54 protein-coding genes, 1 tRNA gene and 1 riboswitch (2 of these 56 running past the window's edge) are annotated in these 57,671 nt (G+C 54.8%); of the genes, 45 read left to right on the top strand and 10 right to left on the bottom strand.

All coding sequences use genetic code 11. From position 1 onward, the window contains the following. A protein-coding gene (locus C7459_RS04440) for a helix-turn-helix transcriptional regulator (protein WP_109686760.1) crosses the window boundary here: on the bottom strand, nt 1-142 show its start. Its footprint begins 1,181 nt before the window's first position; 142 of the gene's 1,323 nt are visible here — the first part of the coding sequence; it begins with the start codon at nt 140-142; its stop codon lies beyond the left edge, outside the window. A gap of 174 nt (nt 143-316) precedes the next feature. Between C7459_RS04440 and C7459_RS04445 the strand changes: the two genes are divergently transcribed. From C7459_RS04445 to C7459_RS04465, 5 genes are all read left to right on the top strand, one after another. Beyond that, complete coding sequence (locus tag C7459_RS04445) at nt 317-1,513, top strand: helix-turn-helix domain-containing protein (RefSeq protein ID WP_109686762.1); 1,197 nt, start codon at nt 317-319, stop codon at nt 1,511-1,513. Beyond that, on the top strand, nt 1,458-1,853 hold the full coding sequence (locus C7459_RS04450) for a hypothetical protein (RefSeq protein ID WP_146200944.1): 396 nt from the start codon (nt 1,458-1,460) through the stop codon (nt 1,851-1,853). The genes C7459_RS04445 and C7459_RS04450 overlap by 56 nt, the downstream gene beginning before the upstream one ends. Nucleotides 1,854-1,958: 105 nt before the next feature. After that, nucleotides 1,959-3,710: an ABC transporter ATP-binding protein gene (locus C7459_RS04455; RefSeq protein WP_109686766.1), complete on the top strand. Its 1,752-nt coding sequence runs from the start codon at nt 1,959-1,961 to the stop codon at nt 3,708-3,710. Between the two features lie 283 nt (nt 3,711-3,993). Beyond that, nucleotides 3,994-5,820, top strand: coding sequence for a PAS domain S-box protein (locus C7459_RS04460; RefSeq protein WP_109686767.1), 1,827 nt, complete (start codon nt 3,994-3,996; stop codon nt 5,818-5,820). A gap of 103 nt (nt 5,821-5,923) precedes the next feature. Continuing rightward, the gene (locus C7459_RS04465) at nt 5,924-7,612 is read left to right on the top strand and encodes an S-layer homology domain-containing protein (protein WP_109686769.1); all 1,689 of its coding nucleotides are present in this window, start codon (nt 5,924-5,926) and stop codon (nt 7,610-7,612) included. 74 nt (nt 7,613-7,686) lie between these two features. On the opposite strand, the gene C7459_RS04470 is transcribed toward C7459_RS04465, so the two are convergent. Continuing rightward, a complete protein-coding gene (locus C7459_RS04470) occupies nt 7,687-7,905 on the bottom strand; it encodes a hypothetical protein (protein ID WP_109686771.1) in 219 nt (72 codons plus the stop codon). Nucleotides 7,906-8,048: 143 nt separating this feature from the next. On the opposite strand from C7459_RS04470, the gene surE reads away from it, so the two are divergent. The 9 genes from surE to C7459_RS23135 all read left to right on the top strand — a co-directional run bounded on the left by surE (nt 8,049) and on the right by C7459_RS23135 (nt 15,848). Further along, a complete protein-coding gene (surE, locus tag C7459_RS04475; RefSeq protein WP_109686773.1) occupies nt 8,049-8,807 on the top strand; it encodes a 5'/3'-nucleotidase SurE in 759 nt (252 codons plus the stop codon). A 26-nt stretch (nt 8,808-8,833) separates the two neighbouring features. After that, a complete protein-coding gene (locus C7459_RS04480; RefSeq protein ID WP_109686775.1) occupies nt 8,834-9,013 on the top strand; it encodes a DUF4264 family protein in 180 nt (59 codons plus the stop codon). Between the two features lie 17 nt (nt 9,014-9,030). Then, nucleotides 9,031-9,594, top strand: a complete 564-nt coding sequence (locus tag C7459_RS04485; RefSeq protein ID WP_109686777.1) for a hypothetical protein — start codon at nt 9,031-9,033, stop codon at nt 9,592-9,594. 124 nt (nt 9,595-9,718) lie between these two features. Then, nucleotides 9,719-10,261 carry a hypothetical protein gene (locus C7459_RS04490; RefSeq protein WP_109686779.1) on the top strand — a complete coding sequence of 181 codons (543 nt, stop codon included), beginning with the start codon at nt 9,719-9,721 and terminating at the stop codon, nt 10,259-10,261. Further along, entirely contained in the window at nt 10,258-11,766 is a 1,509-nt protein-coding gene (locus tag C7459_RS04495) for an AAA family ATPase (RefSeq protein WP_245884390.1), read from the top strand. Before C7459_RS04490 ends, C7459_RS04495 begins: the two co-directional genes overlap by 4 nt. A gap of 80 nt (nt 11,767-11,846) precedes the next feature. After that, on the top strand, nt 11,847-12,716 hold the full coding sequence (locus C7459_RS04500) for a 3-hydroxyacyl-CoA dehydrogenase family protein (protein ID WP_109686781.1): 870 nt from the start codon (nt 11,847-11,849) through the stop codon (nt 12,714-12,716). Then, on the top strand, nt 12,713-13,927 hold the full coding sequence (locus C7459_RS04505; RefSeq protein WP_109686783.1) for an acetate/propionate family kinase: 1,215 nt from the start codon (nt 12,713-12,715) through the stop codon (nt 13,925-13,927). Before C7459_RS04500 ends, C7459_RS04505 begins: the two co-directional genes overlap by 4 nt. A 52-nt stretch (nt 13,928-13,979) precedes the next feature. Then, nucleotides 13,980-15,278 carry an asparagine--tRNA ligase gene (asnS, locus tag C7459_RS04510; protein WP_425450716.1) on the top strand — a complete coding sequence of 433 codons (1,299 nt, stop codon included), beginning with the start codon at nt 13,980-13,982 and terminating at the stop codon, nt 15,276-15,278. A gap of 497 nt (nt 15,279-15,775) precedes the next feature. After that, nucleotides 15,776-15,848: transfer RNA gene (locus C7459_RS23135), tRNA-Met, on the top strand. A gap of 140 nt (nt 15,849-15,988) precedes the next feature. Here the strand turns inward: C7459_RS23135 and C7459_RS04515 are convergent. Beyond that, nucleotides 15,989-16,309: a YolD-like family protein gene (locus tag C7459_RS04515; RefSeq protein ID WP_109686787.1), complete on the bottom strand. Its 321-nt coding sequence runs from the start codon at nt 16,307-16,309 to the stop codon at nt 15,989-15,991. A gap of 421 nt (nt 16,310-16,730) precedes the next feature. On the opposite strand from C7459_RS04515, the gene C7459_RS04525 reads away from it, so the two are divergent. Continuing rightward, the gene (locus C7459_RS04525) at nt 16,731-17,504 is read left to right on the top strand and encodes a DnaD domain-containing protein (protein WP_109686791.1); all 774 of its coding nucleotides are present in this window, start codon (nt 16,731-16,733) and stop codon (nt 17,502-17,504) included. A gap of 46 nt (nt 17,505-17,550) precedes the next feature. Here the strand turns inward: C7459_RS04525 and C7459_RS04530 are convergent, their stop codons facing one another. Further along, a complete protein-coding gene (locus C7459_RS04530; RefSeq protein ID WP_146200945.1) occupies nt 17,551-17,787 on the bottom strand; it encodes a hypothetical protein in 237 nt (78 codons plus the stop codon). 345 nt (nt 17,788-18,132) lie between these two features. Here C7459_RS04530 and C7459_RS04535 point away from each other — a divergent pair, with 345 nt between their 5' ends. Both C7459_RS04535 and C7459_RS04540 read left to right on the top strand, forming a co-directional pair. Next, entirely contained in the window at nt 18,133-19,446 is a 1,314-nt protein-coding gene (locus tag C7459_RS04535) for a stalk domain-containing protein (RefSeq protein WP_170119261.1), read from the top strand. A 299-nt stretch (nt 19,447-19,745) separates the two neighbouring features. Then, on the top strand, nt 19,746-20,684 hold the full coding sequence (locus C7459_RS04540) for a stalk domain-containing protein (RefSeq protein ID WP_425450717.1): 939 nt from the start codon (nt 19,746-19,748) through the stop codon (nt 20,682-20,684). Between the two features lie 42 nt (nt 20,685-20,726). On the opposite strand, the gene C7459_RS04545 is transcribed toward C7459_RS04540, so the two are convergent. After that, complete coding sequence (locus C7459_RS04545; RefSeq protein WP_109686799.1) at nt 20,727-22,376, bottom strand: peptide ABC transporter substrate-binding protein; 1,650 nt, start codon at nt 22,374-22,376, stop codon at nt 20,727-20,729. Between the two features lie 247 nt (nt 22,377-22,623). On the opposite strand from C7459_RS04545, the gene C7459_RS04550 reads away from it, so the two are divergent. From C7459_RS04550 to C7459_RS04560, 3 genes are all read left to right on the top strand, one after another. Further along, complete coding sequence (locus C7459_RS04550; RefSeq protein WP_170119263.1) at nt 22,624-23,718, top strand: GGDEF domain-containing protein; 1,095 nt, start codon at nt 22,624-22,626, stop codon at nt 23,716-23,718. Nucleotides 23,719-23,865: 147 nt separating this feature from the next. Further along, the gene (locus C7459_RS04555; protein ID WP_170119264.1) at nt 23,866-26,091 is read left to right on the top strand and encodes an ATP-binding protein; all 2,226 of its coding nucleotides are present in this window, start codon (nt 23,866-23,868) and stop codon (nt 26,089-26,091) included. A 216-nt stretch (nt 26,092-26,307) separates the two neighbouring features. Continuing rightward, nucleotides 26,308-26,400, bottom strand: a riboswitch (cyclic di-GMP riboswitch). A gap of 275 nt (nt 26,401-26,675) precedes the next feature. Next, nucleotides 26,676-26,876, top strand: a complete 201-nt coding sequence (locus C7459_RS04560) for a hypothetical protein (RefSeq protein WP_109686805.1) — start codon at nt 26,676-26,678, stop codon at nt 26,874-26,876. A 230-nt stretch (nt 26,877-27,106) separates the two neighbouring features. Here the strand turns inward: C7459_RS04560 and C7459_RS04565 are convergent, their stop codons facing one another. Next, entirely contained in the window at nt 27,107-27,955 is an 849-nt protein-coding gene (locus tag C7459_RS04565; RefSeq protein WP_109686807.1) for a proline iminopeptidase-family hydrolase, read from the bottom strand. A 126-nt stretch (nt 27,956-28,081) separates the two neighbouring features. Beyond that, nucleotides 28,082-28,222, bottom strand: a complete 141-nt coding sequence (locus tag C7459_RS23140; protein WP_170119265.1) for a hypothetical protein — start codon at nt 28,220-28,222, stop codon at nt 28,082-28,084. Between the two features lie 259 nt (nt 28,223-28,481). Between C7459_RS23140 and C7459_RS04570 the strand changes: the two genes are divergently transcribed. Together C7459_RS04570 and C7459_RS04575 are read left to right on the top strand one after the other, a co-directional pair. Continuing rightward, nucleotides 28,482-29,270, top strand: a complete 789-nt coding sequence (locus tag C7459_RS04570; RefSeq protein WP_109686809.1) for an alpha/beta hydrolase family protein — start codon at nt 28,482-28,484, stop codon at nt 29,268-29,270. Between the two features lie 4 nt (nt 29,271-29,274). Continuing rightward, nucleotides 29,275-29,625 carry an Mpo1-like protein gene (locus tag C7459_RS04575; protein WP_109686811.1) on the top strand — a complete coding sequence of 117 codons (351 nt, stop codon included), beginning with the start codon at nt 29,275-29,277 and terminating at the stop codon, nt 29,623-29,625. On the opposite strand, the gene C7459_RS04580 is transcribed toward C7459_RS04575, so the two are convergent. Next, entirely contained in the window at nt 29,593-30,396 is an 804-nt protein-coding gene (locus C7459_RS04580; protein ID WP_109686813.1) for a TatD family hydrolase, read from the bottom strand. The two genes, C7459_RS04575 and C7459_RS04580, sit on opposite strands and share 33 nt — an antisense overlap. A gap of 220 nt (nt 30,397-30,616) precedes the next feature. Here C7459_RS04580 and C7459_RS23145 point away from each other — a divergent pair, with 220 nt between their 5' ends. The 3 genes from C7459_RS23145 (at nt 30,617) to C7459_RS04600 (ending at nt 32,927) form a co-directional block, all read left to right on the top strand. Beyond that, on the top strand, nt 30,617-30,763 hold the full coding sequence (locus tag C7459_RS23145) for a hypothetical protein (RefSeq protein ID WP_170119266.1): 147 nt from the start codon (nt 30,617-30,619) through the stop codon (nt 30,761-30,763). 395 nt (nt 30,764-31,158) lie between these two features. Further along, on the top strand, nt 31,159-31,356 hold the full coding sequence (locus tag C7459_RS04590) for a hypothetical protein (protein ID WP_109686817.1): 198 nt from the start codon (nt 31,159-31,161) through the stop codon (nt 31,354-31,356). A gap of 482 nt (nt 31,357-31,838) precedes the next feature. Continuing rightward, nucleotides 31,839-32,927 (top strand): hypothetical protein, encoded by a 1,089-nt coding sequence (locus tag C7459_RS04600; RefSeq protein WP_109686821.1) that lies wholly within the window; start codon nt 31,839-31,841, stop codon nt 32,925-32,927. Between the two features lie 998 nt (nt 32,928-33,925). On the opposite strand, the gene C7459_RS04610 is transcribed toward C7459_RS04600, so the two are convergent. Together C7459_RS04610 and C7459_RS04615 are read right to left on the bottom strand one after the other, a co-directional pair. Continuing rightward, nucleotides 33,926-34,222: a hypothetical protein gene (locus C7459_RS04610; protein ID WP_109686825.1), complete on the bottom strand. Its 297-nt coding sequence runs from the start codon at nt 34,220-34,222 to the stop codon at nt 33,926-33,928. Between the two features lie 101 nt (nt 34,223-34,323). Next, on the bottom strand, nt 34,324-34,887 hold the full coding sequence (locus tag C7459_RS04615) for a hypothetical protein (RefSeq protein WP_109686826.1): 564 nt from the start codon (nt 34,885-34,887) through the stop codon (nt 34,324-34,326). Nucleotides 34,888-35,253: 366 nt separating this feature from the next. Between C7459_RS04615 and hflX the strand changes: the two genes are divergently transcribed. The 20 genes from hflX to C7459_RS04710 all read left to right on the top strand — a co-directional run. Continuing rightward, the gene (gene hflX, locus C7459_RS04620) at nt 35,254-36,627 is read left to right on the top strand and encodes a GTPase HflX (RefSeq protein WP_109687079.1); all 1,374 of its coding nucleotides are present in this window, start codon (nt 35,254-35,256) and stop codon (nt 36,625-36,627) included. A gap of 20 nt (nt 36,628-36,647) precedes the next feature. Next, nucleotides 36,648-37,463: a DUF817 domain-containing protein gene (locus C7459_RS04625; protein ID WP_109686828.1), complete on the top strand. Its 816-nt coding sequence runs from the start codon at nt 36,648-36,650 to the stop codon at nt 37,461-37,463. Nucleotides 37,464-37,500: 37 nt separating this feature from the next. Next, on the top strand, nt 37,501-38,769 hold the full coding sequence (locus tag C7459_RS04630) for a methionine gamma-lyase family protein (RefSeq protein ID WP_245884391.1): 1,269 nt from the start codon (nt 37,501-37,503) through the stop codon (nt 38,767-38,769). A gap of 136 nt (nt 38,770-38,905) precedes the next feature. Continuing rightward, on the top strand, nt 38,906-39,340 hold the full coding sequence (locus C7459_RS04635) for a MerR family transcriptional regulator (protein ID WP_109686830.1): 435 nt from the start codon (nt 38,906-38,908) through the stop codon (nt 39,338-39,340). A gap of 60 nt (nt 39,341-39,400) precedes the next feature. Then, nucleotides 39,401-40,741: a type I glutamate--ammonia ligase gene (glnA, locus tag C7459_RS04640; protein ID WP_109686832.1), complete on the top strand. Its 1,341-nt coding sequence runs from the start codon at nt 39,401-39,403 to the stop codon at nt 40,739-40,741. Nucleotides 40,742-40,886: 145 nt separating this feature from the next. Beyond that, nucleotides 40,887-42,848 (top strand): SpoIID/LytB domain-containing protein, encoded by a 1,962-nt coding sequence (locus C7459_RS04645; protein WP_109686835.1) that lies wholly within the window; start codon nt 40,887-40,889, stop codon nt 42,846-42,848. A 186-nt stretch (nt 42,849-43,034) separates the two neighbouring features. Then, nucleotides 43,035-43,547 (top strand): GNAT family N-acetyltransferase, encoded by a 513-nt coding sequence (locus C7459_RS04650; protein ID WP_109686837.1) that lies wholly within the window; start codon nt 43,035-43,037, stop codon nt 43,545-43,547. 24 nt (nt 43,548-43,571) lie between these two features. Next, nucleotides 43,572-45,119, top strand: coding sequence for a protein O-GlcNAcase (locus tag C7459_RS04655; protein ID WP_109686840.1), 1,548 nt, complete (start codon nt 43,572-43,574; stop codon nt 45,117-45,119). Between the two features lie 75 nt (nt 45,120-45,194). Beyond that, nucleotides 45,195-45,929, top strand: coding sequence for a GntR family transcriptional regulator (locus C7459_RS04660; RefSeq protein WP_109686842.1), 735 nt, complete (start codon nt 45,195-45,197; stop codon nt 45,927-45,929). Nucleotides 45,930-45,944: 15 nt separating this feature from the next. Then, nucleotides 45,945-46,847, top strand: coding sequence for an N-acetylglucosamine kinase (locus tag C7459_RS04665; RefSeq protein ID WP_109686844.1), 903 nt, complete (start codon nt 45,945-45,947; stop codon nt 46,845-46,847). Between the two features lie 20 nt (nt 46,848-46,867). Further along, nucleotides 46,868-47,779 carry an N-acetylmuramic acid 6-phosphate etherase gene (gene murQ / locus C7459_RS04670; protein WP_245884392.1) on the top strand — a complete coding sequence of 304 codons (912 nt, stop codon included), beginning with the start codon at nt 46,868-46,870 and terminating at the stop codon, nt 47,777-47,779. Continuing rightward, a complete protein-coding gene (locus C7459_RS04675) occupies nt 47,769-49,397 on the top strand; it encodes a glycoside hydrolase family 3 protein (RefSeq protein ID WP_109686847.1) in 1,629 nt (542 codons plus the stop codon). Before murQ ends, C7459_RS04675 begins: the two co-directional genes overlap by 11 nt. Then, complete coding sequence (locus C7459_RS04680) at nt 49,394-50,560, top strand: anhydro-N-acetylmuramic acid kinase (protein WP_109686849.1); 1,167 nt, start codon at nt 49,394-49,396, stop codon at nt 50,558-50,560. Before C7459_RS04675 ends, C7459_RS04680 begins: the two co-directional genes overlap by 4 nt. Before the next feature lie 29 nt (nt 50,561-50,589). Beyond that, nucleotides 50,590-51,906, top strand: a complete 1,317-nt coding sequence (locus C7459_RS04685) for a sugar ABC transporter substrate-binding protein (protein WP_109686851.1) — start codon at nt 50,590-50,592, stop codon at nt 51,904-51,906. 12 nt (nt 51,907-51,918) lie between these two features. Further along, a complete protein-coding gene (locus C7459_RS04690) occupies nt 51,919-52,872 on the top strand; it encodes a carbohydrate ABC transporter permease (protein ID WP_245884393.1) in 954 nt (317 codons plus the stop codon). Between the two features lie 13 nt (nt 52,873-52,885). Then, entirely contained in the window at nt 52,886-53,761 is an 876-nt protein-coding gene (locus C7459_RS04695) for a carbohydrate ABC transporter permease (protein ID WP_109686853.1), read from the top strand. After that, nucleotides 53,758-54,804: a serine hydrolase domain-containing protein gene (locus C7459_RS04700; RefSeq protein ID WP_109686855.1), complete on the top strand. Its 1,047-nt coding sequence runs from the start codon at nt 53,758-53,760 to the stop codon at nt 54,802-54,804. The genes C7459_RS04695 and C7459_RS04700 overlap by 4 nt, the downstream gene beginning before the upstream one ends. Nucleotides 54,805-54,822: 18 nt before the next feature. Beyond that, a complete protein-coding gene (gene nagA, locus C7459_RS04705; RefSeq protein WP_109686857.1) occupies nt 54,823-55,965 on the top strand; it encodes an N-acetylglucosamine-6-phosphate deacetylase in 1,143 nt (380 codons plus the stop codon). Nucleotides 55,966-56,234: 269 nt separating this feature from the next. Beyond that, entirely contained in the window at nt 56,235-57,119 is an 885-nt protein-coding gene (locus C7459_RS23150; RefSeq protein WP_170119267.1) for a GNAT family N-acetyltransferase, read from the top strand. After that, nucleotides 57,116-57,671 carry the start of an AMP-binding protein gene (locus tag C7459_RS04710; protein ID WP_170119268.1) on the top strand. The gene runs 971 nt beyond the window's last position, so 556 of the gene's 1,527 nt are visible here — the first part of the coding sequence; it begins with the start codon at nt 57,116-57,118; the stop codon falls past the right edge of the window. The genes C7459_RS23150 and C7459_RS04710 overlap by 4 nt, the downstream gene beginning before the upstream one ends.

The raw sequence follows: 57,671 nt of genomic DNA on the forward strand, positions 1-57,671 counted from the left end.
TGTCCTTCTCAAGTTTACTGATCCAACCGTTGGTGACTCCACAAAATTCAGCTAGTTTTTCTTGAGACATTTCTCGCTCAGTACGATATCGCTTGACTCTTTCTCCGAGAGTCTCTTTTTCTATATGTAAGGGAATTTTCATCTGAACACCTCATTTCAAAAAACATCCTGAAATATTATAACATATGAACGTTAAGTAAACCAACGCTATTGTTAACTTGACCCTCTTGCCTGTAACTAGAACTTGTAGCAAGAATTGCTCTAGCTGATAAGTGAAATATAGACTCATCTCATAAATCCGTGTGAGGTGAGTCTGTTGAATGTAAACATTTTAGGCCAACGCATCAAAGAACTTCGCATGAAAAAAGGAATGAAGCAGCAGGAACTTTCCGAAGGCATTTGCACACCTAGTATGATCAGTCAGGTGGAGAGTGGACGAGCACGACCGTCCCATGACGTTTTGGTCGGGATCGCGGATCGGCTTGACGTCTCGTTGGAGTTTTTGATGGCAGATGCCAATCTCAACATGAAAGTCTCCAGCAAGTACAAAATGGCAAGAGGGTTTATCGCCAGCCGACTTTACCGCACCGCTGCGGAACTTCTTGAAGGAATCTTGGTGGAGCCGGATACGAGGACTCCTACAGCGGAAGTCAAAATCGACTTGGCTGAATGTTACATCCATGAGCAGGCATACGACCAAGCCTATACTCTTCTACACGAAGTATTGGAGGATGCGGCACTGACGAAGGACAAGTATCAACTGGCGGGTGCTCTCAAACTTCTTGGAGAGATCGAATTTGATCTGCAACGCTACGCATTTGCCCTACGTCATTGGAAACGGGCTGTTGATCTGGTTGAGAAATCGACTGTGCGGAATCGGTTGTTGCTGGTTCCACTCTTGGTGAAGCTTGGGATTTGCTATCAAGCCTTGAACCAAGTTGAGGAGGCCATTGCCTGCTTCCAACGTGCAGCAAGGCTCAACGACAAATCCACAGACCTGAACTCAATCGCGGATCAGTACATGCATATGAGCGCGGCCTATCAGAGTACGGGCGATCATTGGAAGGCGAGTAGTTATGCGGAACGTGCTACCGGCATTCGTGAAGGTTTGGTTGTGCTGGCTCTCGGGGAGCATGTCCGCTCAGAGTACGCCTCATTTCTAACGGAGGAGAATGAAACTGAAAAGGAAATCGAAGCGGTTTGGAGTTCCATACCGGGCATGCAGGAGGAGAGTCCGTCTGAGGTCGGGTTTGCCTGTTTGAGACTGGCGCAACTGTACGAGCAACTGGACCAACATGAATCGGCCTTACCAGTCTGTGAACAAGCGAATCAGTTGTTGCCTACCCCGCATCCAGACCGAACGGAATTGTTCCGTATCTGGGCATGGGCTGCCTTCCAAAATGGCGATTGGGAACGTGCTAGGGAATTGGAAGCGTCTAGAAAGGAGGGGGAGTCGAATGGGATCAAGCATGGTGAAGCCGATACAAGTTGTGACGGTAAGATGGGGCAATGAAGACGAAGAGAAGGTATTCAAAATAAAAGGCATACTCGTATCGGAGAAAGTAGTCTTGGCGATCTTCGACGGTGATGTGGAGATTCATTTCGTGGCACCCACGGACGATCTTACAGAGTTTGAATTGATTCAGTGCTTCGGTCCTATTTTCAGAGTAGGAGATAACAAGTGCGAGCTTCCGGCGGTCTTCGAGGACTTACATAAACTCTCCGTGGTGGACTTTGCAAGGAAGTATCCTCATTCGGAGATGTTGGACTATTTGAATGAGAACAATCTCCGTATTCCCGGTTTGAATGTGAAACGCAATTGTAGACCACACGAGATCTTGAACTCGTGCTAACCACACAAAAAGATCACCCTTCCAACCCAGGGTGATCTTTTTCGTTTATACTTTGTTTACAAAGACAATTCAGGTAGAGGGCAAAACAAGTAGGAGTGATATCTCATGAACAAGAAAAACAACACAAAAATCCCAGGGTTCGCAAGGCTCATCCTCGACACGAATCCCCCAAAAGCGGTACTAACTATCGCGGTCGTCCTCAGCATGCTCAACACTTTAGTCGGCTTAACGATCCCACTTTTCACAAAAGGTCTCGTCAATGGCTTTTCATTCGGCTCCCTAAGCACCACGCAGATCACAGGCATGGCGGTCGCGCTCTTGGTTCAACTGCTATCCGGTGGGGTGTCCGTGTACCTCCTGCACTATGGCGGCAACAAAATCGTCTCTGCGATCCGTGAACGGTTGTGGAGAAAACTGCTCCGATTGCCCGTCCCTTACTACGACAGCAAGGAAACCGGTGACACAATCAGCCGCTTAACCAACGACACCGCGATCATCAAGGGTTTGGTTACAGACCATGTAACCGGATTCTTTACGGGCATCCTCTCGATCATCGGAGCGCTCGCCTTCATGTTCTCGATGAACTGGAAGATGACCCTCGTCATCCTCGCCATGTTCCCCCTGACATTCCTCGTCATGGTCCCTGTCAGTCGGAAAATGTATCAGATCTCAAAATCCACACAAGCGGAGAACGCGAAGTTCACCTCCGTCATCTCCCGGGTTGTCTCTGAAATCCGTCTCGTAAAATCATCCGGTTCCGAGCCGATTGAATATGAAAAGGGCCGCATCGGAATCAGCAACCTGTTCCAGTTCGGGATCAAGGAAGCCCGGATGCAAGCGATCGTTTCTCCCATCGTCTCCTTTCTGATCCTCGTGATCCTCGTCACGCTGATCGGGTTCGGAGGCGTGCAGGTTTCCTCAGGCGCGATGACTGCGGGGGAGTTGGTCGCGTTCATCATGTACCTGTTCCAAATCATGCTCCCCATTACACAGATCGCGCAGTTTTTCTCCCAGTTCCAAAAAGCCAAGGGCGCAACAGAAAGCATCATCGGAATCTTGGAATCGGAGGAAGAGGATCAAGAGAGTGGGAAATCTGTAGAAAATCTACACCAGCCGATTGTCATCGCAGGCGTCTCCTTTGCCTACAAATCTGAGGAGCCGATCCTCCGCGATGTGAGCCTGACGGTGGGAGCGGGCAAAGTGACCGCCATCGTCGGTCCAAGCGGAGGCGGCAAGACGACGCTTTTCTCCCTGCTGGAACGGTTTTATCTGCCGAGCGCAGGCGCCATTCGACTCGGAGACACCGACATCCGCGAATTCTCGATCCGCTCTTGGCGGCAGCACATCGGGTATGTGTCGCAGGAGAGCCCGATCTTGGTCGGCACGATCAAGGACAATCTCTGCTATGGACTCGACCGGGACATCTCGCGCGAGGAGATGGAGCAGGCGGCGCGCATGGCGTATGCGGACGGATTCATCCAAGACTTGCCACTTAGTTACGAGACAGAAGTCGGGGAACGTGGCATCAAACTGTCTGGCGGCCAACGGCAGCGGATTGCCATTGCGCGTGCACTGCTACGCGATCCGCAGATTCTGATGTTGGATGAAGCGACATCGAATTTGGACAGCAAGTCGGAGGAAGTTGTCCAGCAGGCACTGAAGAACTTAATGAAGGGACGCACAACGGTCGTGATCGCGCATCGGTTGTCGACAGTCGTGGACGCGGACTCCATCGTCTTTGTGGAAAAGGGACAGGTCACCGGTGTCGGCACGCATGAGCACTTGTACAGCACACATGCGTTGTATCGAGAGTTCGCCGATGGACAGCTGCGCATGAACCGCGTCGAGCAACTGTAGCGAGTCAGATCAGGACGTTGTGTCCTTTGTTAGTAATGCTATCATTATTTATTGCTGATAAAATAAAAATATCTCCATTTTAACACGGAATACAAGTTGCATCATGATAGAATAAGGAGGTATGTGAAACTCATTCTGTTCAACCCCTATCATTGATGGGTTCGAAAGTAGAAGTGCTTTTCGCCTGAGTAAAAGGGGTGTATAATACTTCAAGTTGAACAGATTAATTAATGGAAATTTGTGTGATGGTATATCGGCAGTTTCCGAATCGAGGAGTACATCGATGAATGAAGTAGCGCGAGAGAAAATAACGACTGGTTTTTCTATACATAAATCTCTTTTCGAGTACAATCCCGATGCGATTTTCGCAACGCAGGTGGATGGGACAGCGACGCAGGTGAACGAGTCTGCTTTGCGGATGACTGGGTATTCGATGGCTGAACTCGACCGACTGACCTTCCACGAGCTCGTGGCCCCAGAGGACCAAGTTCGTGCATCCGAGGCGTTTGAAAAAGCGTTGCGAGGTGAATCTCATCAAGTTGAGATTGCGATGGTGCTGCGCAACGGCGTGCAGCAGGACGTACACGTGACGTCGATTCCGAACATCGAGGGTGGCGAGGTGGTCGGTGTCCTCTATGTTGTGCGGGCGATCATGGCGAGAAAGCAACAAGAGGAACAGCTTCGGCGCAACGAAGCACTCTACCAACTCATCAACGACCATGCCCAAGATGTCATTTCGTACAGCACTCCAGACGGGATGCTCCGCTGGATCTCGCCAGCTATCCATACCTTGCTTGGCTGGGAGGTTGAGGAGATGGTAGGCAAGTATTCGAGCGCAATCTACCATCCTGAGGACTGGGCGGCGTTTTTGGATCATCCGCCAGCGGGCGATGTCGGGATCTTTGACTGTCGCGTCCAGCACAAGGAAGGGCACTACCTGTGGTTTGAGACGACGGTGAAGCTGATCCGAAACGATGCGGGCGAGATCGAGAAGGTGCTCGGGATTGGACGCAATATCACGCTGCGCAAACAGGCGGAGGACAACCTGCGTGCGACTCGAGACCGGCTGGAATCGTTTATTGAAAATCATGTGGACTCGATCATCATCCTCGACCCCGAATGTCGGATCTTGCGCGTGAACGCTGCCTTTGAAAAGATGTTCGGCTGGTCGCAGGCGGAAGTGGCGAAGGTACTGCTTTTTGACCTACCGTTAGTGCCCCCAGAGCATGAAGCTGAGTTGGAAACGATCAAGGATCTCATGCTGGCCGGGGAGCCGGTGATCGGAACGGAGGCGGTGCGCATGCATCGTGACGGCACTCCGTTGGATGTGTTGCTTTCCATCTCACCACATCGCGATGAGGCAGGCCACATTGCCGGCTACTCTTTTACGATACGTGACATCACCGACCGCAAGCGCACGGAAGAACTGTTGTTGCAATCGGAGAAGCTGAACATCGCAGGTCAGCTCGCCGCCGGGGTCGCGCACGAGATCCGCAACCCGTTGACAGCGCTCGTGGGGTTTGTCCAACTCATGCAGCAAGGCATGAGCAACCCCAAATACCTCGAAATCATGTCTGCGGAGCTGAAGCGCATCGAGACGATCGTCAGCGAACTGCTCGTGCTCTCGAAGCCGCAAGCGATGACGTATAAACCAAAAAAACTCGCAGACATCTTGCAACACGTGGTCACCTTGATCGAGACGCAGGCGATCATTCACAACGTGCAAGTGTTGCCATCGTTCGATCCGGACGAATTGCCAGCACTGGAATGTGACGAGAATCAGTTGAAGCAGGTGTTCATCAACTTCCTGCAGAATGCGATCGATGCGATGCCGCACGGTGGTGACATCCACATTGAGGTCGAGCGGACCGCCCTGCACGAAGTGCTCATCCACATCCGTGACCAAGGCATCGGCATACCGCCCGAACGCATCGAGAAACTAGGCGAACCCTTTTACACGACCAAGGAAAAAGGTACGGGCCTCGGCTTGATGATTTCCAAACGTATCATCGACCACCATAATGGAAGCATGCAGATTGACAGTGAAGTGGATGTGGGCACGACCATCTCTGTGCGGTTGCCTTGCTTTCTTCAAGGGGGCATCGTGTGATGATCTATCATAGCACCCTCTATAAAAAAGGGTACAGCATGCCGTCCGGCATTCTGTACCCTTTTGCCCGTCTTCATAATACGAACTCAAGGGAGCAACTCGAATGAAGCGATGGCAAAAATGGTTCAGCAGCACGCTACTTCTGACGACCTTGCTTACTCCACTGTTGCTCCTAACTCCCAAGGCACAAGCGTGCGAGTGTGTAAACACATACCATGATGACGACGATGTGGCAGGCTACGCACAGTATGCGGTCATCGCGGCGAAGTACCAGTACGGCTTTATGGACGGTGATGAGAACGGATATTTCCATCCGACAGCGCACATCACACGCGAGGAGTTGGCGGTGGTGCTCGCTAAAGCGCTGAACTTGGAGCTGCCCGCAACGCGTGGGGAGACTTCGCAGTTCACGGACGTTCAACCTGGGAGCTGGAGCTCTGCGTATCTAGAAGCCGTCGCCCAAGCTGGCCTCATGTCTGGGGAAGAGAATGGCCAGTTCCACCCCCACAACCCCATCACGCGTGAACAACTGGCGGCAACGCTCGTGCGGGCGCTGCATGTCGACGTCACGGGGCAGGGGAAAAACTTGGTCGTCGCTGACCGCGACCAAGTCTCGCCGTGGGCCAGAGATGCGGTGCAGGTTGCGAGGGCAGTCGGGCTCATGCATGGCGACACACTGGAGACGTTCAATCCGCAGGCACCAGCGGAGCGACAGCAGGTGGCTGTCGTCATGGTCAACTACCTGATCCGGCAGAGCGTACAAGCGCAGATCGACCAGAAGCTACAAGCAATTCAGGAAAAAAACGTCACGAAGTTCCTCGCGACGATTGATCCGGAGAAGGCCGCCTACAAGCGGGAGCAACAGCATTGGTTTGAAGATGTGGTTGCGAGTCCCGTCACCGACTACAAGCTGGAAATCCGCGATCTCGTCGTCACACCTCCGATGGCGGTGGCTGTCTCGCTCGTTCAGACGTACACACTCCACGGGGAGCGGTATGAGCTGCCTTTTCAGGAGCGCTATACGATGACGGAGCAGGGCTGGCTCGACAGCGACCTGCTTTTTGAGAAACTGATCGCACAGCACTTCCTCATCTATTACCGAGATGGGGATCAAGCGACGGCGGAGAAGGTTCAGGCTGATGCGGAAGCCGCCTATACGGAACTCCAGAAACGGTACCCGCATGAGAAACCTGCGGGCCAGTTGTTGGAGATCAAGCTGTACAACGACCCGGAGCTGTTGCGGCAGTCTGTGAAGTTATCATTTGCCTGGCAGTTTGCGGGGTGGTATGAGTATGGAGAGGCGATCAAACTGAGCGCGAAGCCAGGGGCGCAAGGGTTCTACCAAGCGAAGATTCAGCATGAGATGGTGCATGAACTGACCATCGCGCAGTCCAACAACAACCTGCCGTACTGGTTGGCGGAAGGGCTTGCGGTGTACTATTCTGCCGATGAGCAGTTTGGGGTGCCCGTTTTGCCGGACACGTATACATCGATTGCCGATCTGGAAACCCTCAACCTCGAAGCGTTGACCGACAGCCAAGAGATTTCGCAGTATTACAACCAAGCGGGCAACATCATCACCTTCCTCGCTGACACCTACGGGGAGGGAGTCGTCCGCAAACTGGTGCAAGAGTTGGGAACCTACCCGTACCAAGACGGGACGACGAGCCATCACGATGACCTCAACCGCCAACACCTTCGAGCGATCATCCCGAACGTCTTGAACGGCAAGACCCTCGATCAACTTGATACCGAATGGCAAAATTGGATCAAGGAAAAGACCCTCTCGTAAAGAGGGTCTTTTCGCGCCCAGCACTCACTGGGCATGTATAGTCACTTTTCCGAGCGGGTAAGGTACAGATGATGTCATGACAATGAATTTCCTTTTTTACCTGATGTTGTCGACAAGCGAAGTTGGTTGTGGCGGCATTGGATGGAGTGATCCGGCAAGGGCCGGCTCCTCATGCCCGGATTCGCCCAGCGTTCAGCGGTCAGTAGGTCCGTGATTCCCAACTCTTCCGCCATCAGCTCAGCAAACCGTTTGATGCCCTCGGCGGAGACCGTACACGCAGTGGAAGTTGTCATCCGGTTCACCCCCTTGGTGTGGTGCTGTTAGTATGACCGCACCCTTGGTTGCTATGTTGAGTGCTTTTTACCATCCGAGGTGGCAGACGATTCCTCCGCGTTCATGGTACAATGGTCGAGGAAGGAAAGGAGCGACTCCACGTATGCGAATTTTGATCAGCAACGACGACGGCCTCCGCGCAGATGGCATCCGCGAACTTGCGCAGGTGTTGGTCGAACTTGGGGAAGTCATCGTAGTCGCGCCCGACCGCCAGCGTAGCGCAGCGGGTCACGGCATCACCTTACATAAGCCCCTCTTTGTCGAGGAGCACGATTTCGGCTCAGGCATCCGCGCGTTTGGTTTGAGCGGAACCCCTGCTGATTGCGTGAAATTCGGCATCAGCGAAATTTTGCGAGACAACAAGCCTGACATTGTGGTATCAGGAATCAATGCGGGGAGCAACCTAGGGAATGACGTGCTGTACTCTGGCACTGTTTCTGCTGCGATCGAAGGTTCGATCCAAGGCTTGCCGGCGATCGCCGTTTCGCAGTGCGGCACCGAGCCGTTCGATTTCGTGGATGCAGCCGCTTTTACGAAGAAATTGATCGCTCAAGTTCTGCAACGCGGTCTCGATTCGGACACGATCTTGAACGTGAACTACCCTCAGCTCGCCCCAACTGATGTCAAAGGTGTGCGCATCACCACGGTTGGCAAGCGACGTTACAACAACCACTACGACAAGCGCAGCAACCCGCGTGGCGTCGAGTACTACTGGCTGGCCGGCCCGTTACAAGACTTGCCGCCAGAACCGGACTCCGACATCCACGCGATCCGCGAGGGCTATGTCTCGGTCTCGCCTGTGCATTTTGATTTCACGTACCGGCAGATGCTCGACACCCTCAAGACTTGGTCGCTCGACTAACGGACACCACAGAGGAGGAGCGCTCGATGGATACCACCGAACATGTGACAATTGCCAACGTTGACCTGCCCAATCCCACCGAATTGTATCTGGTGGTCGATTTTTTGAATCACACGTTGAAGGATTGGAATCTCGTCTTTGGTCTGAGCAAGGCCGAGGAGCAGGGTGACTTGCAATTGATCGTGTATGAGGAACGGAAACAGTAGAGCGTTTGAGGACGTAGATGAAAAAAACTTTCTGGATCAGTGTATTTGTCTTGACGGTTCTGATCGCGGGAGCCGTCTTTGCCGTGCGCGAGGTCACCTACTCTCAGTTTGAAGGTGCGGAGGACGACGCGCAGGCGGCGTTGGACAACACCGTGTTGAACCAAGTGCAAGAAGCAGCCCCGTTTACGGCGGGGATGGAAGGGTTCTATTTTGCCGGACCTGACAAGCAAGGCCACCGCGTGTACGTCTGGACGGCGGATAACAAAGTCGTCGCCACCGTATATGCCGACCAAGGTCTGTCCAAGGACCAAGCGGTCGAGGCGGCCAAGAAACCGGTCTGGGGCAAGCAACTCGTGCGCGAGGACCTCAAGAACCAACCGCTACAAGCCCTAGCCGAAGTCTATCACGCCACACCAGGTCCCGTGCTGCCCACGCAAGTCTCGGAGTTCAGCACCGCGCCTAGCAAGTACGTGTGGGAACTCTACGGCAAGATGGCGAACGGTGAGGTCGGGTACACGTATCTCGATTTCAAAAGCGGGGATGTGCTGTGGCAGTGCTTGCTCACAGAACCCCAGAAGTAATTCCAAAAGCACCCTCGCGCCACGCGGCGCTGGGGTGCTTTTTTCCTCTAGTCTCCTAACCCTGCCGAGCGGAAGGCATGCTATAATGATGACATTATGTTAACTATCGAGGAGGGATGACACGATGTCGCGAATTCGCATCGTACCCGTAGTAGTGTCTCTGTTGATTGCTTTTTCGTTGTTGTTCGGAGGTTGGGAGATGTACGCGAAGTTCGGCTTGGTGCGCCCCCTCGAAGAACAACTGAAAGCAGACCCGTCCGTGACCCAAGTAGAATCTGTAGTCGATGGCACCACCCGTTCGCTAAAAGTCACCATCAAGCCGGTGGATGACCTGCAAGCGACGTATGAAAACTTGGAGACGATCGCCTTGAACGCGCTCGGCAGCCAAGTGAAGTTGCAACTGGTCGACACGCGCGGGGAGGATCTCAAAAAGGAATACCGCGCGATCCAACCGATCCTCTATGCTGGCATCGCCAAAGGCGATTTCCCGCAGATGATCCAAGATGCGCAGAAAACCGTCGCCAAGGACGGGACGCAAGCGCAGGTGTCGATGAACGACAAGTATGTATTTGTCTCGCTACAACGCGACGGCCGCTTCCTGTACGAAGTGTTGCCGTATGTCAATAGCACCGCGTATGGTCAACTGAAGGAGGTGCAGTCGCTGTGAAGAAATACTTCAAGGAACTGATCCTCGGCGTGGGCCTCGCAGTGACGGCCTTTGTCGGGATCAACTTTCAATTTAATGTATTGCCGGTGCTGATGTTGGTGGCGATTCTGTTCACCCTCGCAGTCCTGCTGGATAAAAACAAATCGACGGCAGCGGGTGCCTCGCACGAAGTGGCGAAGTCGCACCGCGTGGAGTTTGAACACATCGGCGGTCAAGACATGCCGAAGCGCGAGATCATGGAGGCGCTCGATTTCATGCGCCACCGTGAAAAGATCAACGAACTGGGCATTCGTCCGCTCAAAGGGATCATCCTGACCGGGCCTCCGGGCACCGGCAAGACTCTTTTGGCAAAAGCGGCCGCGTCTTACACCGATTCGGCCTTCGTCGCGGCCTCCGGTTCGGAGTTCGTGGAGATGTACGTCGGTGTCGGGGCGTCCCGAGTGCGCGATCTGTTCAAAAAAGCGCGCATGCTCGCGAAAAAGGAAGGCAAGGACTCGGCGATCGTCTTCATCGACGAAATCGACGTGATCGGTGGCAAGCGCGGCGGCAACTCGTCGCACCAAGAGTATGACCAGACCTTGAACCAACTGCTGACCGAGATGGACGGCATGGGGACGACTTCGTCTCCGTTTGTCCTCGTCGTGGCGGCGACCAACCGTCTGGACATCCTCGACCCGGCGCTGATCCGTCCGGGCCGTTTCGACCGTCAGATCCGCGTCGATCTGCCAGACAAAGTCGGTCGTCTGGCGATCCTTGAGATCCAGACGCGCAACAAGCCGCTGGCTGAAGGCGTGTCGCTGGAGATGGTTGCGCGTGAAACCTACGGGTTCTCCGGGGCGCAACTCGAAGCGCTGTGCAACGAGGCGGCGATTCTGGCGCTGCGTGAGGACAAGTCGCAAGTCGAGCAACTGCACTTCCGCGATTCTGTTGACAAAGTCCTGCTCGGTGAGCGCACCGGCAAGCGTCCGCGTCAGGACGAACTGGAGCGCGTCTCGGTACACGAACTGGGTCACGCGATCACGGCGGAACTAGTCCGCACCAACTCCGTCTCGCACATCACGATCGCACCGCGTGGCAACGCGCTGGGCTTCGTGCGTCAAGTGCCGGAGTCGGATGGGTACTTGTACACCAAGGACCAACTGATCAACCAGATCATCGTAGCACTGGGCGGCACGGTCTCAGAAGAGTTGATCTACGGCAACCGTTCGACCGGTGCTCAAGGCGACATCCAACAAGCGACCAACATGGCGCGCACGATCGTGGCGTGCGGTCTGTCGAGCCTCGGCATCGTCGACATCGACAACCTGCAGAAAAACATCCTCGACGAGGAGATTCGTCGCATCTTCACCGACGTGGAGAACATGACCCGTGAGATGCTCGCTCCGTACAAGGAAGGCATCCGCACGCTCTCGGTTGATCTCGTTCGTGAGGAGAACATGACGGGTGATGATTTCCGCACCTGGCTGACTGTGAACAAGAAGGAAGTAGAAGCTCTAGCAGGATAATCACCTGCTGGGGCTTTTTTTTGCCGATTTTTGGTTAGGCTAGGAAGAAACAGTCCCTGAACGCAACTTAGGAGGCAACTATGAACATACAGAAGATCGGTATCGTCGGGGCGGGGACGATGGGACAGAGCATGGCGGAAACGATTGCGGGCAAGGGGTTCGAGGTCGTCCTGCTCGACAAGTCGGAGCAGGAATTGGAAGCGGCCAAGCTCGGGCTGGAGATGTCGCTCGACCGCCGTTTGACCAAGTGGGGGATTACCGATGCGGAAAAAAAGTCGATCCTCTCGCGGATCGTCCTCGGCACCAACTTGCAGCTACTTCACGATTGTGAAGTGGTGATCGAGTCGGTTTGGGAGAGTCTTGATGATAAAATTGATGTGCTGATCGCCATTGAAAAAGAGGTCGGCCCGGAGGCATTGATCGCGTCCAACACCGCAACGCTTTCCATCACAGAGATCGCCGCTAAAACGGAGCACCCGGAGCGGATCATCGGGCTGCATTTTCACTTCCCGGTCGAACGTCGGGAGTTGGTGGAGGTCGTGCGCGGGTTGAAGACGTCAGAACGTACGGTCGAGTCGGCCTTTCACTTCATTGAAATGCTGGGTAAGCAAGCGGTGCAGGTGTTTGAATCGCCCGGATTTATCACGACGCGTTTGATGTTGCCGCTGATCAACGAGGCGGTGCTGATCTTCGCGGAGGGTGTCGCGAGCGCTTATGACATCGACAAAGCGATGAAGTCTGGCTATGGCTTCCACATCGGACCTCTGGAGATGGCCGACCGCTTTGGCCTCGACACGGTGGTGGATATGCTGGAGGCGCTGTTCCATGAGACCACCGACCCGCGCTACCGTCCGGCCGCGTACCTGCGCAAACTCGTGCGTGGAGGGCGGTTGGGCACCAAGGTGCGGGAGGGCTTTTTCACGTATGATGAATGGGGGGAGCGGGCATGAACATCCTCGTGCTCAACTGTGGAAGTTCCTCGCTGAAGTACCAACTGTTCCGCATGCCGGAGGAGCAGGTGTTAATCCGTGGTGGGATTGAGAAAATTGGTAGCGAGGATGCGCTGCACACCTACAAAACGGATGGCCAAGACGGGCAGGACCAGACCACCTCGCAGATCCTCGACCACCGGGAAGCGTTGCAACAAGTGATCGAGGTAGTCACGCACAGGTCAGGTGTCCTGCAAAGCGTGGAGGAGATTGCAGCGGTCGGGCACCGAGTCGTCCACGGTGGCGAACAATTCGCGCTCTCGTCACTGCTCACAGACGAGGTGAAGCGGGCGATTCAGGACAATGTCGAGTTGGCACCGTTGCACAACCCGGCGAACTTGCAAGGGATCGAAGCGATGGAAGCGGTGTTGCCCGGCGTGCCGCAGGCGGCCGTTTTTGACACGGCTTTTCACCAGTCGATGCCGCCGGAGCACTACCTGTACCCGATCCCCTACGTGCTCTACAAGCGGCACAAAGTTCGCCGGTACGGTTTTCACGGCACTTCGCACCGCTATGTCTCCTCACGGGTTCCCTACCTCGTACATCGCGACTTGATGAACCTGAAGGTGATCTCTTGCCACATCGGCAACGGCGCAAGTGTGGCAGCGATTCAAAACGGGCGCTCGACCGACACCTCGATGGGGATGACTCCCTTGGAGGGTGTGATGATGGGCACTCGCAGTGGCGACATCGACCCCAGTCTGCAGGAGTACATCTCGCGCAAGGAAGGGCTTGCCGCTGCGGAATTCAGTTCGATGCTGAACAAGCACAGCGGGCTGTATGGCATCTCCGGTCTGTCCGGCGACATGCGCAAGATTACGGAGGCGCGTGCAAAAGGCAGTGCGCGATCGGCATTGGCATTTGATATGTACGAGTACCGCATTCGCAAGTACATCGGCGCGTATGTGGCGGCGATGAACGGGGTGGATGTGTTGTTGTTTACGGCCGGGGTGGGAGAGAACAGCCCGCTGTTGCGCCGCAAAATCTGCGACAACTTGACGTACCTAGGGCTGGAGCTCGACCCGCAGGCCAATGACCAAGGCAAGGGAGAGCGGATCATCTCGTTGCCGACCTCCCGTGTAACCGTTTGCGTGATTCCGACCAATGAGGAATTGATGATTGCGCGCGACACGCAGGTGCTGGTCTCCGGTCTGGAATCTTGGGAGAAATAGTGCTATCATTAAAAACGGTATTACATAGAAATGAACGAAGGGGATAATGAACGTGACGACGAAAGCCACCATTGCAACGATCGGCCAGTACGTTGATCAGGAAGTTCTGATCGAAGGCTGGCTTTGGAATAAGCGCTTCAGCGGCAAGATTGGCTTCCTGAATCTGCGTGACGGCACTGGTTTTATCCAAGGCGTCATCGCCAAGCAAGATGTGCCGGAGGAACTGTTCGCCACCGCGAAGGGTCTCACTCAGGAAACCTCGATTCGCGTCACGGGTACTGTCCGTGCCGAGGAGCGTGCAGCGAGCGGATATGAGTTGAACGTCACCGGCGTGGAAGTGGTTGCCGTGACCCTCGACTACCCGATTACACCGAAGGAGCATGGCGTAGATTTCCTGATGGACAACCGCCACCTGTGGATTCGTTCCCCGCGCCAACGTGCGATCTTGAAGATTCGCGCTGAGATCATCCGCGGGATGCGCGACTACCTCGACAACAGCGGCTTTACGCAAATCGACCCGCCGATCCTGACCCCGTCCTCGGCAGAAGGCACGACCAACCTGTTCGAGATCGAGTACGTGAACGGCGAACCGGCCTACCTGTCGCAATCGGGTCAGCTCTATATGGAAGCGGCTGCACTGGCACTGGGCAAAGTCTACAGCTTCGGCCCGACCTTCCGTGCCGAGAAGTCCAAAACCCGCAAGCACATGATCGAGTTCTGGATGATCGAGCCGGAGATGGCGTATGTCACGCATGCGGAGAACATGCAGATTCAGGAAGCGTTCGTCAAGCACATCATCCGTTGGGTGCTGGAACACTGCCCGCAGGAACTCAAGACCTTGGAGCGCGACACCGAGCAACTGTGGAAAGTGGTCAACGAGAAGTTCCCGGTCATCACCTACAAGGAAGCGGTTCAGATCCTGCAGGACAAAGGCCACGACTTCCCGTATGGCGAAGACTTCGGTGCGCCGCATGAGACGGAATTGACCAACCACTTTGATCTCCCGGTCTTCGTTGAGAAGTGGCCGGCAGATATCAAGGCGTTCTACATGCAACCGGACCCGGATGATCCGACTGTGGTATTGGGTGCTGACCTGCTGGCACCGGAAGGCTATGGGGAGATCATCGGCGGCTCGCAGCGTATCCATGACTACGATCTGTTGAAGTCCCGCTATGAGGAGCACGAGTTGGGCGAGTCTTACAACTGGTACCTCGACCTCCGCCAGTACGGCACTGTGCCGCACTCCGGCTTCGGGATCGGCCTCGAGCGTACGATCGCGTGGATCTGTGGCATCGACCACGTTCGCGAGACGATCATGATGCCGCGTTTGCTGTACAGACTCTACCCGTAATGGAGAAAAAGCACGGACGCGCTTGACGCGATCCGTGCTTTTTTTACAAGTTTCGCGCATTCAAATAACAAAAAATGACGAAAAGGTGTAATCCCTGTCACATTTTGACTGATTGTTGTCTGTTAGAATGATTCTACAAAGAGAAAAACCTCACCCTGAACCCGCCACTCTCCCCAGTGGCGGGTTCGTTCTGTTTGCAAGCGCCTGAAGAAAGGCAACTGTATAGCCTTACTTCTGTTCACCTCAAAAATCGCAGCTTATCGACGCGGAGGTCCTAGTGCGGCGATCTCTTGAGTCCAACGTTTTAAATACTTTTGGTAATAGTTTGGATCTTCGAGGTAGGTAAGCTCATCACCCTCCCACATCGCGATCAGGATGTACCGTCGATACTTGAAAATCGAGGTGTATGTCGATGACGAGAGTGCAGTCCACAAAAAATGTGAAGGAATACGACACGAAGCCGTACGGGTTACTCGACACGAAATGTACACATGAATTGGTAGATTCCATGGTAAATTGAACGGCCGGCTCATAACCGGTTGGTCGCAGGTTTCAGTCCTGTTGGGTCAAGGCGGAGGAGAGCAGGGGCTAGGTTTGGGAATCTGCAAGTTTCAGAGGAGTAAATTTGGTAACTTGAAAAAGAACGCCACGATCCAGATAGTATTTGGACCGTGGCTTACTTTTTTGATTGGATGGGCTGCCACCAAGCCTTAACAAATCCCCACAATATCCCCCAACTCCACTGCCCGCAGCGCACCGTCGACGCCATACCCCTTCAATAGATCCACGTGCAACCACTTCGGCACCATCGTGATCTCGTTGACCCGCGTATCCTGGTACACCTGCAAGGTCAGCATCGATCCCCGCGACATCGCCTCCTGTACCGTGCGCTGCATCTCCTCCAACGCGTCCTCGTCCAGCACCGGCCTCTCCACGGACCGCGCTTGGTGCGCCTCCTGATCCAGCATGCGCGCCCGATGTTCCGGTATGATCATCCGATGGCCTTCCCACAACTTTTTTACTCTGTTCATCCCGATCAACTCCTATGAGAATGTTTGTTCTCATATTGTATGCGGAACGCGTGTTCTTATCAACTGGAAATGAAAAGTCGCCCTTTTCAGGGCGACCATCAATTCTATTGGAATTTCCACACGATCTCGTTCGTCAATCCATCAGTGACTTTCGAGTTAGCCCACTGTTTCGCGTAGCTGATCGCGTCATCTTTCTTATGGAACCAATCGAGGTAGTTCTTCTTGATACACATGACACGGATTAAGCCACCCGTCGCCGGATGGTCTCGATGTGCGAAAAACCAAGGGTATCCAACGTAGTTTTGACTCTGCATCATCCCCTCAAATCTGCGCTACGATACGTGTAGAGAATCTACTAGCACCCAAGGTACTTGATAGGGTATACTAAGTCAGTTATCAAGTTACAAAGGGGGCTACACGGATGATTCAGAGACAAGACGATGTGTTGACGGTTCTCCTGACATCCGGTTTTTTAACCGTGCCAAGCCTGTTGTTGCAGTCGTACAAGCAACTGGGGTTGTCGGACGAAGAGATGATGCTCGTGATGCACTTGTTCCAGTTCCGCCAAGAAGGCGTTGAGTTTCCGACGCCAGCGCAGATCGGGCAACGGATGTCGGTGCATGAGGACATGCTGATGTCGGTGCTTGGGACTTTGCAGCGCATGGGATTCTTGGAGATCGGCGAAGACCAGATCGACTTGCACCCACTGTACCGCAAGCTGATCGAATTCCACGAACCCAAGCAGAAAAAACCACTCGCCAGCCTCGACCTGCTGGAGAAAAAGGAACAAAATCCCTTCACCGTGTTCGAGCAAGAATTCGGACGCCCGCTGTCTCCGCTCGAATGTGAGATGATCATCAAGTGGATGGATGAGGACCGATACCGCGAGGAACTGATTCGCGAAGCCTTGCGCGAGGCTGTCCTGTCCGGGAAGTTCAACTTCAAATATATCGACCGTATTCTGTTCGAATGGCAGAAGGTCAACATCCGCACGCTCCAAGAGCTGAACGTACACCGCGAACAATACCGCAACCGGATGCCTGGCAGTCGCCAGCGTCAAGGTCAACAGCAATCGCGCCAACCATCATCCGCACAACAACAATCGCAACAACGCCCTGGCTCCGCTCCTGCACAGGAGCAAGACGGGCAAGAGAACAAATACGACGCCTTCTACCGCATGTACGGACGCGAGTAGATCAGCAAAAGACCCGGGACCGCCAACGCGCGGCTCCGGGTCTTTTTTACACCTTCATGGCTTCTTGCACCACCTCTGGGGGTTGGTGATGCTGCTCTTGCTCTTGCTTGAACACCGGACGCGTGCCGACGAACACCCAGACGGTCTTGGCGATGAGGAAGCGAGAACTGCGGTACGTGAAGCGAGCGATCTTCAACACTGGGCGGAAGATCCGAATCGAGGCGATGACCGTGGTGCGTCGTGTCGACGTGCGTTTCAGGTCTTCCATTAAAACAAGGGACATGATGAGTGCACCTCCTGAAGCTTGTGGATGATCTACATTACGCGGGTCTACGCTTGCCCTAGACCGTTTTTCGACAATGTCATCTCGCACCGTCGAAAAACTAAAGCTGAATCATGCGAAACAATATACGCGCATCCTGCTGGCACTGGGCAACGAAATCGAGGGACCAGAGGAAGTGCGCGAGGGCTGGATCGTGCGTTGGCGGCCACGTAAAAAGCGGGTGTAATCTGGACACATAGCTTTTTCTCCTACGAAAATACTAGCGGTACGGTCGAAAAAGGGAAATTTTTGCCGAATAGTATGTTATATTCGAACTACATATCAAAACGGAGAGGAGCTGGAGAGATGAAAAGGTTGGCTCTATCCTTGGTGCTTACGGGCGCGTTCTGTTGGTTCGCGCCTGTAGAACCAGCCCATGCCGAGTTGCCGCTGCAGGTTGTCTTGAACGGACAGCGGGTGCAATTCGATGCACAACCGGAGATCGTCAATGACCGCACGATGGTGCCGATCCGTGCCATTGCCGAATCGATGGGCGCCCAAGTGGCGCTCTCCGGCACCAACTTTTTTACCATTCAAAAAGGGGACAAGCACATCCGCATCGTCTGGAACTCGCGGACGGCGTATGTCAATGACAAGCCGTTTCAGTTGCCAGTTCCCGCGTATGTCAAAAACGATCGCACCTACGTGCCGGTGCGATTCGTCGGAGAATCCTTGCAAGCGTCCGTCGGGTTCGTGCCGCCCACGAACACGGTGGAAATCCGCACGGCGGCCGATGACCGCACACTGCGGTTCCCTGTGTTGAGCGATGTGCATGTACAAGCCTCCGATAAGCGCTCGCAGGACAAACTCCGTGCGACCCTGAAGGACTTGTACGAGGTCGACCCGGCGGCTGATGCGCTGGTGATGAACGGAGACCTCGGCAACGGCAAGCAGAGTGATTACGATACGTTACGGGCGTTGGTCGATGCCAATCCCCACCCGGCGACGATGCTGTACAACATCGGGAATCACGAATTCTACAATGCGTGGTTTGATAAAAACGGCCGCTACAGTCCGAATACGTTCCCCAATGGCGAGACAGAGCAGGCGGCGATCCAGCGCTTTTTGAAACTGTCTGGGGAGCAAAAGGTCTACTACGATCGGTGGATCAAGGGCTACCACTTCCTGTTCCTCGGATCGGAGAAGTCACGGCAGTCCGATCTGAGCATCGGGGATGACGCGTGGCTGTCAACGCAACAGTTGACATGGTTGAAGCAGAAGCTGGCGGAGCAGGCGAAGTCCGGGCAGCCGATTTTCGTGTTCCTGCACCAGCCGTTGCCCAACACGGTGTCGGGATCGTGGGTGGAGGGCGCGAACCGTGCGGTCGTGCAGCATGAGCAGCTCAAATCAATCCTCGCCGCCTATCCGCAAGTGTTCCTGTTCAGCGGGCATACGCACTGGCAGTTGAACCTGCCGCGCACGATGGTGCGCGATGGATTTACGATGGTCAACTCATCCGGGGAGATTGAGGTGGATTCGGGCGGCGGCATGGCTGTGACGCCTGAGAGCAGTGAGGGGTTGTATGTGGAGGTCCATCCAGATCGCGTGCTCGTCCGGGGGCGTGATTTTAATAGGAAGCGTTGGGTGCCGGAAGCACAGTTTACGGTGCCTTTGAAGTAGCCCCGCTGTGTCGAACAGGGATTTGAACGCGGGGAGGGTACTCGTTAGGCGCTAGGCGGAGGGTTTCACTTTTAACCTATCCATTTTTGCATAAATCTCTCTCATTAAAGGGAGATTTTTTTTTGATTACAAGGGAGGATTTTGTCAAATAGGGCCGAACTATGTAGATTGTGCTCATGTGGGAGAATGAACTGTAGGCGGAGGCGACAGCATTGAAAAAATTCGCAACTAGTATATTCGCACTTTTCGCTCTTTTTGGAGTGAGCGCCGATGCACTTGCAGCGGGTCCGATCGCTGTAGTGATTGACGGCAAGATCCAGAATTACGGAGTAGCCCCCGTGATGTACAAAAGCCGCACGCTCGTTCCGATGCGCGGCATCTTCGAGTCGCTCGGGGCCAAGGTCTCATGGGACGGAGCCACAGACACGGTCACTGCAACGCGGGGCTCCTCGACTGTCAAACTGACCCTCAATTCGCCGATTGCCTACCGCGATGGACGAGCGGTCACACTGGACAGCGAACCGCTGTTGATCGAGGATCGCACGATGGTGCCGATCCGCTTTATCGGGGAATCGCTCGGTGTGACGGTTGGGTGGGATGAGGCCCTCCAACGTGTCTTGATCACTACGAAGACCAACCCGAGCCCGAATCCAGCGACGCCAGGCACTCCGCAACCGACTCAACCTGATCCGCAATACCAATACATCGCGTTCCCGCACCCGATCAACACGTCCTTGATCACCAAAAAAGAAAACCGCTCCTATGCCAAGCGCTTGGAGACGGGTTACTTTGTCGTACACGAGACTGTCTCCAAGAGCACGGCACGCGGGCAGTTGAACTATTTTAACACGCAGGATGCCGATGCCAATGCGCATGTCTTCATCGACTGGACGGAGGTTTTGCTGACGCTGCCGACCGACGAAATTTCCTGGACGGTGGGCAAGCCGGCGAACAACTTCACATTCAACATGGAACTCTGCCACGTCAAGACAGCAGCCGACTTTGCCAAGGAGTGGGAGATTGCCACCACGTACACCGCGAAGTGGTGCCTCGATCTCGGGCGTGATCCGCTGCAGGTGATCCGATCGCACCATGAGATCGCCACGACGTTTGGCGGGACGGACCACACCGACCCGGACGATTACTTCAAGGAATTTGGCAAGACGATGGACAACTTCCGCCAAGACGTTGCCAAAAAAGTCGAAACCATGAAGGCACAGGGCAAGCGCTGGTCATAAAAAAACCTCCGTCAAATGACGGAGGTTTTTTGCTTGCATTGCTTATTTGTTGCTCTTGCCTTCGATGTACACGCCTTTGAGGTCGTAGTCCGGTGCGGACATGCTGGTCTGCCAGCCTTTGACGTAAGGGCGGGAAACGCCGGAGGAAGCGCGGAAGAAGATCGGGCCAACCGGCATGTCTTCCATCAGGAGCTTCTCTGCATCATACAGGTATTGCATGCGCTTCTTGGAATCCGCTTCTTTTTGAGCGGAGGAGATCAGCTCATCGTACTTGGAGTTGGAGTAGCCGTTTTCGTTGAAGTCGCCATCGGTGATCCACATGTCGAGGAAGGTCATCGGATCGTTGTAGTCAGCGCCCCACAGGGAGACAACCATATCGTAGTCGCGAGCGGTGGTGCGTTGCAGGCGGAGTTTGAACGGTACGTTTTCGACTTCGATATCGACGCCGAGGTTTTGGCGCCATTGTTCCTTGAGGAACTCGGACGCTTTTTTGGAAACGTCGCCATCGTCAGACAGCAACTTGATTTTCGGCAGTTCGGTCAGGCCGACTTCTTTCAGACCTTCTGCGAGCAGATCTTTAGCTTTTGCAGTGTTTTCTTTGCGCTTCAGCAGATCGCCATTGTCTTTGCGGAAGTCGCCGCCGTTGCCGTTGGAGGTGCCGGTCGGAACGAAGCCAGTCGCACCAGCAGTCCCGTTGTGGTAGACGATGTCTGCATATTGATCACCATCGATCGCGTAGGTCAGCGCTTTGCGGACCTTCGGGGAGGTGAGAGCTTTCACTTTTTCGTTGTACTGGATGTAGCCGTTGGTGAGTTCCGGGATGACCACATATTCCGGGGTGCCTTTGTAACGGTCTACTTGGTCACGAACGAGGCCGATTCGGTCGAGCTGGCCTGCTTGGTACAGGTTTTCGAGCGCGCCGGAGTCTTTTACGACTTGGTAGTTGACCTTCTCCAGCTTGACGTTCGCTTTGTCCCAGTAGTTGTCGTTTTTCACGAGGGTTGCGGATTGCTCATGCACCCACTCGGTCATTTTGAACGGGCCGTTGGACAGAACTTTGTCTGCATCTGCGCCGTACTTGGTGCCTTGTGCTTCTACATATTCCTTCTTCTGCGGGAAGAAGAGCGGGAAGGACATCTGTTCTGCGAAGAACGGAACCGGTTTGTCCAAGGTTACTTCAAGGGTTTTGTCATCCTTGGCTTTTACGCCGACTTCATCGACGGAGCCTTTGCCGGAGTTGAATGCGTTGCCGCCTTTGACCCAACCAACCATGAAGGCGTACTGGGACGCGGTTTTCGGATCGAGGGTGCGCTTCCAAGAGTATTCGAAGTCTTTGGCGGTGACGGCAGAACCGTCAGACCATTTGGCATCGTCGCGCAGGTTGAAGGTGTAGGTCAGGCCGTCTGCCGAGACTTTCCAGTCCTTCGCTACGCCCGGTGCTGCTTTGCCGTCTTTGTCGAGGCGGGTCAGGCCTTCGTTGACTTGGCCGAGCATACGGAAGGCGAGGTTATCGGTCGCTTTCGAAACATCAAGAGTTGGAACTTCATCAGAGAGAGCCAGGTTGATTACCTGCTCGTCGTTGCCTTTGCTATCACCAGACGCGGAGTCTGTGGAGTTGCCGCAACCTGCGAGTGCCACGCTGGAGAGCATGGTGACTGCGAGGCCGATACCAAGCCATTTTTTCGTTTTCATGTGCGTAAATCCCCCTAATCATACAGTGCTATATATTTCTGTGCCCAATGAGTCGTAGCATAACATAAGACACTCAAAATTGAGAAGCGTTACACTTGGGTGATTTTTTTTTCTTGCGTGAGTAATCTCTCTTTTTCAAACGAAATCTCATGGATGCTCATGAATGAAGAGGGGGAGGGATGGAAAGGTAGCGCATGGGGGAAACTTAGTAGACTCTCGAATTTCAGGACAGAACAGGAGAAAAACCATGTTACGCGACCTTTTTGTCAACTCATGCATACTGGTCACGTTTATTTTTACAGGCAGTTTGGTGTTGCAAAAGCGCGTTATCGAACAGCATCGTTGGCGCAATCAGGTGTTGTTTGGACTGGTTGCTGGCGGGATGGGCATCGTGCTGATGCAATTTTCGGTGCGGGTGACGGCGACGACGATTTTGGATATGCGTCATCTGGCGGTCGTGTTGGCGGCGATTTTCGCAGGTCCAGGGGCGGCGATGACCACGGCAGTCGTACTGGCAATCGCGCGAATCTTGCTGTTCGGCGGGCTCTCCCCTTCGTCCGAATTGGCGGCGTCGACGATGTTGCTGATCGGGCTCGGGTGTGTCTGGTTGACACAGCGTTCGTGGAGCAGTTGGCGGAAATTCACGATCATGAACGTGTACGGCTTGAGTGTGGTCTCTGTGACCTTGTATTTGCTGGTTCGCGATTGGGCAATTTTGCGCAGGTTGTATGTCTTTTATTGGATATTTGGTTTGTTGATGGGAGCGCTCACCACGTACTTGACGCTCTATGTCTTACGCGTTAGGGCGTTGTATTTCCAGTTGGAGGAGTATTCGACGAAGGACTTTCTCACCGGCTTGAACAACGTTCGCAAGTTTGACGAAGTATTTAATGAGATGATGAACCAGGCACAGGTGCGTGAGGAGCAATTGTCCTTGCTGTTGCTCGATATCGACCACTTCAAACAAATCAACGATACCTACGGACATCCTGGAGGAGATCAGGTGCTGCGGGACTTGGGCCATGTGCTGGCCCGTGCTTGTCGGTCGTTTGATGTGGTGTCGCGCAATGGGGGCGAGGAATTTACGATGTTGTTGCCGGACTGTTCGCATGAACAAGCCTGCGAGGTGGCGGAACGCGTGCGCCGGATGGTGGAGAAGCATCTGTTCCGGTTGCCTGCGGGCGGCACGATCCGCATCTCGGTCTCGATCGGCGTTGCCACCTATTCAGAGACAGCTCAGACGCAATACGAAGTGTACCAACAGGCGGACGATGCGCTGTACTCGGCAAAACGTCTCGGGCGCAACCGCGTCATCTCGGCGCAAGTCAGGTCCCGAAGTTGAAAAAAACCGATGCTCCCGGCATCGGTTTTTTCATGTTAGTGGTGGGACGTTAGTTTAATGAGGGAAACATATTTTGCCCCTAAACAGGATGTGCCTTGGGAGATGTCGAATTCACGTCGAGGCTTGTTGTGGAAAGGGGTAGTAACGTTGTCCATCAAACGCAAATTGGCCATCATCTTCTCCATCATCGTCTCTTCCGTTTTGATCGCAAACAATGCGCTGTATTACTACACGACGCGCGAACTGCTGATCAATGACCAGCAACAACAGATGGAGGCGATTGCTCGCGAGATCGGAGTGGCGATCGAGCATTCCGAACAGGGGTCGGCGTATGTAGAAGAAATGATCGGTGAAAAGTTGCGCTTGGCGTCGATCGCGGCGCAGGCGGTGCTCGATCCGGATATCGATAAAGTGACAAATGAACAGTTGGTGGAAGTGAGCCGCACGCTCGGCATCTCGCACATCACGCTTTTTAAACAAGTGGGTGAGGAGATCATCGGGTGGAAGTCATCCGATCCGAAGGAGATCAATCTGACCACCAAGGACTGGGGCCTCTATCTCGACGCGATGAAGCAACTCTTCGCTCGGCAGCCTGTCACGGTTCAGGAGGGGCAGACCCTGCCCAACTATTGGACGGGACCGATTGATGTCGCGTCCTCCGACCCGACGCATGTCGACAAATGGGGCTATTATTATGATGGCACGACCAATTACATCATCGACCCCTACGTCCGGGATTCCTACATTTACAAGTATGAAGACTTGACCGGTGCCCAGTCGATCGTGGATCGCACCTTAAAAGACAATGACGTCCTGTTGGAAATCACCGGTTTTAACCCGAATGCGTTTGGCAAGGACCCGATGATCACCAAAATCAACGGCGCCGAGTATGTGCAGCGCCAGAACCGCCCGGTCTTTTTCGGCGCTTACACCTACGAAGATGCACAAGACGTGACCAACGTTCACGAGGCGCATGCCAAAAATGACATCGTGTCCTACCAGACCGATGTACACGGCAAGCGCGTGATCAAAACGTACATCAGCATCCCGAACGCCAAGTACCCCTATGTGATCGGTCTCGTCACCGACTATGCAGCGATTCAAAAGGTATTAATCCAGCAGCTGTACCGCAACGCACTGATCTCGCTGATCTCGTTGGCGCTCGTGTTCGTGCTCAGCTATGTCGTTGCCGGATACATGGTGCGACCGGTGCAGAAAATCCTGCACAAAGTCAACGAGATGGCGCGTGGCAATTTTGATGGCCGCATCGATTTGCGTACCGACGACGAGCTCGGACAGTTGGCGAAACGTGTAAATTCGATGTCCAAGGACATGCAGGTCTACATGGAAGAACTCCGCTCGCTGTACGAACACAACCCATCGGCGCTGTTCTCGATCAACTTGGCCGGTGATTTTCTCTCGATCAACCCAGCGGCGGAGCAGGTGTTAGGCTACAAGACCGGCGAGGTACAAGGCCGCCCCCTCGTCGATCTCGTGGTAAAAAGCGACCGCCCGAAAGCGCTTCGCCACTTCAAGCAAGCGGTGGACGGGCACTACCAGAGCTACGAGATGCACATCCAGCGCAAGGACGGAGAGGTGTTCGAACTCGGGGTGCGCCACTTCCCGATCATGGTCGGAGGGGAGACGGTCGGGATCTACTCGACCGGCAAGGATATCACCGAGAGCCGCCGAACGGAGGAGCTGTTGCGCAAGTCGGACAAGCTCTCCGTCGTCGGGCAACTCGCCGCCGGGGTGGCGCATGAGATTCGCAACCCGCTCACGTCGATCAAGGGCTTTGTGCAGTTGATCCGTGACACGCAAGGGGCCAAGCCGGAGTACTTCACGATCATGCTGTCCGAACTCGACCGCATCGAGTCGATCATCAACGAATTCCTCGTGCTCGCCAAGCCGCAAGCGGTGAATTTTCAGGAGAAAAGCATCGTCACACTCCTGCAGAACATCACGGCTTTGGTCGAGACGCAGGCGATCTTGAACAATATCCAGATCGTCTTGCTCGCTTCTCCGGACATCCCCTTGATCGAGTGTGAGGAGAACCAACTGAAGCAGGTTTTCATTAACATTTTAAAAAACTCGATCGAAGCGATGCCGGAGGGTGGGATCATCCATCTCTACGTGGAGCACATCGCCCTACAGGACGAGGTGCGCGTGCGTGTCGTCGACGAAGGGTTGGGCATTCCAGCAGAACGCATCCCGAAACTTGGCGAGCCGTTCTATACGACCAAGGAAAAAGGGACTGGGCTCGGGTTGATGATCTCCTACAAGATCATCAACGAGCACCGGGGCAAGATGATCGTGCAGAGTCAGTTGAACGTCGGGACGACCGTCGATGTCTACCTGCCGACCCAGAAGTAGCAAAAAGGACCGGATACGCGCGGGCGTATCCGGTCTTTTTATGCGAGTACACACATGAAACCGCCTCCCCATAGGAGGGAGGCGGGAGGATTCGCGCAGGTGTTAGTTGCTAACAACGAGTACCAGCGTATAGGCAATCATAAACCAAATCACAGCAGCGGGGATGAACCCGTACATGACGCCGCGGAAAAAGCTCATATCCATAATGGGTCTCCTTTCGGTAACCTGGCAACCATCGCATAAGGAATCTACGCTTTAGGCCCACGGCTTTGCGTCCCTGACTTTCGTACAGGTTTGCCATTATCGAGGATGGGAAATACTTCTTGATAACATCATAACACATATGGGGGCGGTTTGTTAAGGGTATTATTAATTTTTTCTTCTGTGTTTTCTATTTGTATTTAAGTAAGGAACTTTGTCTCTGTTTTTTATTAAACTCTTTGAATATTCAATTAATAGGAAAGGGGGAGTTGGCTTCATCAGGTATTTTTTGTCTTTTCGTCCTGCGAAGTGTTACACTGGGGACGGACAACAAGGCGCCCAGAGTCATTGGATGCTGGAACTTTCAGAAGGAGTGATTGGGAATGGCAGTAAAATCTAAGTTTTACCTCGAAATCTACAATGAGAAAAACGCTGTGATCGGAGTCGTACCGCTCGATACCTATCCGAATGAAGAAACCATCGATAAAGTGATTCGGGAGACTTGTCAAAAAGTCGACGGACACGAGAACAACCTGAGCGGCAAGACCGCCAAAGTTGACAAGCGGTTTTCGGTCATCGAATAATCGAAGTTGCCCAACACCCACCAGTCCGAAATGCTGGTGGGTGTTGCTGTATTTTTGTAGCCCACTCCCTTTGAAGTAGCGGATTGGCAAGCGCAACATACCATAAGCGAGCGGACTACGCCCCGTCCGACATCGAACTATATAAAAAGCCGCCCAGAAGTGGGCGGCTTACCTACCAACGTGGCTGAGTTGAGGGCGTGATGGCGGCTCCTGTGACCCTGCTTTCCGTTTTACACGGTTCGCAAAAACTCCCGAACAACGCGAACGTACTCGTCGGTTTCCTCGAGATACGCCTTGTGTGCGCTATGTTCAAATACGTGTAGTTTCGATCCAGGGACAAGACTTTGGTAATAGGCGAGCGTTTCCGGCTTGGTTTCATCATAGCGGCCGCACAGGAACAGCGTCGGAATCTCAATCTCGTGCAGCGTTGAAGTCACATCATACGATTTCAAATTGCCAGTTGCGCAAAACTCGGACGGACCCCACATGGTGTTGTACACGACAGAATTCGTCTGTCGATCCTCAGGTCTTGGCGGCGAGTCGATTCGGCAGAGGTGACGCTTGTAGTACTGGATGATGGCCGCTTGGTACTCCTCGGAATCGGTCGTTCCTTCCGCCTCACAGCGTGCAACCGTCTCTTGCATTTCTTGTGGGAATTCTCGCAAATGTTCGGCTTGATCCTTTGCCCACAGCAAAGCACTCAGGCAGGGACTTGAGAAAATCACGCTTCGCACGCCCTGCGGGCGAGTCTGAAGATAGGAAGCGGCGAGCATCGTACCCCAGGAATGTCCCAAGAGGTGGAATTCCTTCAAGCCAAGTGCATGGCGGACCTGCTCCAATTCCTCGACAAACCGGTCGAGTTGCCACAACGAAACGTCATCAGGGCGGTCTGAGTAACCGCATCCCAGTTGATCGTAGATGACGATCTGTCGTTCATCCGTCAAAGGTTCTAAGTTCTCAAATCCAAAGCCGGTGGAACCAGGTCCTCCATGCAACAACAGCAGCGGAAGATCGCTACCTTCCCCGATGACCTGATACCAGACCTTGCCTCCCGTCACCTCTACATAACCTTCTCTCATCCAGAACACGCTCCTGTCATACGATTGCATGCAAATAAATGAAGTGTACTACAATTCAGCGCGTTGAACAGCACCACTGCAAAAAAAAGACCGCCCTCGCAGGCGGTCTTGGTATCTAAGTTCGATTTAAAATTCCACAACCAGCCCGCGCTCGCTCATCACGTGCAAGGCTTTTTCAAAACAAGCGTTGACTTCTGTTTCCGTCTCAGAGGCGATCAATTGGTCTACGAGATGCAGAATTTGTTGAACATCGTCATGTGTAAGCATCTAATTTCTCCTCCTGAAGTGGAAAGTCGTACTCTTATCTGAATAATACAAAACATTAGAAAAATTAGCAAGTGGAAAAGTGACTGCTTCCGACAATTATTTTACAATCGATATGTAACATATCGGTGACATCGATATGAAGGTTTTCTAAAGATATGACCCGTCGGAAAATATAGAATTCACAGGGAGGAAAAGCTATACTGGAATCAATTGAAGTGAGGAAAAACCACTTGACGTGAGGCAAAAGGAGTTGGGATTCATGGGAGAAAACACCCCTGTCATCCGCAGTACCTATGGAGAGAACGAATGGCATTTCGGGGAGTTGCGCTTGCCGGAAGGAGCAGGTCCGCATCCGGTCGCGTTGATCATCCACGGCGGCTTTTGGTACGCGCAGTACGGACTGGATCTGATGGACAAGATGGCGGAGGACTTTACCTCGCGCGGTTGGGCGACTTGGAACATCGAGTACCGTCGCAACGGGCATGAAGGCGGTGCATACCCTGGCACGCTGATGGACGTAGGAGCCGCGGCGGATCATCTGCGCCAACTGGCGGATCAGTACCCGCTGAATCTCGCCAACGTGGTCGCGATCGGACATTCGGCTGGCGGACATCTCGCGCTCTGGCTGGCGGGGCGTCACCAGCTTCCCGTCGACAGCGAGTTGTATGTGGCTCAACCGCTTGCCTTGAAGGGTGTCGTCAGTTTGGCGGGTGTCACCGACATGCACCACATGTGGGAAGTTCGCCAAGTGAACAGTCCGGTCGTGGCGTTCCTCAACGGAACGCCGGAGCAAGTGCCAGATCGCTATGCACAAACGTCCCCAGCACTGCTTTTGCCATTGGGCGTCCCACAAATTCTCGTGCATGGCACAGAGGATGTCGACGTTCCGCTTGCCCTGAGCACAGCCTATCTGCCCAAAGCTCAGGCGGCGGGCGATCGCGTCGAGTTGGTCGAGTTGGCGGGCGTCGAACACTTTAAAGTGATCGATCCGGCTTCGGAAGCATGGCCGCCGATCGTGGAAGCGATGCACAAACTGACGAGGGGGTAGGCGCATGTACCGGACCTACGAAGAGTTCTGGGTGTATTACGTCAGCGAGCATCTGAAACGCAGCACCCGCTTCCTGCACGCGCTCGGGACGACGGGGGTGTTGCTTCTGCCGTTTTGGGTGTTGTGGCAACAGGCGTGGTGGTGGCTGTTGTTGCTGCCGGTGCTCGGCTATGCTCCCGCGTGGATCAGTCACTTTTTCATCGAACACAACCGACCGGCGACGTTTACCTACCCGCTATGGTCGTTGCGTGCCGACTTCCGCATGTACGGTCTGATCTTGACCGGTCGCATGGGCGGCGAAGTCGAACGCGCCCGCAACTGGCTAGTCGATCCGAGTTCGATCACCGTTCGGTGATGGGGGAGCATAGCAGGCATCCACATTCGCCCGCACCTGTTGCGCCAACGCATCCTGTGAAACTCCCTTCAACTGCGCCACACGGCCCACCATCTCGTGCAAGAACAGCGGGGAAGTCGGGCGTCCGGCAAAAAGCGGCCCAACGTGTGGCCATGGGCCGTCTGTTTCGAACAAGAGTTGGCTGAGCGGCACATGCCTTGCGAGTTGTTGATCGCGCTCACGGTGGCAGACATCTGGCGTGACCGAGACATAGTAGCCCGCCTCCACGATGCGTTGCAGATCGGCAGGGACCGCTTTCAACCAATGAAAATGCGCTCGCTCCACCCGATGGCGTTGCAGGACTTCGAGGGCGAGCGGAACCTTGTCGTGAACAGCATGCAAGACGAGCGGCAGGCGGTGTCTCGCCGCCAGCTTGGCAAACACCCCGAACAGTTCTAGGTGGTCGTCCAACGCCATCGTGCCGAGTTCGGCCAACGCATAGTGTGGCAAACCGACCTCGCCGATGGCGGAGAGTCGGTTTTTTTCGAGCTCGATGAGCTGTAGAAGTTCGACCAACTCCGATTCAGGAGGCACCGGCTGTTCGGGATGGGTGCCGAGTGCCGCCCGCACGAAGTCGGGGAATCGCTGCTGCAAGTCCAGTGTGCGATGGGCAGAGCGCAGACCTGTCGACACCGCGACCACGCCTTGAATGCCGCCGATCCGCCAGCTTTCAATCAACCCTTCGATCTGCTCGTCCGGATATTGCTCCAGATGCAAGTGTGCGTCGAACATTCCGTTCCCCCCTTTTCCTCCAGTATACAAAAAAAGGGCAGAGACAAGGGTGGCGTCTCTGCCAATACATAAATAGGTGTAGGGTAAATAAAGGTCGTATCTAGATTGTATCTAAAGTGAGAGTTTGTAACACCTAGCCGAAAGTACAGTTTTTCGACAGCTGCATGAGATGTCTAGAACTGGAAATGCTAACACCACAACCTTTGAGGAGGTGGCGGGTATGGGCATTATCATCGGGATCATCATAGCAGTTGTGCTATGGAAGGTGTTGCAACTGTCGGTGATGGCACTGATCTGGATCGCGATCATTGGAGCGATTGTCGGTGCGATTCCAACGTTTATGAAACGTCGAGGCCAGAACAGATAAGCACAGACAAGTGGAGGGCGGCGCGGTGAGCCGTCCTTTTTCATGCGCACTTCATATTGTCACAAACATCGACGGACTCTGAACGAGATCGATGGCAAGCGTAGGAATTCCATGTGCTACGTATCAAAAAGAAATCAGCCACAAGTACTTCCTTCATTCGTTCGAGAAGCCGACCGCATTGCTTGAGTTCTTGACCTAGAAGTCCAGCAAAAGTGGCGAGTTAGTACTCGACCCGTTCCTTGGTTCTGGTAGCACGGCTGTGTTGCCCGAAATTGAGGGTGGAGATTTGTTGGATGTGAACTCTCGGGGAGATTTTCAAAATGGCAAAGCGTGCATTTAACTGACAGATTGAATCGCTGGAACTCGTTGGCGGCGGCCAAGAAAGGATGATCCTCATGACCGAACTCGACCTGCAACAACTCGCCGCCGCCCCAATGGTCGCGCTGTTCGGCGGCATTCCTCAGAAGTACACCCGACTGGATAATCGATACATCACCGTAGTGCTGACAAACCTGCCGCATCTCAAACAGGGTCGCCGACTATGCGCAAACTGTGATGACAAGTGGGCACTCTGCACGGTACAACAGCCCTGAAGTTCAAGTAGCCGTACAAAAAGGTACCTACCGCCTACTCGTCGGATATTACCCCGGTGGAGCGGTTCCCACATATCTACGAGGCAACCGTGTATGCGATCACGTTCATTGGCTTGGGGATCGAGCATGGGCAAGCGTGGCGCAGTACATGACTATCTCCACCGGACACGAGATAAGCGGCAAGGGAGACGACCAAGAGCATGAGGGTTCAAGGCACAGATCACGAAAAAATTAGCGGCGGCCCCAGAACATTTAAAGACCCCAGCCTAAGGACTGGAGTCTTTAAATTAAAAATTCTGGTTATCCAACGGAACATAAATGTGTGCAAGGGAAGTATTCATCGAATGCGTTGTGCCGCGCAAGTGAAATGGAGTAGCCTATGTTCAATTCTGAACATTTATGAGATAATTAATAAAAACGAGACGAAGTATACAAAGGTATAGTTAATTACATTCGTTACTGCAAATTGGAGGTACAATTACATGAGTGTTGGCACCCTTGTACAAGGGCAGGACTTAATCCGCCTCCGTCATGAAGCATTATCAAAACGATTCGACGCGTCATCAGGTTCTAAGATAATAAATCTTTATCGAGATCTTCTTGGCGAGACTGATATGAAACGAATGAGTCTCAAAGATGCATCGGATCTATGTTTAAAACAAGCCCTTCTTTTAGGGAGCGATGTTGTTCAACAATTCTTCTATGCAATGGAAGGGAAAACAGCCAAGCGATTGGCTCTATTCCAGATCGATCGATCGAAAATCAGTGCCTTTGCCAGAGAGCATTTCCCGCAAGCGTTTAATGATGTTGGTCTTGGAGACTTTTACAACAATTTCACTTTACGAGAAGTTGGCGAGTCACCATCCATAATTGGTTTTACAAGAAGAGATGGCTACTTAGAGGTTCGGTGGGCTCAACTGAGAAAAACTCGAAACGACGATCATACAGAGAATTATTATTACTATTCTGTGGCTTCAAAGATTTTCTTAGCAACAAGGATCTGTTACATGTTGTTTGATTCAATCAGAAGAGGCGACGTAGAATCAAGTTGGAGACTCAGCGTCATGCCGGAGTACAAGGACAAATTAGTCGAATTTCTGAAATGCGAAGTTGATGATGTAATGAAGTTCCCTTTGGGTTGGGCCTTACAGGAAAAGTTGATCAAGTCAATGGAACTGTCAGCAACGATGGATAAATATCCGCAAATCTTCAACTCCCCGGAAGAGAACAAGATCACAGGCGCGAAATTTGAGAAGAAGCAACCGAAATTCAAGCGAATTCACCCCACGGACGATGATGGTACCTTCACCGAAGCTGAGACTCACCTGATTGTAGAGTGCTTGGAAGACCATGACTACCAACTTGTTCAAATTTCATACATAAAACAACTAGGGGATGAGTATGCTCATCTAGAAGTGTTTTTAGAAGGAGAAATTCAGATCCGAAAAGGTCTGATGATGGAAGGGGAGATAGACGATGTCGTTCGAGAGCTACTACAAAGAAGTTCAGTTGTCTCACGACCAACATACAAACCTCATCCGGACACTGGGCAACTCCAAGCAAATATTTGACTGCTATGACGTTGCGGATCTTCTTCGAATTACTCCTCTTACAGCTCAGGCTATTTGCATAAAATTGGTCAGATCAGAGTTGTTCGTATACGTTTTTTATTCTGAATGTCCCTCGTGCGGATGGTCGAATCTAATACACGAAAAAGAAGTTGTTTGCGGACATTGCGGTGAAGAATTCTTTGCGAAAAGTGTCAACAAGTCATACAAGTTGAAATAACTTCGGCGAAGTAATCACATGTAAATTGTAAACCCACTGACCGCATCTCTGTAGTCAAGGGGTTTTTATTCTCCGAAATTCTGGAGTAGCATTAGCGGAACCGAATCCCGTCCGTTGTGATCCTCCACTTGTAGTCCGGTGCTGTCTCTAACAATGCAAGGTGTTGAGATTGGAACATAGTGCGAAGAAACTTACTAAAGGCACTTGTGACGCTATTCCGGGGATAATAAGAATCGTACCGTTCGCTCCAATTCTTAAAGGGCATGCCAGCATCACTCACTCTGCGATAAGCAACCGCCAACGCAAGTACATCCGCGAACAACTTCCTATCTCTTCACGATCTTTTAAGGCGCGCAATTTGATCTTTGTGATATAAGTCTTTAAGGGGATCTCGATAGCTGTCCGGTTTACCTCGTTAATCAGGTTTTGTTGCGTTCACTTGTTTCAACCTCTGTTATGCGTTTCACTTCTCAGCGCCATCGCCGACCGATGCTCCGGTAGGATTATGTGGTGGCTCTCCCAAAGTTTATTTGCGCGTTGCTTTCCGAAAATATTTCATCCTGATCATGATTGAAAACGTTTGTTTTTATTTTTGTGGATGAGCTATTGTTATTGTCAACCCCGAAAAGAAACGGGTACGAAAGATCAAGGGCTTACTGTTTGACTGGCAACGAGAGGAATGCAGTACTTTAGAGTAAGACTAGGCCCAACCGAATATAGATTGGGCTTTTATTTTGCAGAAACCAATTAGACAAAAAACCCCTTTTCTAGGGGTTTTTGCTTACTTTTTGATGAAAGTGCCGTACTCGGTCACGACCTTGAACGTGTCTTGATTAATAGAGTCTATGTCCGATACAACTTGTTCCGCGGGTATTGAGATATCTTTGGTGGTTCGCTCAAACTCACCGAACTCAGTACCAATCGTCTGAATTGATTTTTTAGCAGAATCCAGTTCAGCAGGTGTCGCTTGACGAGGCAGGGTAGTAGATGCGTTGGTTGCATTAGCAGCAACTGTACCGACACTTGCGATAATAATGGCGGAAACAAGAATCAAAAATCTCTTTTTTGAAGATTTCACCTTATCCTCTCCCTTTGAAAATATTAAAAAAAATTATACATAAAACGAATTTTTTGAGAAGATTAATAAAAGCGTCTCTAACGAGATGCCGTAGCAGCTTTCTAGTAGTAGTAGACGTATCCGTTTCCTTCCATGTCACCAGTTTCCGTGTCTTGTGTGAGATTCCAAATCCGTAATTTATATTGTCCGTGGGGGACGTTGTAGAAGCTAAACGAAATGTTACTGCTTGTGTAGTTGCCTTTTAGTGTGTAGATACCCGTCGTGGTACCCGGTCCTTGAGCGACAAGTTGATAACCACTCGTAACTACGTGAGAAGTTACAAGTCCATCCATTGGGTACTGAACAACTTTGACAACAACTTGTTCTCCATCAGTGGTAACGCCATAAGTCGCAATAGTGTCGATGTAGTTTCCTTTTCGTAAACCACTATATGAAAAAAGTGGCGACACCAAGGTCGGAGTGATTGACCTTTTTTTGTTCGGGAATCTTACTTCATAGTCAGAAGCCGGGATTGCTTGAATGAGACTTGCTTGGGCATTGGCCAACTCGGTTGCTGTGGCCTTGTGCGGTACACTAACCCCACTCGTGGCACCCGTAGCAAAAGCCGAAGTGCCTACCATTGATATCAAGAGGGTCAATGCGATAGTTCCAACAAGTTTTTTCATTGAATTGAGACCTCCGAAGGGATTTACTAGATACGAACATATTATAACAATTTATATACTATCGGTAAATGTATACCGATGATTCAGGCTGGGATTTATTAATTTAAGTGAGGGTTATTCAGATGTCTACTATCGACCCTTGCAAGTGAGTCGGTACTACGATGAATGATGGGTTGCGTACTTGGTCTTACTCGTACCAATGCCCATATCGGAAAACAAACGTCAGAGTAGCGCAACGGATTACAAGCAACTACACAAACAGAAAAATACTTCAGGTAGTGCTTTCATCAAACCACCGTATTGCACTTCATGATACCTACAGCCTCTATGTGGTAGAATAGGGAGGAAAGTTGAGGGGTGATGCACATGCATGAAATTCATGACAACCAAGGGCGCCCGGAGCGCGCAGTCCTCGTCGGGCTGAAGCTCTCGCGCCATGATGAAGAGATCTGGAAGATGGCATTTACCGAATTGTACGGTCTCGTCGAGACCGCAGGAGCGGACGTGGTCACCGAAGTGTTGCAGAACCGCGACCTGCCCGATTCGGCAACCTACATAGGCAAAGGCAAGCTGGCCGAATTGAAAGCGATCATTGAGGAACTGCAAATCGACTTGGTCGTGTTCGATTCGGAACTCTCGCCTAAGCATGTACGGAATTTGGAAAATGCGCTGCCGTGCCGGGTGCTCGACCGCACGCAGATCATCTTGGATATTTTTGCAATGCGCGCCAAAACCCGCGAAGGCAAGCTGCAGGTCGAACTCGCGCAGTTGCACTACCTGATGCCCCGACTCGCTGGACAGGGTTCGTCCATGTCGCGACTGGGTGGCGGGATCGGGACACGCGGACCAGGGGAAACCAAGCTGGAGACCGACCGCCGTCACATCCGGGGGCGCGTCTTGGAGCTGACTCGCCAGTTGGATGAAGTTCGCAAGCACCGCGAGTTGCACAAGAAACGCCGCAAAAAGCAGGAGATCCCGGTGATCGCCTTCGTGGGCTACACCAACGCCGGCAAGTCGACGCTGATGAAAGCGATCGTCGAGCGTTACGGCAGCGGCAACCGCGAAGTGGCAGAAGGCCGCAACCGCCTGTTCGACACGCTGGACACGACGACGCGGCAGGTGCAGTTGCCCGATGGGCAGACGGCAATTTTCTCCGATACGGTCGGGTTCATCCAGCAACTGCCGCACTCGTTGGTGCGCGCGTTCCGTTCGACGCTGGAGGAGACGGCGGAGGCCGATCTGATCGTACACGTGGTCGATGCCAGCCATTCGGGCTTTGACGTGCAGATGGCGACCGTATATGATGTGCTCCAAGAGTTGAAAGTGCTGGATCGACCGATTCTCACCGTGTTCAACAAGATCGATCTCGTGCCAGGGGAGTGGATCGGCAACGACCCGACTTCCACGGCGACAGTGCGCGTGTCGGCTGCCAAGGGTGACGGGCTGGACGTGCTCATGGAAAAAGCGAACGAACTTGCGGGCGTTCGCCACCTGCTGGTGACGGTTGAAGTTCCGTACCGTGAAGCGGCGATTATGGCGCAAGTACACCGTGAAGGCCGCATCCACGAAGAGGAGCATCGGGAAAACGGTACTTATATGAAGGCAGAGGTTCCGCAGAAGCTGTTGGACGACCTGCGTCCCTACTTCCTCAGTGAAGCGCAGGAGATCCTCCCGCCGAAGGAAACCAAGAAAATCTACTTCGACTTCACCACGCCACAAGCGGACGATATCTTGCACTAGACAACATGGAGGACGACAGGATGAACACAACTCGGCTGCGCAACGGCGTGTTGGATCTGGCGCATTTCACGTATCAAGAGGCGATGTCTTGTCTGTTCGCGGTGTTTATCTTCGGCATGTTAGCGATCTCGCACAAGTTGCAGATCCCCGGACTCCATCGCTATGACCTGCTGTTGATCGCCTGTCTGCTCATGCAAGTGCTGATGTACAAAACCGGTCTGGAGACCAAGGACGAAGTGAAAGTCATCGCCGTCTTTCACTTGATCGGTTTGGCATTGGAGCTGTTCAAGGTGCAGATGGGCTCATGGGCATACCCAGAACCGGCGTGGTCGAAGATCGCGGGCGTGCCGTTGTACAGCGGATTCATGTACGCAAGCGTCGCGAGCTATGTCTGCCAAGCATGGCGACGCTTGGACATGCAACTTTCCTATTACCCGAAGTGGTGGCTGGCGATGCCAGTCGCTGCGGCGGGCTATCTGAATTTTTTCACCCACCATTACATCGGGGACTACCGCTGGTGGATTCTGCTGGCAGTCGTCGTCGTATTCTGGCGCACGCGGGTGCTCTATCAAGTGCGAGGTCGCGTGCGCAGCATGCCGCTGGTGCTGGCGTTTTTTCTCGTCGGGCTGTTCATCTACTTCGGTGAGAACATCGCGACTTTCTACGGCGCGTGGCAATATCCAGACCAAAAACAGGGTTGGCATCTGGTCGACCTCAGCAAGATCAGTTCGTGGTTCCTGTTGATCATCGTCGAGGGCATCCTCGTGGCGCAAATGAAGCGTGTGAAAGCTAACTTGACGCACGAAGAAGCCAAGCGGCAGACGAGTGCGGCCTAAGGCCAGAATTGTATCTACCAGATAGGAGCGACTTGACTTGTCTTTATTGAACTTACTGCACGACCCTGCATGGACAGCGCTGGCTGCCCAGATTGAAACCAAGATCTCCGACCAATTCCGTCACATCGAGGATGTGGCGCTGTACAACCAAGCCAAAGTCCTACAAGCCTTCCAAGCGGAAAAAGTCGCCGATTTCCACTTCGCCTCGTCGACAGGCTACGGCCACAACGATGCAGGCCGCGAAACGTTGGAAGTCGTCTATGCCAAGACGTTCGGCGCAGAGTCTGCACTGGTGCGCCCGCACATCGTCTCGGGAACGCACGCGATCTCGCTCGCGCTCTATGGCGTGCTTCGCCCAGGCGACGAATTGCTGTACATCAGCGGCAAACCCTATGACACGCTGGAGGAAGTGATCGGCGTGCGCGGGGAAGCGGGTGAAGGTTCGTTGCGCGAGTTCGGCGTGTCGTTCGATTGTGTGCCGCTGAAAGAGTCGGGCAAGGTCAACTACGAGGAAGTCGCGCGCAAGATCAAGCCGAACACCAAGATGATCGGCATCCAGCGTTCGGCAGGCTACTCGTGGCGATCCTCGTTCACGGTCGAGGAGATCGGGGAGATGGTGAAGTTTGTGAAGGAGCTCAAGCCGGATGTCGTCGTGTTTGTCGACAACTGCTATGGTGAATTCACGGAAAAAACCGAACCGACCGAAGTCGGCGCTGACCTCGTCGTCGGGTCGCTGATCAAAAACCCTGGCGGCGGCCTCGCACCGAGCGGGGGCTACGTGGTGGGTCGAGCTGATCTCGTACACCGTGCCGCCTGCCGCCTGACCTCGCCAGGCATCGCGGCCGAGCAAGGGGCGATGCTTGGCACCAACCGGGCGCTGTTCCAAGGCTTTTTCCTCGCGCCGCATGTTGTTGGCGAAGCGCTAAAAGGCGCGGTTTTTGCCGCCGCGCTTTTTGAAGAGTTGGGCATGGTCACCCATCCGTCCGCTGTCGAGCGCCGCACCGACATCATCCAAGCGGTCAAACTCGGAACCAAGGAACGCCTGATCGGGTTCTGCCAGTCGATCCAGTCGGCTGCACCCGTCGATTCGCATGTCAACTTAGAACCGTGGGCGATGCCGGGCTATGCGGATGAAGTGATCATGGCAGCAGGTGCGTTCATCCAAGGCTCGTCGATCGAACTTTCGGCCGACGGCCCGATCCGCGAACCGTTCATCGGCTATATGCAAGGCGGCCTGACCTACCAGCACACCAAGATCGCGGTGTTGTCTGCTGTTGCCAATTTAAAAGCGGCGGGCCACCTATAGCAGGGGAAAAAAGACCAAGTGGGGCGACCAACTTGGTCTTTTTTCAAAAAGTGATGTCAACTTAGCTCACACGTGTTGACAGATATTCAGGACACAGCATATACTGGGAGTAGCTTAGAGAGAGGCGCTGGTGTGGATGAATGATCAGATCCGACGCAACCTCGCCCTGTTTCCAATCGGGATCGTCCAGAAGCTGACCGACCTCACCGCCCGTCAGATCCGCTACTACGAGCAACATCAGCTCGTCTACCCGGCACGGACGGAAGGCAACCAACGACTGTATTCCTTCAACGATGTGGAGCGGCTGCTGGAGGTCAAGAAGCTGATCGAGCAGGGGTTGAACATCGCGGGGATTAAGACAGTATTGGGTACGGCGAAGACAGCTTCCGAATTGCTGCCGATCAGTGAAAAGGAACAAGCTAAGATGGTCAAGGAGGTCAAGCGCGACCTGTCTGACCGAGAACTTCGCGATCTGTTGAAAAAGGAAATCCTGCATACGCACAAGCCAGGCCTGAAGGGCATGCAGCACAACTCCTTCAACGCCGGCGACCTGTCGCGGTTTTTCCACTAATATACAAAGAACCACCGCCCGCCGGTTAGAGGGGTGGGGTCGAGGAGGAACAGAAACCACATGAAGCGCGATTACACCGTGGAAGACATCCAACGTCTGGCGAAGGAAGAGAACGTTCGTTACATCCGTCTGCAGTTCACTGACCTGCTGGGCGTTATCAAAAATGTAGAGATTCCGGTCTCCCAGCTCGACAAGGCTCTCGATAACAAGATGATGTTCGACGGCTCCTCCATCGATGGATTCGTTCGCATCGAAGAATCCGACATGTACCTCTACCCGGACCTCTCCACCTGGCTCGTGTTCCCGTGGGAAACCGAAAAGGGCTGGAAAGTGGCTCGCCTGATCTGTGACATCTACATGCCGGATGGCACCCCGTTCGCGGGCGACCCGCGCGGCGTGTTGAAAAAAGCGATGAACGAAATGCGCGCACTTGGTTTCTCCGAGTTCAACGTCGGCCCGGAGCCGGAGTTCTTCCTGTTCAAGCTCGATGAAAAAGGCAACGTCACCACCGAAGTCAATGACAAAGGCGGCTACTTCGACCTCGCGCCGGTCGACGAAGGCGAAAACTGCCGTCGTGAGATCGTGCTGGTCCTCGAAGAGATGGGCTTTGAAATCGAAGCGTCTCACCACGAAGTTGCAGTCGGTCAACATGAGATCGACTTCAAATACTCGGATGCTGTCACCGCAGCAGACAACATCATGACCTTCAAACTGGTTGTCAAAACCATCGCTCGCAAACACGGCCTGCATGCAACCTTCATGCCGAAACCGATCTTTGGCATCAACGGCTCTGGCATGCACTGCCACCAATCCTTGTTCATCAAGGGCGAGAACGCGTTCTACGATGAGTCGGATGAACTCGGCCTCTCCAAAACCGCGAAGCACTACCTGGCGGGTATCCTCGCACACGCTCGTTCGTTTGCAGCGATCACCAACCCGACCGTCAACTCCTACAAGCGCCTCGTACCGGGCTACGAAGCACCGTGCTACATCGCATGGTCTGCGAAAAACCGCTCGCCGCTCGTGCGCATCCCGGCCTCCCGTGGCATGGGTACCCGCGTCGAAGTCCGCAACCCGGACCCGGCTTGCAACCCGTACTTGGCACTGGCTGCAATGCTCCAATCCGGTCTGGACGGCATCAAGCGCGAATTGCCGCTGGCAGAAGCTGTCAACCGCAACATCTACGTGATGAACGAAGAAGAGCGTCTGGAAAACGGCATCCTCTCGCTGCCGGCTTCCCTCAAGGAAGCGATCGACGAGCTGATCTCTGACGAACTGCTCGTTGCAGCACTTGGTGAGCACGCGGTTACGCACTTCGTCGAAGCGAAGCAAATCGAATGGGATATGTTCCGCACGGCCGTTCACGAGTGGGAACGCGATCAGTACCTGACCACTTACTAAGAAGTAGTGAATACGGAGAGAACCTCGCTTCCCTGGGCGAGGTTCTTTTTTTATGCCCACAGCAGGAATTATCAGACTTTTGGCGAAATAAGGAAAGTGGTATAGACCACTTTTATACCAATAGATAAAAGGGAGGGGAAATGGCATGACAAAGGGAATGAAGATTTTGACCGTGTTCCTGATGATGTTTGCACTCTTGTTCCCGAGTAATGGGGCGTGGGCTGCGAACGACAACAAGGTGATGGACAGCATAGAGCATGCTCTGGTCGTCAGCGCAATACTGGAAGGCCCGAGCTGGTACTACACGGTGATCACAGGTGGGCAGGCGATGTCTTACTACACGGAGAACAAATCGTTTGTCGCCACACCAGGGCAGTATGTGAACTTCAAGGCGAAGGATGGTCGGATCGTCGATTTCCGTGGCGAAGCGGTGACCGCCCCGTATTACCATGAGAAGATCATGGCGAAGGACACAGCCAAGCGCGTGATCGATCTCGAACTGCACGGATCGATCCAGCTCGCCAGCTCGTATGCGGTGTTTCGCCTCGTCGAGGGGGGGCAAACGGTTCCACAATCGTTGAAAGACATCGCGGTCGGCGTAGAGAATGTAAGCGTTTTCTACGATGAACAGGAAAAAGCGACCGTGTTGCTGCTGGAAGGCAAGACGCCTGTACAGACGATGCGCGTGGGGATCAACAACTCCGGGTTTGCCTCGCTTGATCACAGCCGTCTGGACTTCGCGTCCGCAGGTGGCCTGCAAGTCGTGGACAAAAAAGCAAACTGGAGCTACGATGTCGCCTCCAACACGACCGTTGCGCTCGTGCCGGGCGTCGACGGCACCCATGTGTCGGTAGCGGGCCAAGACCTCTACACCTCGCCGAACCGTCTGTATGTGTACCCGGCAGATGTTGCGATGCCGGTGCAGATCATGACCTTCAAGCGTGCGTATGGGTATCCGCTGTACCGTGGATTCTTTGAAATCACCCCAGCGGCAACTGCAGGCAAGTTGGCTCTGGTCAACGAAGTGCAGATCGAGGACTACCTGCGCCAAGTCGTACCGAGCGAAATGCCGGCCTCGTTCGGCCTCGAAGCGCTCAAGGCACAAAGCGTTGCCGCGCGCACCTATGCGCTGGGCGACTATGAAAGCAACCGCTATGCGACGAAGGGCTTCCACGTCGATGACTCGACGTTGAGCCAAGTGTACAACAACAGCGCGGAGAACGCGTTGACCTCGCAGGCTGTCTCTGAAACGAGCGGACTCGTGATGAAGAGCGGCGATGCGCTGGTCGATGCTCGCTACTACTCGACTTCGGGTGGTTATGGCGCGGCGAAACACGAAGTTTGGGCGGATGGCAACGGAGCTTTCCCAGGCGTGCCGATCGGCTACCTCAATGCCAAAAGCTACGTGTACGACCCGAACGCAGCGGGCGAGTTGCTCAACCTGAACACGCAGGATGAAGCAGCGCTGAATGCGTTCTACAAAGACCTCTCGCTCAAAGGCTACGATTCTGAGTCGTACTACTTCCGTTGGAAAGTCGCGTTCTCCCGCACCGAGTTGGAGAACACGATCAACAAAAACCTCGCAGGTCGCTACCAAGCGGACCCGACGGCAATTCTGACCCAAGACGCGAGCGGGCAGTTCGTCTCGAAGCCGATCCCGGCCACTGGCGTCGGCACGGTCCGCAACCTCTCCGTCAGCAAGCGTGGGGCGGGCGGCAACATGATGGAATTGGTCGTGGAAACCAGCACGGGCACGTACAAGATCGTGAAGGAGTACAACATCCGCTTCACGGTGCGTCCCAGCAACCTCTACACCGGGGGCAAGGATGTCCTGCTGTCCCGTGCCAAGGGCGGTGCTACTGCGTATGATCCGAATTTCGTGCTGAAGAACTACACGATCCTCCCGTCCGCGTTTGCCACGTTTGACCTCGCGCGCGACGCAGCCGGCAACCTGACCTCCGTCACGTTCTTTGGCGGCGGCAATGGTCACGGTGTGGGGATGAGCCAATACGGGGCCTCCAGCCTCGGACTCTCGGGCTGGTCGTATGATCGGATCTTGAACGCGTACTACAGCGGTATGTCGTTGGTGAACGTGTACGAGATGTAAGGAGGTACGAAGGAGTCGGACGAGGAAAAACCACGGGGCACGCAGCCGTGGTTTTTTTTCGTATACTCTTCCTGCAAAGTCTCTTCGAGATGAGGGGGGAGGGATCGGCGAGAGGGGCTTCTCATGTTCCGTGGAACTGGTAAAATAGGAAGTGTTTAACTTACCAGTAGCTTGGGAGGGATCTGTTTGTCGCACGAATGGGTGGTTACAGAACTCCAACATCCGAGGGAGCAGGACGTAACGGAGCTCGCGGAGTTACTCTGCGTCGTGGTGGAGGAGGGGGCTTCGGTGGGGTTTTTACCACCGCTGCGTGCAGCAGAAGCGCTCGCGTACTGGAAGGGGGTCTGGGCTCCCCATGTCAAGGTCTGGACTGTCTCTCGAAACGAGCGAATCGTGGGAACTGTGCAACTAGATCTGTGTCAGAAACCAAACGGCAGCCATCGGGCTGAGATCGCAAAATTGATGGTACACCCGGCGTCCAGAGGCCAAGGCATTGCGCGAGCCTTGATGAAGGTAGCCGAGGCTTGTGCAGTCGCTGACGGTCGAACGTTGCTGGTATTGGATACGCGTGCGGGGGACCCATCGAATTTGCTGTATCAATCCCTCAACTATATCGAGGCTGGACGAATCCCCGAGTATGCACGATCTGCAGACGGGGAGCTGCACGCGACCGTTTTCTATTACAAGCGCTTGTCCTGACAAACTTGAAATAAGGAGGCGAGCTTGATAAAAACTACAACGAAGCTCTTTCTAGGGCTCGGATTCGTCCTGTTGGCCGGGGTCACAGGGGCTGTTGTTTATGGCAATGGACTGTGGAAAGCCACGTCGCACTCCACAGTCCAGCCGCCGACAGTCGTTCCCGCGCCACAACAGACAGCCCTGCCGCCGACCGTCGATCCCGCTGCGCAGAGCTCAACTGCCTTTGCCATTCGCGGTGTGATTGAAGGCTTCTATGGGCAGCCGTGGTCACAGGAGCAACGGCTTGACATGTTGTCATTCATGAGCGAACACCACCTGAACACCTACGTCTACGCGCCCAAGGATGACCCCTACCAACGCTTGCGTTGGGGAGATCCCTACCCTGCAACAGAAGCCTCCCGCATGGCGGCACTTGCCAAGCGTGCAAATGAGGTCGGCGTGAAGTTCGTTTATTCGATTTCACCGGGGTTGCCTGCGCCGTTGCCAGGGCAGGTCCTAACTGCCGAGATGGAGCGGGCGGCGATCACCTGTTCGGCACCTGCTGACCGCGCCAAGTTGGCGGCAAAAGTGGAGCAGATGCGTGGATTCGGTGTGCACACCGTCTTGTTGTCGTTTGACGATGTGCAGGAACGGTTGCAACCTGCTGATCAGGAAGCATACGGCGGCGACTTGGCGCGGGCGCACGCGGAGCTGGCGAATTGGCTTTTGAAAAAAGGCCGCGAGCGCGACCCGCAATTCATGCTATGGTTTGCCCCGACCACATACTATGGATTGCAGGACAATCCCTACTGGCAGACGATGCGCACCACGCTCGATCCACAAGTGCCGGTGATCTGGACAGGGGAGCAGATCCTCTCTCCGCGCATCACGGTGGCACAAGCGGATGCGGCAGCTACCTTGCTTGGACGACAGCCACTGGTATGGGATAACTATCCAGTCAACGATTTCACCTATGCGATCAAAAAGAAACCGGAACTGTTTCTCGGCCCGCTTGAAGGTCGCGATCCCGAACTCGGCACGCACACCGCAGGGTTGCTTTCCAACCCGATGCTCCAACCGGAAGCGTCAAAAATTGCCCTCGCGACGATCGGTGATTATCTCGACCATCCGAATACCTATCGCCCGGAGGTTGCATGGGCAACGGCCGTGCAGGAAGTGGTAGGCGGAGGCGCGTTCGAACCGCTGTTGACGTTCGCCAAGTATGCGGTCAAAAGTCCTGTCCACACGGCGGGCAACCCCGATTTTGCCAAAAAAGTCGCGGCGTATCAAGCGAATCACGCAGATGTCGCACCGCTGCGGGCCGAACTGGAAACCTTGCGCGACCTCCCGCAAGAGGTCCACGCGACCGTGGAGAATCAGGCATTGCTCGCGGAGATCGACCCGTGGCTGAACAAACTCGCCGCCGAGGGAGTGGCCGGATTGCTCGCGCTCGACTTGGCGCAAAAGGGGGCGAACGACCCTGCGCATGCCGACCTGCGCCGCCAACTGGATGCAAAACTGCGGACGCTCGCCGGGGACCCGACGACGATTGGTTCTGAAGTCTACGAGTTTGCAAAATCAATCGAAAAATGACAGCACACAGGCAGGATAAGGTTGAATGGTTGCGAATATATAGTGGTATAGACCTCTATAACTTAGGTGAAGCAGATGCTAAACAAACACATACCAATCCCGCTCTACTATCAATTAAAAGAAAAACTATCTGCCGCCATCCTGCAAGGTGAATTGCCGCCCGGTGCGTTGTTGCCCTCGGAGCGTGAATTGTCAGACCACTATGAGATCTCCCGCATGACTGTGCGGCAGGCCCTTGGTGAGATGGTGAAGGAAGGGCTGCTCGTCCGCGAACAAGGCAAGGGGACTTTTGTCGCCGAGCCGAAAATCGCCCAAGGGTTGCTCAAACTCACCTCATTTAGCGAGGACATGCGCAGTCGCGGGCTCAAGCCCGATTCGCAAGTTCGCGCCGTATACGTGCAGAACGCAAACGCCCATGTGGCGTCTGCGCTCCGCTTGAGTCGAAGTGGTGAGAGCCAACAGGTGATCATCTACGAGCGCGTCAGGCTCGCCGACCAGAAACCGATGGCGTATGAGATTTCCCACCTCCCGTTGCGTCGATTCCCGGAGTTGGAGCACGAGACGTTGCACTCCGCGTCGCTCTACACCTTGTTAGAGGAGAAGTACGGACTGACGATCCGCTATGCCCGTCAGACCATCGAAGTCGGGCTCTCTCGACCGGCAGAGTCGGAGATCCTCGGCATCCCGGTCGGATCGGCGATCTTGTTGATCGAACGGACGACTTTTGATGTGGATGACGAACCGATCGAGTTCGTCAAGTCGGTCTATCGCGGTGACCGGTACAAACTCTACGCCGAGTTGCACCGCTAGGAGGTCGAGCGAGAGATGCAGGTCTACATTGGCATCGACGGTGGCGGGACGAAGACCCGCACAGTCGTTTTTACAGAACAAGGCACGCAACTGCATGACTTGACCACCGCAGGATGCAACATCAACCACCACGGCTGGTCTGGGGCGGAGGCGTCCTTGCGCGAGTTGTTTGATCAGTTGCGCGCAACCTTGCCACCCACAGCACAAGTGGCGGCGATCTGTCTCGGGCTCGCGGGGATCGACCGCGAACCTGAGCGGTTGCGCATGGAATTCTGGGTTGCAAATCAGTGGCCAGAGGCAGCGGTGCGTGTCGTCCATGATGCGTTGATCGCACTGGCGGCGGGTACTGAGCAACGAGAAGGCATCGTGTTGATCGCAGGCACAGGCTCTGTCGCCTATGGGCGCAATGCGGCCGGCGTGGAAGCGCGCGTCGGCGGGTGGGGCTACCTGCTCGGTGACGAAGGCAGCGGTTATGACATCGGTCGACGAGCGTTGACCGCTGTCTTGCGCCAGAACGATGGGCGCGATCCACAGACGGCGCTGACCGAACTCGTGTTGAACAGCTACGGGCTGCGCGAGCCAACGGAGTTGATCCCGCTCGTGTATGGAGAGGCTGCCTCCCGGGAGCAAGTGGCACGGGCGGCGCATCTCGTGTTCGAGGCGGCTGCGAGTGGAGACGCGGTGGCACTTTCCTTGCTGGCCTATGCAGCAGGGGAACTTGCGGCTCACGTCGTCGCGCTATTGCAAAAAATGAACTTCACGGCTCAGCGCATCCCTGTCGTGTTAGCGGGTGGGTTGTTTTTTGCCGAAAGTCCATTGCGCGGGCTGTTGGCAACCGCCCTGCCCGATCACATTGAATTGCGGCTTGGGCAGCCCCCTGTGTTTGGCGCGTTGCGCTTGGCACAGGCGGGCAGGTAAGAAAGGAGTCGTCGCACAGCGTGGAATCGATAGCAAAATTGGCAACAGAACAGACCAACGCGCAGTCGGACACTCTCGACCGCATGTCGGCACTGGAGATCGTCCAGTTGATGAACGGCGAGGATCGCACGGTGGCGGAGGCGGTGGCACAGGAAGTGCCGCGCATCGCGGCGGCCGTCGATCAGATCGCGGACAGACTTCGGCGCGGTGGGCGACTGCTGTATCTAGGAGCTGGCACCAGCGGTCGCCTCGGAGTCCTCGATGCCTCGGAATGCCCGCCAACGTTTGGCATTGAGGCAGACCTTGTCGTGGGTGTCGTGGCAGGCGGACCTGATGCAGTGGTCGAAGCGCGAGAGGGAGCAGAGGACGACTCGGATGCAGGGGCAACGGATTTGCAAAGCCATCGCTTGACCGCTGCGGACATCGTGGTCGGTCTGAGCGCCAGTGGCCGCACACCTTATGTCGCAGGCGGGCTCCGCTACGCCAAGCAGGTCGGTGCTGGAACGGTCGCGCTCTCCTGCAACCAAGGTGCGGAGATCAGCGCGTTGGCAGAGGTCGCGATTGAAGTGTCGACGGGCCCGGAAGTGCTGATGGGATCGACCCGGCTCAAAGCGGGCACAGCACAGAAAATGGTGTTGAACATGTTGAGCACCGCTGTGATGGTTCGCTTGGGCAAGGCATACGGCAATCTGATGATCGACGTGAAGCCGACCAACGTCAAATTGGTCGACCGGGCGTGCCGGATGTTGATGACGGCGGCGGGTGTGGAGTATGAAACCGCATCGGCAGCGCTCCAAGCATCTGGTCGTCGGGCCAAAGTCGCGCTGGTGATGTTGAAGACTTCTTGCAGTGTCGACGAAGCCGAACGACGTTTGCAAGCGGCGGACGGATTTGCACGCGCCGCCATCGAGGAGGGATCGCATGACGCCTAAAACGGATCTGTCCGCGCTCAGTGTACGCCAGCAGATCGGCCAGACGATGATGTTCGGCTTCCACGGCACGGAGCCGTCGCCGGAGATCACGCGTTTGATCGCTGAGCACCACATCGGTGGTGTGATCCTGTTCGCCCGCAACGTGGGACGTCCAGAGGATGTGTTGCGGCTGAACGTCGCGTTGCAAAAAATCGCCTACGAAGCTGGTCACCCGTTGCCACTTTTGATCTCCGTCGACCAAGAGAACGGCATCGTGCGCCGCCTCGGGGCAGGCACGACGCTTTTTCCCGGCAACATGGCTTTGGGGGCGGCGGGTCGAGCGCAGTGGGTTCGCGAAGTTTCGGAAGCCACCGGGCGGGAACTGCGCGCGCTGGGCTTCAATTTCAATCTCGCACCGGTGCTCGATGTCAACAACAACCCACACAACCCGGTGATCGGAGTTCGCGCGTATGGGCAAGACCCGCAACGTGTCGGCGAGTACGGGGTGGAAGCGATCTGCGGGTTGCAAGCGGCCGGTCTAGCAGCTTGTGGGAAACACTTCCCTGGACACGGCGATACCTCGCTGGATTCGCACCTCACACTGCCGCTGATCCCGCATGACCGGGCGCGACTCGATGCCGTAGAGTTACCTCCCTTCATGAAAGCGATTACAGCAGGAGTTGACGCGCTCATGATCGCGCATGTCGTCTTCCCCGAGTTTGAGCCAGATGCCACGCCAGCCACGCTGTCACACCGCGTAATCACTGAATTGTTGCGCGAGGAACTGGGCTATCGCGGTGTGATCACGACCGACTGCATGGAGATGCATGCGATCGCGAAGACGATCGGCACGGTGGAGGGCACGTATCGCGCCTTCCTCGCCGGAGTCGATCTCTCGTTTCTCTCGCACACGCATGAGTGGCAGGAGCAGACGATTGAGCGCTTCGTGCGCGGTTTCGAGGAAGGTGAGATCTCCGCGCAACGCTTGCAGGATTCGGTGCGCCGCATCCTCGCGTTGAAGGAGCGGTATACGAGTTGGGATGATTGGTTACCGCTGTTCGACCAGCCCGATTTGCAACCAGATCCGGTGGTGGGCTGTGAGGAGCATCGGCAGTTGGCGCGCTCTGTGTATGAGGCGGCGGTCACGTTGACTGCGCAGCGTCCAGGTGCCCTGCCGTTGCAAATTGAAGCGGAGGACCGTGTAGCGGTCGTCTACCTGCGCAACGTCTCGCTCTCGCCCGTCGAGGATGATCGCTATCTGATCAACCCGCTGGCAACCGCCATCGAGAGCCAACATCCAAACATCGTGCGTGTGGAACTATCGAACCCGCCAACTGCACAGGAGATCGCGCAGGCTGTCGAAGTGGCGGCCGCGTGTCGGGCGGTCGTCGTCGGCACCTCGAATGCGCACCTCTCCCCAGTACAGACCGAGCTGTTGCGCCAATTGGAGGCATTGCCGCTCCAACGGGTGGTCATCTCGATGCGGGCTCCCTACGACCTCGCCGTCTGCACCAACCTCGACGCTCACATCGCGGTGTATGAATTTACACCGGCGGGTATCGAAGTAGCGGCGGAGGCGCTTTTTGGCAAACGCAAGCTGGTAGGGCACCTGCCGATCGCGTTGGAGGTCGCCCAATGAGCGGGATCATCTGTATCGGTTTGATGTCTGGCACCTCGGTCGACGGCGTAGACGTTGCGATTACCACGATCTCCGGGGAGCCTCCGCACGTAAGCGTGCAACTGGACTACTTCGAGACGGTGCCGTTCTCAGCGGAGGTGCGCACACGCATCTTTCGGCTTTTTGAGCAAAGCGTCACAGCGGCTGAAGTTTCGCAGATGAACGTTTTGCTCGGGCATGTGTTTGCAGATGCGGTTCTACAAGTCGTGAACAACGCAGGGGTAGACATAACAAATGTTATGTTCATCTCCTCGCACGGCCAGACCGTCTACCACCACCCGATCGCCGAGGAGATCGCAGGATACGCCGTGACCTCCACGCTACAGATCGGGGAGGCGGCAGTGATCGTGGAAAAAACCGGCCGACCTGTCGTCGCCGATTTTCGCGTGCGCGACATGGCGGCCGGTGGGCAAGGGGCGCCGTTGGTGCCTTTTGTGGATGCGTTGTTGTTTGCGCATCCCGAGCGTGGGCGCATCCTCGCCAATGTGGGGGGGATCGCCAACTTGACCGTGTTGCCGCGTGGGGCTGCTGCAGAGCAAACGCTGGCATTTGACACCGGGCCTGGCAACATGATCATCGACGGGCTGGTTACCCGTTTCACGGACGGTCGTCTGCGTTACGACGAGGACGGTCGGATGGCGTCGGCTGGGCAGGTTTTGGAGGACTACTTGGCGACGTGGCTGCGGATGCCCTTTTTCCAAGCACAACCTCCGAAGTCGACGGGACGTGAACTGTTCGGTGAGCAGATGGTCGAACAGTGGTGGCGTGACGCACAGGAGCAGGGGTTTGCCCCCGAGGATGTGATCGCCACCGCGACTGCCTTCACCGTGCGCTCGTTCGCCCGTGCGATTCAAGCGTTTGTCTTGCCGCACCATGCCATCGACGAAATGATCGTCGGCGGGGGCGGTTCGTATAACCCGGTGATGCTCGACGGACTGCGCCGCGAGTTGCCCGCATTGACGGTGCTGACCCAAGACCAAGCCACCGGCATCCCGAGCTCTGCCAAGGAAGCGGTCGCATTTGCCGTGCTCGGGTATGAAACCTATTATCGCAGACCCAGCAACCTGCCTGCCGCCACCGGTGCCAAGCGCCCGGTCGTGCTCGGCAAGATCACCTGGGACTGAGATCTACACACTGAGGAGGAATCCATTTTATGAACTACACGAAGACCTTGGCCGTTCTCGCCACCGCATCGATTCTCGCCGTCACCGTGACGGGCTGTAGCAAAGACACCACCGCCACGCAGGAGACCGCCTCCAATTGGACGGGCAAGATCACGATCTGGGATGGCCCGCGTTGGGAGGAGAACGCCAACAAGTACGCGTGGATCGAGTCGCAGAAAAAAGCCTTCGAGACCTCACATCCAGGGGTTACGGTTGAGATTGTCCAAGTGCCTTGGGCGGAGCTGAATGACAAGCTCGGCGTCTCCATCGCAGGGAAGGCCTGGCCGGATCTCGCACCGGTCGACATCTCCGGCAACGGCGTCAACCCGACCTTCGTCAAGCAAAAAGTTCTGGAGCCGGTCGATGAGTTTATCACCGCCGATGAGAAAAAAGACTTCCTGCCTAATGCCATCAGCGCTTGGACGCAGGATGGCAAGCTTTACGGCCTGCCGCTCGGCATGACCGTTCACGGCATGTTGCTCAACCTCGACCTCTTCAAGGAGCGCAACGTCGAGCCGCCGAAGGATGGGCAATGGACGTGGGATGAATTTGTCGCCGACATGAAAAAACTGACCTATGACAAAGACGGCGATGGCAAGACCGATGTCTACGGCCTCTCCACCTATGTCAAAAACGGGTACTACGAATCCTGGCCGTTCCTCTATATGGATGGCGGACGCCCGCTGTCGGACGACATGAGCAAGTTTACGTTTGACTCCAAAGAAGCGACGGGCGCGATGAAGAAACTGGCAGATCTCAAAACGCTTCCGGTAGCTCCGAAGGAGATGGGCTCCGGCGATGTCGGCGGCACGTGGAAAGCCTTCTCTGCACAGAAAAACGTCGCAGTGGAACCATGGGCGACGTGGGCGATCTCGGCTGCACAAAAAGCCAAGATGTCCAACTTCATGGTCGCTGCCTACCCGACAGGCTCTGGCAAGCCGGTGACGATCGGTGGCGTGGGTGGTTGGATGATGTTCCACCAAGAGGATGCTGGCAAGAAAAAGGTGCTCGCCGATCTGATGAAGCAACTCACTTCGAAGGATCAGCAAGTCGTCACCGCGAAAAACTACGGCACGTTCCCGACCCGCCAATCGGCAGTCGACGCGAATCCGTTTGGAGAAAACCTGCAAATGCAACAAGCGCAAAAACTCACCCAAAACGCTGTGATGGTGCCCAAGCATCAACAATGGAAAAAGATCGATGAAGCGATCCAGTCGCAGCTCCAACTCGTTCTGAACGGAGAGAAATCCCCAGAGGACGCGATGAAGGAAGCGAAAAAGACTGCCGATGAACTGCTCTCGAAATAGGGAGGTACTGCTGTGAGTTCCCCGCACGCGACCAAATCCCACCTCGATGCACAAGCGACGACCCAGCCCGCCACGCGGCGGCGGTCGTCGCTCCTGCGCGAGATGTGGAAACAACGAGCCGCCTATCTGTTTCTGATGCCCAAGCTGATCCTGTTCACCGCCTTCATCCTCATCCCGATCATCTGGGCGTTCGTGCTCGCGTTTCAGGAGTATGGGGTGTTCGGCAGTGAGTGGGTAGGTCTGAAAAACTTCGAGTCGGTCGCCAAAAGCGAATTGTTCCGCAGTGCGCTGTGGAACACCTTGCAGTACACGGTGGTCACCGTGCCGTTGCAAGTGCTGATCGCCTTGGGGCTGGCGACTTTGATTCATCCGCTCGGACGACTCGGCCAGAGCTTTTTCCGAGGCGCGTTCTACCTGCCGACCGTGACCTCGATGGTCATCATCGCGATGGTCTGGCGCTGGGTGTACAACTACCGGTACGGACTCTTCAACTACATGCTCAGCATCTTCGGCCTGCCTACACCGGACTGGCTCAACCAGTCCAGCACGGCACTGTGGGCGCTGATCATCATGAGCGTCCTGATCCCGCCGGGAGTTGGAATCATCATGTACTTGGCGGCGATGGGCTCGATCCCTGAGCAGCTGTACGAAGCGGCGGAGATCGACGGAGCCAACGGGTTCCAACGCTGGTGGCGGATTACCGTGCCGCTGTTGAAACCGACGACGTTGTACCTGACGATGCTGTCGCTGATCGGCTCGTTCCAAGTGTTCACGCAGATCCTGCTGATGACTGGTGGCGGTCCAGGGCACGCCACGGAGACGTTGGTGTCCTTGGTCTACAAAACCGCGTTCCGCGACTTGGAGTTTGGGCTGGCCTCCGCACAGGCGATCGTGCTGTTCGTGATCACGCTGCTGTTCGGTATCGCACAATACTGGCTGCTCTACCGCAAGGCGGAAGAAGACTAGGAGGAGGAGAGACATGAGGATCAAACATTCACCGACACGCTGGTTGACCTACGTTGTACTCCTCGTCTGGGCGGTCATCTCACTGCTTCCGCTGTACTGGGTGTTCAGCACGGCCTTGCAGTTGCCAGACTATGTGGAGTCCGAACCGCCCAAGATGATTCCGATGGGGATCATCGAGTATTTCACCCATCCTGAGAGCCGGAGCCAGATCGTCACCGACACGTTCTCCGGGTTCCAACAACTGTTCCACAGCACGAACATCTGGCGCTGGTTCTTCAACTCTGGCTACATTTCCATCGTGGTGACGGTCGGCATCTTGTTCCTCGACACGATGGCCGGGTATGCGCTGGCCAAAAAGGACTTCCCCGGCCGCAACTTGATTTTCTGGCTGATCGTGGCGACGATGATGGTGCCCGGTCAGATCACGTTGGTCCCGCTGTTCATCATGGTCCAAAAGTTCGGGTTGATGAACACGCACTGGGCGCTGATCCTGCCCGATCTGAGCATGGTGTTCGGGGTGTTCCTGATGCGTCAGTACATGCTCTCGATCCCGTCTGACCTGCTCGATGCCGCGAAAATCGACGGGGCCTCAGAATGGAAAACATTCTGGACGGTCGTCGTTCCGCTGGCAAAACCAGCGTTGGCGACGCTTGGGATCTTCACGTTCATGAACGTGTGGAACTCGTTCCTCTGGCCGATCATCGTCTTGAACGATGCGGACCTGTACACGTTGCCCGTCGGGTTGAAGACCCTGCAGGACCAAAACCTCGCAATCTTCAAGCTGCTGATGAGCGGTGCGGCAGTGGCGGCCGTTCCGATGATCCTCGTGTTCATGGCCTTCCAGCGGTACTTCATCAAGGGCTTGACTGTGGGCGGCGTCAAGGAATGAGAATGAATGTTCGGGATGTGGTGGAGCAGGGGTTGGCAGAGGGGATGTTCGCCGGAGCTGTCGTACACGTCAGCCGTGGTGGTCACGAGGTCCTGCACGAAGCGTTCGGACAGGCTGAGTTGACACCACGGCGGCGGCCGATGACGGTCGATGCCGTTTTTGACGTCGCCTCGCTCACCAAAGTGATGGCGACACTTCCCGCCGTGCTGCGTTCGATCCAACTAGGACGGCTCGAACTTGATCGACCGGTTTTGCGAAACATCACAATCCAACACTTGCTCACCCACACTTCGGGGCTTCCTGCATGGAAGCCCCTGTATTTATGGGCGCAAGGCAGAGCGGCATACCTCGACCGGATCAAGGCGGAACGCTTGGACTATGAGACGGGTGTGCAGTCTGTGTACAGCGACCTCGGGCTGATCCTACTCGGGTTCGTGCTGGAGGACATCTGGCAGAAACCGCTGGCGGACCTGACCCGCGACTTGGTGTTTGCACCGCTGGGGATGGAGAACACAGGGTACCTCGAGGCGGGAAAAGATGCCGTTGCCACCGAAGTTGGCAACGGCATCGAGCGCCGGATGTGTCTGGACTACGCAACGCCGTGCGAGATCGCGGAGTTCCCGTGGCGCACAGAGACAATCTGCGGTGAGGTACACGACTGCAATTGTCACTACGGGCTACAGGGAGTGAGCGGTCACGCTGGATTGTTTTCCACAGCCGCAGACACGGCTCGATACTTGCAGATGTGGGCGGAGGAGGGGCAGGATTTTCTCGCTCCTGAACTCATCCGCCTCGCGACGACCAGCCAGACAGACACAACTCCTCCAGGATTGACGCGCGGCTTGGGGTGGGAGGTTGGCGCGTGGGCAGGGGAGGCGTTTTTGCCAGAAGCATTCGGACACACCGGGTTCACCGGAACGTCGATGTGGTACGATCGGACCTCTCGCACGGCGGTCGTCGCCTTGACCAATCGTGTTCACTTGACGCCCGCTGCGAATCTGTCGACTTGGCGGCGCTCGCTACACCGCGCCGCTTTTACCTAAGACACGGAGGCTATGAGCATGAGCAAACAGATCTTGCGAGGTCGGGCGCTGGTCGACGGAGAATTTCGCGATGACCAGATCTTGATCTGCGAAGGCGGCCGATTCACCTTCGTCGGCCCACAGCGCGAGGAAGTGCCAGATCACGTGTTTGAGACCGGGTGCCTCGTGCCCGGTTTTCTGGATATCCACGTTCACGGAGCGCATGGTGCAGACGTGATGGACGGCACCAGCGCAGGACTGGAAACGATCGCGCAGGCGCTCGCTTCCTACGGGGTGACGGGATTCCTCGCCACGACGTTGACTGGCGACCTAGACCATCTCGAACATGTCCTGCAGACTTGCGTTGTGTTTTCCAAAAACGCCGCGGTCGGCGCCCGCCTCCTCGGCGTACACCTCGAAGGACCGTGGATCAATGCCCGCTACAAAGGGGCGCAAAATGAGGCGCATGTCGTGCGTCCGCTGCTTCGCGATGCGAAGCGGCTGGTGGAAGCCGGGCAAGGCTTGTTGAAATTGGTCACATTGGCTCCCGAGCATCCCGAGGCGGCGGATGTGATCGCCTACTTGCATGAACAAGGTGTGTGCGTTTCGGTCGGGCATTCGGATGCGACATTTGCGGATGTGACGGAGGCGATGGAGCACGGGCTTGGGCATGTGACGCACTGTTGCAATGCGATGCGCGGCTTGCACCATCGTGAACCCGGCGTGGTTGGGGCGGCGATGTACCATGAGGCGTTAACCGCAGAGTTGATCGCAGACGGTGTGCATGTGCATCCAGCGGTGATGAATATCTTGTACAAAGTCAAGCGACGTGAGCATCTCGTCCTCGTCAGCGATGGGATGCGCGCGGTTGGCATGCAGGATGGAGCCTACGACTTGGGCGGGTTGCAAGTGCAGTTGGTGAACGGAGAGGCGCGCCTCGAGGATGGGACGCTGGCCGGAAGCACGCTCACACTCGACCGAGCTGTTCGCAACATGGTCACACTGGGTCGTGTACCACTGGCAGACGCTGTGATCATGGCGTCGAGCACGCCGGCTGCTGTGCTTGGACTCACAGACCGGAAGGGTCAACTTGCCAGCGGTTATGACGCTGATTTTGTTTGGCTGGACGATGACCATCAGGTGAGAGCTACGTATATCGCAGGTGTTCGACAAAGTCGCTGATGCTCGACTTGCAAGGAGCAGAACAAAACATCCCAAAGCGCATGGCCATTCGTGGGCTCATGCGCTTTTTTGCTGTGCGAGACTGTTTTCAATCGAGAATAAATAACATTATTACGAAGGAGTAAGTAGTAAAATATGACATTGACGTTTTTGGGTACTTCATACTATTATATGTGGTATTCAATTAAACTCTTATCAAATAATAATTATGAATCTAGATTTCATTTCTGGTCTGGGATATTTAGTTGACAGTGAAGGGGTTGAAGGTCGTGCATCAAGTGTTTCCAGCTTCCGTCGTGCAGCGGCGTCTCGAGTTGTTGACGGGAGAGACGCTCGAATTGCGCTTGGTACACAGTGTGGACGAGTATCGTCAGTGCGAAGCTCTACAGATGAAGATCTGGGGTGCCGATGATATTGGCAAGGTTCCCACGCTTGATCTGATCACCGCACAGGAGAATGGCGGGCTGGTGATCGGGGCTTTCAATCAGGAGCAGCGCTTGGTCGGGTTCGTGTATTCGTTTCCCGGTTTGACACCGACGCGCTGGCTGAAGCAATGCTCGGTGATCATGGGCATCGACCCTGCTTATCAAACCTATGGGATCGGCTATCACCTCAAGTTGGTGCAAAGTGAAGCGGTGCGGGCGCAAGGCATCGACTTGATCACCTGGACATTTGATCCGCTGGTCAGTCGGAATGCGCATCTAAATCTGACGAAGTTGGGTGCCATCTCCAAAAAGTATCTGACCAACCTGTACGGCACTGGGCACGGGCTGAACGCGGGGTTGGAAACGGATCGATTGTTGGTGGAGTGGCACTTGGCGGAGGAGGAGCCCTTGTTGCACAAGGTCGTGGGGGCGGTTGAACTGGAGGGGACGTTGGTCAACGAAGTGGTCATGGACGCCACGTTAGGACTGCCGATGAATCGGAGTTGGAAATCTGATCTGGAAGAAGAAACGTTGCTGATCCAGATTCCTGACGACATCCAGATGATCAAGGCGCAGAACCTGGAACTTGCTTGCAAATGGCGCTTCGACACGCGCAAGATGTTCCAGCATTACCTAGACCGCGGGTATGTGATCGAAGGATTTCAGTCGCTCAAAAGTGCGATGTCCACGCTACCCTGTTACGTGTTGAGAAGGGGGCTGGTGCTATGACATTGGGTGAACTGCTGGAAGCGGCGGTGTTGAAGGCGGGCGATCGCCCGTTTTTGGTGCAGATCGGGCAGGCGAACACGGTTTCCTATGAGTTGTTCAACCGCCAAGTCAACGGATTGGCGCATGGCTTGCGCGCACTGGGGGTCTTGGGTGGTGAATCTGTTGGGGTTGTCTTGCCCAATGGACCTGAGTTGTTGTACTTGTTGTTCGCAATGGCCAAATTGGGGGGAGTGCTCGTTCCGCTCAATCCTGCACTGACGGTGCAGGAGCGCGACGAACTGTTGACACACGCCGAGGTGGTGGTTCTGATCGGTGATATGGAAGTGCTTGATGCACATCAGAACTTGCCCAGACTGCGCGCTCAGGTGACTGTTGGCGAGAGGAGGAGCGGTGCGGTGCCGTTCGAGTCGTTGCTGGTGCCGTCCGAGTTTACGCCCGATCTGGAGGTGGCGGCATCCGACCCGGTTGCGCTGTTGTACACATCGGGTACAACCGGTCGTCCCAAAGGGTGCCTGCTCTCCCATGACAGCTATGTGATACCTGCTCATGAGT

The organism is Tumebacillus permanentifrigoris (assembly GCF_003148565.1).
Lineage (GTDB): Bacteria > Bacillota > Bacilli > Tumebacillales > Tumebacillaceae > Tumebacillus > Tumebacillus permanentifrigoris.

Coding starts and splice junctions, on each gene's coding strand:
- C7459_RS04665 (WP_109686844.1), top strand. CDS start 45,945: ATGCAGGTCTACATTGGCATCGACGGTGGCGGGACGAAGACCCGCACA.
- C7459_RS23140 (WP_170119265.1), bottom strand. CDS start 28,222: ATGCTTACACATGACGATGTTCAACAAATTCTGCATCTCGTAGACCAA.
- C7459_RS04560 (WP_109686805.1), top strand. CDS start 26,676: ATGGCAGTAAAATCTAAGTTTTACCTCGAAATCTACAATGAGAAAAAC.
- C7459_RS04675 (WP_109686847.1), top strand. CDS start 47,769: ATGACGCCTAAAACGGATCTGTCCGCGCTCAGTGTACGCCAGCAGATC.
- C7459_RS04580 (WP_109686813.1), bottom strand. CDS start 30,396: ATGTTCGACGCACACTTGCATCTGGAGCAATATCCGGACGAGCAGATC.
- C7459_RS04635 (WP_109686830.1), top strand. CDS start 38,906: ATGAATGATCAGATCCGACGCAACCTCGCCCTGTTTCCAATCGGGATC.
- glnA (WP_109686832.1), top strand. CDS start 39,401: ATGAAGCGCGATTACACCGTGGAAGACATCCAACGTCTGGCGAAGGAA.
- C7459_RS04625 (WP_109686828.1), top strand. CDS start 36,648: ATGAACACAACTCGGCTGCGCAACGGCGTGTTGGATCTGGCGCATTTC.
- C7459_RS04685 (WP_109686851.1), top strand. CDS start 50,590: ATGAACTACACGAAGACCTTGGCCGTTCTCGCCACCGCATCGATTCTC.
- C7459_RS04525 (WP_109686791.1), top strand. CDS start 16,731: ATGATTCAGAGACAAGACGATGTGTTGACGGTTCTCCTGACATCCGGT.
- C7459_RS04465 (WP_109686769.1), top strand. CDS start 5,924: ATGAAGCGATGGCAAAAATGGTTCAGCAGCACGCTACTTCTGACGACC.
- C7459_RS04680 (WP_109686849.1), top strand. CDS start 49,394: ATGAGCGGGATCATCTGTATCGGTTTGATGTCTGGCACCTCGGTCGAC.
- surE (WP_109686773.1), top strand. CDS start 8,049: ATGCGAATTTTGATCAGCAACGACGACGGCCTCCGCGCAGATGGCATC.
- C7459_RS04450 (WP_146200944.1), top strand. CDS start 1,458: ATGGGATCAAGCATGGTGAAGCCGATACAAGTTGTGACGGTAAGATGG.
- C7459_RS04615 (WP_109686826.1), bottom strand. CDS start 34,887: ATGAAAAAACTTGTTGGAACTATCGCATTGACCCTCTTGATATCAATG.
- C7459_RS04645 (WP_109686835.1), top strand. CDS start 40,887: ATGACAAAGGGAATGAAGATTTTGACCGTGTTCCTGATGATGTTTGCA.
- C7459_RS04570 (WP_109686809.1), top strand. CDS start 28,482: ATGGGAGAAAACACCCCTGTCATCCGCAGTACCTATGGAGAGAACGAA.
- C7459_RS04550 (WP_170119263.1), top strand. CDS start 22,624: ATGTTACGCGACCTTTTTGTCAACTCATGCATACTGGTCACGTTTATT.
- C7459_RS04485 (WP_109686777.1), top strand. CDS start 9,031: ATGAAAAAAACTTTCTGGATCAGTGTATTTGTCTTGACGGTTCTGATC.
- C7459_RS04460 (WP_109686767.1), top strand. CDS start 3,994: ATGAATGAAGTAGCGCGAGAGAAAATAACGACTGGTTTTTCTATACAT.
- C7459_RS04660 (WP_109686842.1), top strand. CDS start 45,195: ATGCTAAACAAACACATACCAATCCCGCTCTACTATCAATTAAAAGAA.
- C7459_RS04470 (WP_109686771.1), bottom strand. CDS start 7,905: ATGACAACTTCCACTGCGTGTACGGTCTCCGCCGAGGGCATCAAACGG.
- nagA (WP_109686857.1), top strand. CDS start 54,823: ATGAGCAAACAGATCTTGCGAGGTCGGGCGCTGGTCGACGGAGAATTT.
- C7459_RS04505 (WP_109686783.1), top strand. CDS start 12,713: ATGAACATCCTCGTGCTCAACTGTGGAAGTTCCTCGCTGAAGTACCAA.
- C7459_RS04480 (WP_109686775.1), top strand. CDS start 8,834: ATGGATACCACCGAACATGTGACAATTGCCAACGTTGACCTGCCCAAT.
- C7459_RS04600 (WP_109686821.1), top strand. CDS start 31,839: ATGAGTGTTGGCACCCTTGTACAAGGGCAGGACTTAATCCGCCTCCGT.
- C7459_RS04515 (WP_109686787.1), bottom strand. CDS start 16,309: ATGAACAGAGTAAAAAAGTTGTGGGAAGGCCATCGGATGATCATACCG.
- hflX (WP_109687079.1), top strand. CDS start 35,254: ATGCATGAAATTCATGACAACCAAGGGCGCCCGGAGCGCGCAGTCCTC.
- C7459_RS04530 (WP_146200945.1), bottom strand. CDS start 17,787: ATGTCCCTTGTTTTAATGGAAGACCTGAAACGCACGTCGACACGACGC.
- C7459_RS04455 (WP_109686766.1), top strand. CDS start 1,959: ATGAACAAGAAAAACAACACAAAAATCCCAGGGTTCGCAAGGCTCATC.
- C7459_RS23145 (WP_170119266.1), top strand. CDS start 30,617: ATGGGCATTATCATCGGGATCATCATAGCAGTTGTGCTATGGAAGGTG.
- C7459_RS04700 (WP_109686855.1), top strand. CDS start 53,758: ATGAGAATGAATGTTCGGGATGTGGTGGAGCAGGGGTTGGCAGAGGGG.
- C7459_RS04565 (WP_109686807.1), bottom strand. CDS start 27,955: ATGAGAGAAGGTTATGTAGAGGTGACGGGAGGCAAGGTCTGGTATCAG.
- C7459_RS04695 (WP_109686853.1), top strand. CDS start 52,886: ATGAGGATCAAACATTCACCGACACGCTGGTTGACCTACGTTGTACTC.
- C7459_RS04535 (WP_170119261.1), top strand. CDS start 18,133: ATGAAAAGGTTGGCTCTATCCTTGGTGCTTACGGGCGCGTTCTGTTGG.
- C7459_RS04545 (WP_109686799.1), bottom strand. CDS start 22,376: ATGAAAACGAAAAAATGGCTTGGTATCGGCCTCGCAGTCACCATGCTC.
- C7459_RS04490 (WP_109686779.1), top strand. CDS start 9,719: ATGTCGCGAATTCGCATCGTACCCGTAGTAGTGTCTCTGTTGATTGCT.
- C7459_RS04575 (WP_109686811.1), top strand. CDS start 29,275: ATGTACCGGACCTACGAAGAGTTCTGGGTGTATTACGTCAGCGAGCAT.
- C7459_RS04590 (WP_109686817.1), top strand. CDS start 31,159: ATGACCGAACTCGACCTGCAACAACTCGCCGCCGCCCCAATGGTCGCG.
- C7459_RS04500 (WP_109686781.1), top strand. CDS start 11,847: ATGAACATACAGAAGATCGGTATCGTCGGGGCGGGGACGATGGGACAG.